Origin of the sequence: Corallococcus sp. CA054B, assembly GCF_003611625.1 — a bacterium.
GTDB lineage: Bacteria > Myxococcota > Myxococcia > Myxococcales > Myxococcaceae > Corallococcus > Corallococcus coralloides.
Genome location: NZ_RAVY01000029.1, coordinates 1 through 57,671 on the forward strand (window position 1 = coordinate 1; position 57,671 = coordinate 57,671).

General features: G+C 71.6%; 23 protein-coding genes and 1 pseudogene (1 of these 24 running past the window's edge). 10 read left to right on the forward strand and 14 right to left on the reverse strand.

Annotation, left to right across the window (positions count from 1 at the left end):
- Positions 1-434 precede the first annotated feature (434 nt).
- Positions 435-1,259, forward strand: a complete 825-nt coding sequence (locus D7V80_RS10155; protein WP_120587960.1) for a GNAT family N-acetyltransferase — start codon at positions 435-437, stop codon at positions 1,257-1,259.
- Positions 1,260-1,288: 29 nt separating this feature from the next.
- On the opposite strand, the gene D7V80_RS10160 is transcribed toward D7V80_RS10155, so the two are convergent.
- Positions 1,289-33,871, reverse strand: coding sequence for a non-ribosomal peptide synthase/polyketide synthase (locus D7V80_RS10160; RefSeq protein WP_120587961.1), 32,583 nt, complete (start codon positions 33,869-33,871; stop codon positions 1,289-1,291).
- Between the two features lie 283 nt (positions 33,872-34,154).
- Between D7V80_RS10160 and D7V80_RS10165 the strand changes: the two genes are divergently transcribed.
- Positions 34,155-34,628: a GNAT family N-acetyltransferase gene (locus D7V80_RS10165; protein WP_120587962.1), complete on the forward strand. Its 474-nt coding sequence runs from the start codon at positions 34,155-34,157 to the stop codon at positions 34,626-34,628.
- Positions 34,629-34,632: 4 nt separating this feature from the next.
- On the opposite strand, the gene D7V80_RS10170 is transcribed toward D7V80_RS10165, so the two are convergent.
- Positions 34,633-35,685, reverse strand: a complete 1,053-nt coding sequence (locus D7V80_RS10170; protein ID WP_120587963.1) for an oxidoreductase — start codon at positions 35,683-35,685, stop codon at positions 34,633-34,635.
- A 665-nt stretch (positions 35,686-36,350) separates the two neighbouring features.
- Between D7V80_RS10170 and D7V80_RS10175 the strand changes: the two genes are divergently transcribed.
- The 3 genes and pseudogenes from D7V80_RS10175 (at position 36,351) to D7V80_RS43615 (ending at position 38,602) form a co-directional block, all read left to right on the forward strand.
- Positions 36,351-37,568, forward strand: coding sequence for a FadR/GntR family transcriptional regulator (locus D7V80_RS10175; protein ID WP_120587964.1), 1,218 nt, complete (start codon positions 36,351-36,353; stop codon positions 37,566-37,568).
- Positions 37,569-37,578: 10 nt separating this feature from the next.
- Positions 37,579-37,905: pseudogene (locus D7V80_RS43610) on the forward strand (2-oxoglutarate and iron-dependent oxygenase domain-containing protein); the annotation flags it as partial.
- Between the two features lie 37 nt (positions 37,906-37,942).
- Positions 37,943-38,602, forward strand: coding sequence for an isopenicillin N synthase family oxygenase (locus D7V80_RS43615; protein ID WP_304987357.1), 660 nt, complete (start codon positions 37,943-37,945; stop codon positions 38,600-38,602).
- A 4-nt stretch (positions 38,603-38,606) separates the two neighbouring features.
- On the opposite strand, the gene D7V80_RS10185 is transcribed toward D7V80_RS43615, so the two are convergent.
- The 7 genes from D7V80_RS10185 to D7V80_RS10215 form a co-directional block, all read right to left on the reverse strand.
- Positions 38,607-39,980: a ferritin-like domain-containing protein gene (locus D7V80_RS10185; protein WP_120587965.1), complete on the reverse strand. Its 1,374-nt coding sequence runs from the start codon at positions 39,978-39,980 to the stop codon at positions 38,607-38,609.
- A gap of 81 nt (positions 39,981-40,061) precedes the next feature.
- Positions 40,062-41,177 carry a ferritin-like domain-containing protein gene (locus D7V80_RS10190; protein WP_233585244.1) on the reverse strand — a complete coding sequence of 372 codons (1,116 nt, stop codon included), beginning with the start codon at positions 41,175-41,177 and terminating at the stop codon, positions 40,062-40,064.
- A gap of 441 nt (positions 41,178-41,618) precedes the next feature.
- Positions 41,619-42,869, reverse strand: a complete 1,251-nt coding sequence (locus tag D7V80_RS10195; protein ID WP_120587967.1) for a hydroxymethylglutaryl-CoA synthase family protein — start codon at positions 42,867-42,869, stop codon at positions 41,619-41,621.
- 42 nt (positions 42,870-42,911) lie between these two features.
- Positions 42,912-43,949 (reverse strand): zinc-binding dehydrogenase, encoded by a 1,038-nt coding sequence (locus D7V80_RS10200; RefSeq protein WP_120587968.1) that lies wholly within the window; start codon positions 43,947-43,949, stop codon positions 42,912-42,914.
- Between the two features lie 46 nt (positions 43,950-43,995).
- On the reverse strand, positions 43,996-44,742 hold the full coding sequence (locus tag D7V80_RS10205) for a CoA-transferase subunit beta (protein ID WP_120587969.1): 747 nt from the start codon (positions 44,740-44,742) through the stop codon (positions 43,996-43,998).
- Positions 44,739-45,539 carry a CoA transferase subunit A gene (locus tag D7V80_RS10210; RefSeq protein ID WP_120587970.1) on the reverse strand — a complete coding sequence of 267 codons (801 nt, stop codon included), beginning with the start codon at positions 45,537-45,539 and terminating at the stop codon, positions 44,739-44,741. Before D7V80_RS10210 ends, D7V80_RS10205 begins: the two co-directional genes overlap by 4 nt.
- On the reverse strand, positions 45,536-46,237 hold the full coding sequence (locus tag D7V80_RS10215) for a TetR/AcrR family transcriptional regulator (protein ID WP_120587971.1): 702 nt from the start codon (positions 46,235-46,237) through the stop codon (positions 45,536-45,538). Before D7V80_RS10215 ends, D7V80_RS10210 begins: the two co-directional genes overlap by 4 nt.
- Before the next feature lie 199 nt (positions 46,238-46,436).
- On the opposite strand from D7V80_RS10215, the gene D7V80_RS10220 reads away from it, so the two are divergent.
- The 4 genes from D7V80_RS10220 (at position 46,437) to D7V80_RS10235 (ending at position 50,935) form a co-directional block, all read left to right on the forward strand.
- Positions 46,437-48,569, forward strand: a complete 2,133-nt coding sequence (locus tag D7V80_RS10220) for an ATP-binding protein (protein WP_120587972.1) — start codon at positions 46,437-46,439, stop codon at positions 48,567-48,569.
- Positions 48,547-49,917: a sigma-54-dependent transcriptional regulator gene (locus D7V80_RS10225; RefSeq protein WP_370452479.1), complete on the forward strand. Its 1,371-nt coding sequence runs from the start codon at positions 48,547-48,549 to the stop codon at positions 49,915-49,917. Before D7V80_RS10220 ends, D7V80_RS10225 begins: the two co-directional genes overlap by 23 nt.
- Positions 49,918-50,058: 141 nt before the next feature.
- A complete protein-coding gene (locus D7V80_RS10230) occupies positions 50,059-50,421 on the forward strand; it encodes a DNA-binding response regulator (protein WP_233585245.1) in 363 nt (120 codons plus the stop codon).
- Positions 50,414-50,935, forward strand: a complete 522-nt coding sequence (locus tag D7V80_RS10235) for a DUF6232 family protein (RefSeq protein ID WP_147447033.1) — start codon at positions 50,414-50,416, stop codon at positions 50,933-50,935. The genes D7V80_RS10230 and D7V80_RS10235 overlap by 8 nt, the downstream gene beginning before the upstream one ends.
- Here the strand turns inward: D7V80_RS10235 and D7V80_RS10240 are convergent.
- From D7V80_RS10240 to D7V80_RS10255, 4 genes are all read right to left on the reverse strand, one after another.
- Positions 50,886-51,917, reverse strand: coding sequence for an LLM class flavin-dependent oxidoreductase (locus D7V80_RS10240; protein ID WP_120587975.1), 1,032 nt, complete (start codon positions 51,915-51,917; stop codon positions 50,886-50,888). The genes D7V80_RS10235 and D7V80_RS10240 overlap by 50 nt on opposite strands.
- A gap of 133 nt (positions 51,918-52,050) precedes the next feature.
- Positions 52,051-53,850, reverse strand: coding sequence for a diguanylate cyclase domain-containing protein (locus tag D7V80_RS10245; RefSeq protein ID WP_120587976.1), 1,800 nt, complete (start codon positions 53,848-53,850; stop codon positions 52,051-52,053).
- Positions 53,851-53,910: 60 nt separating this feature from the next.
- On the reverse strand, positions 53,911-54,288 hold the full coding sequence (locus D7V80_RS10250) for a response regulator (RefSeq protein ID WP_233585246.1): 378 nt from the start codon (positions 54,286-54,288) through the stop codon (positions 53,911-53,913).
- 168 nt (positions 54,289-54,456) lie between these two features.
- On the reverse strand, positions 54,457-54,867 hold the full coding sequence (locus D7V80_RS10255; protein WP_158616587.1) for a response regulator transcription factor: 411 nt from the start codon (positions 54,865-54,867) through the stop codon (positions 54,457-54,459).
- Positions 54,868-55,036: 169 nt separating this feature from the next.
- On the opposite strand from D7V80_RS10255, the gene D7V80_RS10260 reads away from it, so the two are divergent.
- Complete coding sequence (locus D7V80_RS10260) at positions 55,037-56,500, forward strand: hypothetical protein (protein ID WP_120587979.1); 1,464 nt, start codon at positions 55,037-55,039, stop codon at positions 56,498-56,500.
- Here the strand turns inward: D7V80_RS10260 and D7V80_RS10265 are convergent.
- Positions 56,483-57,671 carry the 3' portion of a hypothetical protein gene (locus tag D7V80_RS10265; RefSeq protein ID WP_120587980.1) on the reverse strand. It continues 2,459 nt past the right edge of the window, so only the last 1,189 of its 3,648 coding nucleotides appear in the window; its start codon lies off the right edge, out of view; its stop codon occupies positions 56,483-56,485. The genes D7V80_RS10260 and D7V80_RS10265 overlap by 18 nt on opposite strands.

The following is a 57,671-nucleotide window of genomic DNA, read 5'->3' on the forward strand; positions in this document are numbered from 1 at the left end:
GACCGAGCAGCGCGAGGCGTTCTATCCGGAAGCCGTCCGACTGCTGCACCGCTTGCGGCGCTCAGGACGGCTCAGTCTGCTTGCGCCTCGCGCTACCCCCTGACAGGACTTACTTCCCCTGGCTTAGAGCGCGAGCCGCTGGATGCCATTGCCAGGCAGGGCTCGTGAGCAGGCCTGCTTGCCTCCAGCAGGCCGCCAATCCCTACGCCACGAGCGCCGGTCCGTGCTCGGCCCACTCCTCGTCTGTGAAACGCGGCGCGGGAGGGGCTGGGCACACGGGCCCTGCGCACCGTGTTCGACATGGTCTCCACCTACGTGCCCGAGCAGGTGCGGCTGCTGGGGCCCGGGGTCCGGGACACGCGGAGCCTGGGCGACGGTCTGGGGAGTATCTGCGCGCACTGACGCGGAGGCCCGGCCCGGTGTAAATGGGGCGGATGAACGACGTGAACCTGGTGGAGATTGCCCGGCGGTTTGAACGCAAGCTGGCCACCTCCGCGGTGGCGCTTTCGACGGCCTCCGCGCCGCTCGCGGACGGCTGGATGACGTTCGGCGGCGTGGGGTCCTACATCAACAAGTCGTCCGGCTACGGCTTCGATCGTGACGTCACGGACGCGGAGCTGGACGCGCTGGTGGACTTCTTCGCGTCGCGTGGCGTGGAGCCCAAGGCGGAGCTGAGCCCCTTCGCGCCCCAGTCCCTGCTGAAGGGGCTGGCGGACCGGGGCTTCGTGCTGCGCGAGTTCGAGACGGTGCTGTACCGGACGCTGCAGGCGGGAGAGGACCTGTCGCGGCTGGTCCAGGGCACTCCCGCCGGGCTGCGCGTCGAGCGGGTGGACCCGTCCGACGACGTGGCGGTGCGCAGGTTCGTGGAGGTCGCCGGCAGCGGCTTCGTCCCGGAAGGCGAGTCGATGTCGGAGGTCTTCTGGGAGATGGGCCTGAAGGCCGCGCGCAACCCCAGCTCGGACTCGTATGTCGCGTGGATTGATGGCGTGGCCGCGGGGGCCGGGAGCTGCGAGGTGGGCGACGGGCTCACGTCCCTGTTCGGCACGTCCGTGCTGCCGGCGTACCGGCGGCGCGGCGTGCAGCAGGCTCTCATCGCCGCGCGGTTGGCGCGGGGGCTGGAGAAGGGCAGTGATCTGGCGGCCATCATGTCCTCGCCGGGCATCCCCACGGAGCGCAACGCCATGCGCCTGGGCTTCCAGATGGCCTACTCCCGCGTCGTGCTGGTGAAGCCCGGCGCGGGGCTGGTGCCGTCACCCTGAGCGGGTAGGGCGCCATGGATGGGGCGCGGTCATCGAGACGTGTCCCATTCCATTGGCTGGAGCGCCTCCGTCAGCCGCTCCGCGAGCCGTTGGACATGGGGGGCACGCAGCAGCGTGTAGTGGGTGGCGCCGGGGAGCACCTCCCGCGTCAGCTCGCCCTGAACGTGCGCGCTCCATCCGTCGTCGCCGCGTGCCGGGTCTTCGCCCGCCTGGAGCAGGAGGACGCGGCCGGTGAACGTTCCGGGATGGTGGTGCTTCAGGGCGCGCAGGTTGCGGGTGAAGACGTGCAGGAGCGTGCGCCCCGCCTCCGTGGCCGCTTCCGGCGCCGCGAGCTGGCCCTGGTCGAGCTCGAACAGCGCGGCGACCTGGCCTGCGTCGTCCACGTCGAGCGGCACGCGGTCGTCCGTCGCCGGGCTCGCATCGATGAGGGCCACGAGCTCCACGGCCTCGCCCCGGGCCTGGAGCTGACGGGCCATCTCGAAGGCCACCACGCCTCCCATGGACCAGCCGCCCAGCCGGTAGGGACCCTGGGGCTGCACGGTGCGCACGGCGGACACGTAGAGCGCCGCCATCGCCTCCACCGTGTCGAGCGGCGGACGGCTTCCATCGAGCCCCTGGGACTGGAGCCCGTAGAAGGGCTGGTCCGGGCCCAGCTGCTTCGCCAACGCCGCGTACGCGAGCACGTTGCCGCCCACGGGGTGGACGCAGAAGAAGGGCCGCTGCGAGCCCTCGCGCTGGATGGGCACGAGCGGGGTGAAGACTGCGGGGGCCTGTCGTAGCAGCCGGGCCAGCGTCTCCACCGTGGGCGCCTGGAAGAGGGCGGCCAGGGGCAGCTCGCGGTGGAAGCGCTCCCGGATGCGCGCCATCAGCTTCACGGCGAGCAGGGAGTGACCGCCCAGGTCGAAGAACGGACGCGTCACGCCAATGGGACGGACGCCCAGCAGCTCCTCCCACAGCGCCACCAGCTCCCGCTCCATGTCATCGCGGGGCGCGACCACCGGGGTTTCGGAGGGACGGGCGTCCGGTGTCTTCGGGACGTGCATCTGGCGAAGCTCCTCGTCCGTCAGCAACGGCCGCCGGTCCAGGGGGGCGTCGGGATTGGTGAGGACTGTCTCCAGCAGCGTGCTCCAGCGCTCCACCAGCCGCTGGACCGTGGCGGCGTCGAAGAGGTCCGTGCTGTACGTGAGCGCACCCTGGAAGCCGTCGGGCTGCCGGGTGAGGGCCAGGTCCAGATCGAACTTCGCCGCCGAGGGAGTGACCTCCACCGCCTTCAGCGTGAGGCCCGGGAGGGCGACCTCTGGCTCCGGCGTGTTGTGCAGCGCGAAGAGGGACTGGAAGAGCGGCGTGCGGCCCAGGTCGCGTTCGGGCTGGAGCGCGTCCACCAGCCGCTCGAAGGGGATGTCCTGGTGTTCGTATGCGCCGAGCGTGGTCGCACGCACCTGCGCGAGGACCTTCCGGAACGACGTGTCCGCGGTGAAGCGGGCGCGGAGGACCAGCGTGTTGACGAAGAAGCCGATGAGGCCTTCGGTCTCCGCGTGACGGCGGTTCGCGATGGGCGTGCCCACGAGCACGTCGTCCTGGTCGGAGTACCGCGACAGCAGCAGCTGGAATGCGGCCACGAGCACCATGAAGGGCGTGGCGCCTTCCCGCTTCGCCAGCGCTTCCACTGCGTCACTCGAGGCCGGTGTCAGCTGGACGGGCCACCGCGCTCCCTGTGCGGAGCGGCGGGCCGGACGGGGCCGGTCCGTGGGCAGCGCCAGCGCATGCGGCGCCCCTTCGAGCTGGCGCTTCCACCAGTCGAGCTGTCCCTCCAGCACCTGGCCTTCCAGCCACGCGGCCTGCCACCGGGAGAAGTCCGCGTACTGCACGGGCAGCTCCGGCAGTGGCGACGGCTGGCCGTGGCGGAAGGCTTCGTAGAGCGCCACCAGCTCGCGCACGAGCACGCCGAAGGACCAGCCATCGGAGACGCTGTGATGCGTGCACAGCAGGAGCACGTGCTCCCGCGCATCCAGCCGCAGCAGGGTGAAGCGCGCGAGGGGACCCGTGCCCAGGTCGAAGGGCCGCAGCGCCTCCGCGTCCACCCGGCGCCACACCTCGGCTTCACGCGCGTCCGCGGGCAGGGCCACCAGGTCCTCCGTGCGCAGCATTCCCGTGGGCGCGGGATGGATGCGCTGACGTGGCGTTCCGTCGTGCGCCTCGAACGTCGTGCGCAGGGTTTCGTGCCGCTGCACCAGCGCGTCGAAGGCCCGCTGGAGGGCGGGGACGTCCAGCGCTCCGGACAGCCGCAGCGCGAAGGGCATGTTGTAGAGCGGGCTGCCCGGCTCCAACTGGTCGATGAACCACAGCCGCTGCTGCGCGAAGGACAGGGGCGCGAGTTCGTCTCCCTGAGTCCTCGTCAGCGGCGGCAGCGTGGGCGTGGACGCCGCGTCCATCAGCCGCCGGGCGATGCCCGCTACGGTCGGCGTTTCGAAGAGGGCCCGGACGCGCAACTCCACACCGAAGTGGGTGCGCACGCGCGACACCATCTGCGTGGCCAACAGCGAATGCCCACCCAGCTCGAAGAAGTTGTCGTGACGGCCCACGCCGGACACGCGGAGCAGCTCCTCCCAGATGGCGGCGAGGCGCTCCTCGGTGGGGGTCGCGGGAGGCTCGAAGGCACGTACCGAGCGCGACGACGCGTCCGGTGCGGGCAGGGCCTTGCGGTCCACCTTTCCGTTTGGAGTCAGGGGCAGGACGGGCACGGCGAGGAGGACGGCCGGCACCATGTAATCGGGCAGGTGCCTTCGCAGGTGCTCGTGCAGCGGAGCGGCGTCCACCTCCGGCGTGACGTAGGCAACGAGGCGCGCGTCGCCCGGAACGTCCTCGCGTACCAGGGCCACCGCATCCCGGACGCCGGGGTGGGCGCGCAGCGTGGACTCGATTTCGCCCAGCTCGATGCGGTGGCCTCGCAGCTTCACCTGGAAGTCCAGGCGGCCCATGAACTCGAGCGTCCCGTCCTCGCGCCACCGGGCCTTGTCGCCCGTGCGGTACAGGCGCGTTCCAGGCTCCGTGCCGAACGGGTCCGGCATGAAGCGCTCGGCGGTCAGGTGCGGCCGGCCCAGGTAGCCGCGCGCGACGCCTTCTCCGGCGAAGCACAGCTCTCCCGGCAGGCCGAAGGGCACCAGTTCCTGCCGTTCATCGAGCACGTACGCGCGCAGGTTGTCGAACGGCCGGCCGATGACGGGCAGCGCGGGGGACGTTTCCTCCAGCTCCCACGCGGTGGTCGCCACGGTGCACTCGGTGGGGCCGTAGGTGTTGAAGGCCCGAGTGCGCCGGGTCGCGGCGAGCCGCCGCCAGAGCACTTCGTCCAGGGCCTCGCCGCCCACCAGCAGCAGTGACGGCAGGCGGGGGCGCTCCAACATCCCCGCATCCAGCAGGAGCTTCAGCTGCGCGGGGGTGACGTCCAACGTATCCACCCGCGTCTGCTCCAGCCACGTGAGCATTCGCTCCGGCTCCAGCCGGAGGTCCCCCGGGACCAGGCACACGCAGTGGCCATCCACGAGCCAGAGGAGCTGGTACACGGACGCGTCGAAGAACAACGGCGCGTTGACGCCGACCCGGAGCCCCGGCGGCTGTCCCGCGTACACGGTCCGCGAGAGCGCATGGCGCAGGTGGAGCACCGAACGGTGGCGCACCATCACGCCCTTGGGCGTGCCGGTGGAGCCGGAGGTGTAGATGACGTAGGCGAGGTTCCCCGGCACCGCGGTCTGCGGCAGGTTGTCCGAAAACCTGTCGGACAGTCGGACAGGTTCCGAGTCGCCCCCCGCCGCCGGGGCGGTTTCCAAAAACCTGTCGGACAGTCGGACAGGTTCCGGGTGTTCCTCCTCCGCCGGTGCGTCTTCTAAAGACCTGTCGGGCAGCCGGACAGGTTCCGATCCGTCCTCCGCCGTCGGCGCCGGGCTGTCCGAGAACCTGTCGGACAGTCGGACAAGTTCCGGGCCTTCCTCTGCCGCCGGGGCGGCCTCCGAGAACCTGTCGGACAGTCGGACAGGTTTTGCGTCCATCCGCACCAGGTGGGGCACGTCCGGGCGCCACGCCTCCAGTAGGGCCTGCGTCGTCACCAGTACGGACGCGCCACAGTCCTTGAGGACGAACGACTTGCGCGCGGCGGGGGCCGACGGATCCAGCGGCACGAAGGCGCCCCCGGCCTTGTTCACCGCGAGCAGCGCGACGATGGCCTCCACCGAGCGCTCCAGGCACAGGCCCACCGTGACCTCCGGGCCCACGCCCAGCGATTTCAGGTGCCAGGCGAGCCGGTTGGCCCGTGCGTTGAGCTGCTGGAACGACAGGGTCGTGTCCCCGAACACCAAGGCGTCCGCGTCCGGAGTCCGCGCCACCTGCGCCTCGAAGCGGCCGTGCAGCGTGCCGTCACCATCGAAGGGCGACACGCCTCCGGCCAGGTCGCCCAGGAGCTGTCGCCGTTCCTCCTCCGAAACGAGGGACAGTCCGGACAGCGGTCCATCCGGATCCGTGAGCACATCCTCCAGCAGCACCCGGAGGTGGGTGAGAAGCCGCGCCATGGTGGGACGCTCGAAGAGGTCCGTGGCGTATTCGAGCTTGCCCCGGAAGCCGTCCTCACGGCGGTCCAGCTCCAGGCTCAGGTCGAACTGCGACGTGGTCCGCTCCGCGAGGACTGCCGGGCGCACGGTGAGGCCGGGCAGCGACAGCTCCGGCACCGGCGCGTTCTGGAGCGCGAACATCACCTGGAACAGCGGCATGCGCCCCAGGTCGCGCGTCGTTTGCAGGGACTCCACCAGCCGCTCGAAGGGGACGTCCTGGTGCTCGTAGGCGCCCAACGTCGTGGCGCGCACCTGCGCCAGCAACTCCCGGAACGTCGCCCGGGCGCCGAAGCTCCCACGCAGCACCAGCGTGTTGACGAAGAAGCCGATGAGGCCCTCGGTCTCCGCGTGGCGGCGGTTCGCGATGGGCGTGCCCACCAGCACGTCGTCCTGGCCGGAGTAGCGGTGCAGCACCGTCTGGAAGGCCGCGAGCAGCACCATGAAGGGCGTGGCGCCTTCCTGCTTCGCCAGGGCCTCCACGCGCTCGGACAGGGCGAGGGGCAGGTGCACCGGCACCGTGTCGCCACGCTGGGTGGAGACGGCGGGGCGGGGCTTGTCGGTGGGCAGTTCCAGCGCCCGGGGGGCTCCTTCGAGCTGCCGGGTCCACCATGCGAGCTGCGCCTCCAGCGCCTCCCCCTGGAGCCAGGCGCGCTGCCAGAGCGCGAAGTCCGCGTACTGCACGGGCAGCTCCGGGAGCGCGGGCGGACGGCCTTCACGCAGGGCCGCGTAGAGGGCGGTGAGCTCGCGCACCATCACGCCCAGGGACCAGCCGTCGCTGACGATGTGGTGGAGGTGCAGCACCAGCACGTACTCCTCGGCCGCGAGCCTGAGCAGCAGGGCTCGGATGACGGGGCCCTGCTCCAGGTCGAACGGCCGCTGGGACTCCTCCGTCACCCGGCGCTCCGCTTCGCGCAGCCGGGCCTCGGTGTCCTCCAACGGGGTCAGGTCCACGCGCTCCAGCGGCACGGTGGCCTGCGTGTGGATGTGCTGCACCGGCTGGCCCGCTTCCGTGCGGAAGGTGGTGCGCAGGGATTCGTGCCGCGCCATCAGCGCGTCCAGGCTCCCCTTCAGCGCGGCCTCGTCCAGCGCGCCGAGCAGCCGCAGGGCGACGGGCATGTTGTAGAGGGCGCTGCCCGGTTCGAGCTGGTCGATGAACCACAGCCGCTGCTGCGCGAATGACAGCGGCAGCAGCGGGGGCCTCGGGGCCCGGATGAGCGGCGGCACGTGCTCGCTGCGATTCGTGGTGGCGCCCAGGTGCCGGGCGAGCGCGGCCACCGTGGGCGCGTTGAACAGCTCCCCCAAGGGCAGCTCCACGCCCAGCACCGAGCGGATCCGCGACACCACCTGCGTGGCTAGGAGCGAATGGCCTCCCAGGTCGAAGAAGTCATCGTGGATGCCCACGGCGTCCAGGTGCAGCACCTCCGCCCAGATGGCCGCGAGCTGGGTCTCCACCGCGTTGCGGGGGGCTTCGCGCGTGGACCCGGTTGACCGGGGCGCTTCGGGCGCGGGCAGGGCCTTGCGGTCCACCTTGCCGTTCGTTGTCAGCGGCAGGGATGTCAGCGCCACCCATGCGGACGGCACCATGTAGTCGGGGAGCTGTCGCTGCGCGTGGGTCTTCACGCGGTCGGTGCTGGCGCTGTCTCCTTCGAGGACCACGTAGGCCACGAGCCGCTTCTCACCGGAAACATCCTCGCGCGCGAGCACCATGGCCTCGCGCACGTCCGGAGCCTCGCGCAGCACGGCCTCCACTTCTCCGGGTTCGATGCGGAAGCCGCGCAGCTTGAGCTGGAAGTCGGTGCGGCCCAGGAACTCGAGCGTGCCATCGACGCGCCAGCGCGCCCGGTCACCCGTGCGGTACAGGCGGGCGCCCGGCGTGGCGGAGTGGGGATGGGGGATGAATCGCTCGGCGGTGAGGTCCGGCCTCTGGAGGTAGCCCCAGGCCAGACCGTCACCGCCGACGTACAGCTCGCCGGGGAGTCCCGGCGGCAGGGGCTGGAGGTGCGCGTCCAGCACCCACGCGGTGGAGTTCGCCAGCGGCCGGCCAATGGGGACCGAGCGCTCCACGGTGTTCCTCGCCCGCAGCGTGTGCGTGGTGGAGAAGGTGGTGTTCTCCGTGGGGCCGTACCCGTTGACGAGCACGGCGTCCGGCGCCATCCGTGACAGGTGTTCCCGCACGCGAGGCACGGGCAGCACGTCCCCGCCCGCCAGCACCTGCCGCACGCCCGCGGCCGAGGCGCCTTCGTGAAGGACCATCTGCTCGAAGAGGGCGGCGGTGAGCCACAGCGTGGTGACGCCCTCCACGGCGAGCAGCGTGCCCAGCTCCGACAGCGAGAGCGCCTGCGGCGGTGCGAGCACCAGCTTCGCGCCATGCAGCAGCGCGCCCCAGAGCTCCAGCGTGGAGGCGTCGAACGCGACCGGCGCGGCCTGGAGGAACACCTGCTCCGGACCGAAGGCGATGAAGCCATTGCCCCGGACGAGGCGCACGATGCCCCGGTGGGGTACGCAGACACCCTTGGGACGGCCGGTGCTGCCTGACGTGAACATCACGTAGGCGAGCGCCTCCGCGGGCACCCGCACGTCCAGCGGCGTGACCGGCTGCTTCGCGATCAGGTCCGCTTCCGCGTCCATCAGCACGAGCAGCCCGGTCACCGCCGGCAGCTCATCCGCCAGCGCTTCCTGCGTGACGAGTACGCCGACGCCCGCCTCCTGGAGCACCCAGGCCGTGCGGTCCGCAGGGGCCTTCGCCTCCACAGGCACGTAGGCCGCGCCCGTCTTGAGGATGCCGAGCATGCCGACGACGAGCTCCGGCGAACGCTCCACGCACAGCCCCACGCGGTCCCCAGGCCGCACGCCCAGCCGGCGCAGATGGTGCGCGAGCTGGTTCGAGCGGCGATCCAGTTCGCCATACGTGAACTCTCGCGCTGCACCTGGCCCCATGTCCGGCGAGAGGAAGGCCCCCGGACTCGCGGGCATCCTCACGGCGATGGCGTCCGGCGTGCGCGCGGCCTGCTCCGCGAACAGCGCGGGCACGGAGGCGTCACGTGGATACTCCGTCGCGGTGTCGTTCCAGGTGGAGAGCACCTGGTTCCGCTCCTCGGGCGTCAGCAGCGGCAGGTGCGTGAGCGGCGTCCCGGGCGCAGCCACCGCGGCTTCGAGCAGCACGTTCAGGTGCCGGGCCATCCCGGCCACCGTTCCAGGTGTGAACAGGGCGGTGTTGAAGTTGAGGCCTCCCGTGAAGCCCTCGGGCGAGCGGTGCAGCAGCAGCTCCAGGTCGAAGCGGATGGCGCCCGGGTCGGCGTTCATCGGCTGGAACGTCAGGCCGGGCAGGGCCAGCGGCGGCAGCGGTGCGTTCTGCAGCGTGAACGTGACCTGGAAGAGCGGCGTGCGGGATGCGTCGCGTGCGGGGTGCAACACCTCGACGAGCTTCTCGAATGGGAGGTCCTGGTGCTCGTAGGCGCCCAGGGTGGTGTCCCGCACGCGCGCCAGCAGGGAGTGGAAGGTGTCGTCCTCGCGCAGCCGGGTGCGCAGGACGACGGTGTTGGCGAAGTAGCCGATGAGCGCCTCGGATTCGGCGTGGCGGCGGCCCGCGATGGGCGAGCCCACCAGCACATCGTCCTGGCCGGCGTAGCGGCCGAGCAGCACCTGGAACGCGGCCAGCAGCACCATGTACGGCGTGGCGCCCTCGTGCTTCGCCAGGGCCTCCAGGGCTTCGCTGGAGGCCCGCGGGAGGGTGTAGGGCATCAGGGCGCCCTGGAAGGTCTGCCGGGCCGGACGCGGATGGTCCGTGGGCAGTTCCAGGTGCGACGGCGCGCCTTCCAGCTGCCGCCGCCAGTAGCCGAGCTGCGCGTCCAGCACCGCGCCCTGCAACCAGTCGCGTTGCCACAGCGCGTGGTCGGCGTACTGCACTGGCAGCTCGGGCAGCGGGGAGGGGAGGTTCCTGGAGAGCGCGGCGTAGAGCGCGCCCATCTCGCGCACCAGGACTCCGGTGGACCAGCCGTCGGAGACGATGTGGTGCAGGTTCAGCACCAGCACGTGCTCCGTGGGCGACAGCTTCAGCAACAGGGCCCGGAGGAGGGGACCCTGCTCCAGGTCGAACGGGGTGCGCGCCTCTTCGCGGGCGAGCCTGGTGGCTTCGGCGTGCCGCTGCTCCAGGTCCGGGATGCCGGTGAGGTCCACCTGGCGCAGGGGCAGCGGACCGGGCGCGTGGATGACCTGCTCCGGGGCGCCTTCGTACTCGCGGAACGTGGTGCGCAGGACTTCATGCCGGCGCACCAGCCGGTCGAAGCTCCGCTGGAGCGCGCCGAGATCCAGCGTGCCTTCCAGCCGGAGCGAGAACGGCATGTTGTAGGCCGTGTCCGCGGTGCCCAGTTGATGGATGAACCACAGCCGCTGCTGCGCGAACGACAGCGGCAGCACGGCGGGCCGCACGCCACGGGTCAACGGCGTGAGGCCAGTGGGCTCGGCCTTCCGCGGCTCGGCTGGCGCGGGCGCCACCGGGCTGGACGGAGTGATGCGCCGGGCGAGCGCCTCCACGGTGGGGGCTTCGAACAGCGTGCGCAGCGGCACCTCCTGGCCCAGGCGAGCCCGCACACGCGCGGCCACCTGGGTCGCGAGCAGCGAGTGTCCGCCCAGTTCGAAGAAGCTGTCCCTCACGCCGACCCGCGCGATGCCGAGCACCTGCGCGAAGATGTCCGCCAGGGCGCGCTCGGTGTTGTCGCGCGGGGCGATGGGCTCCGCGCGGTTGGCGGTGGGCGCGTCCGGCGCGGGCAGGGCCTTGCGGTCCACCTTGCCGCTGGACGTGAGCGGCAGGGCGTCCAGGCGGACGATGGCGGAGGGCACCATGTACTCGGGCAGCCGCGAGTGCAGGAACGCGCGCAGCCCCGCCGTGTCGAGCGTCCCGCCGTCGATGCGGACGTAGGCGACGAGGCGAGGTCCTCCCGTGCCTTCCTGGCGCACGATGGCCACGGTGTCGCGCACGCCGGGCCAGGACTGGATCGCGGCTTCGATGTCGCCTGGTTCGATGCGGAAGCCTCGCAGCTTCACCTGGAAGTCGGCGCGGCCCAGGTACTCCAGCGTGCCGTCCGTGCGCCACCGGGCGATGTCGCCCGTGCGGTACAGGCGCGCGCCGGGCATGTCACTGAAGGCGTCGGGGATGAAGCGCTCGGCGGTGAGGGCAGGGCGGCGCCAGTAGCCCCGGCCCACCTGCACGCCGCCGATGAACAGCTCGCCCGGGATGCCTACGGGCGCGGGCTGACCGTGGGCATCCAGGACGTACATGCGAGTGTTGGCCACGGGCCGGCCGATGGGCACGACTCGCAGGGCTTCGTCTCGCGGGCACTCCCAGGACGTCACGTCCACGGCGGCCTCGGTGGGGCCGTAGAGGTTGTGCAGCGTGGTGTGCGGCAGGCGCGCCTGGGCGCGGAGTACCAGGTCCGTGGGCAGGGCTTCGCCGCTGCACATCACCTGGCGCAGGCGCGGCAGGGATTCCAGGCCGGGCTCCTCCACGAAGGCGCGCAGCATGGACGGCACGAAGTGCGTGGTCGTCACGCCCTCGCGCGCCATCAGCGCCACCAGGTAGTCCGGGTCCTGGTGTCCGCCGGGCCGCGCGAGCACCAGCCGCGCGCCCGTCATCAGGGGCCAGAAGAACTCCCAGACGGACACGTCGAAGCTGAACGGCGTCTTCTGCAGCACCGTGTCCGACGGCGTCAGGCCGTAGCGCCCCTGCATCCAGCGCAGTCGGTTGACGACACCTGCGTGCGCGTTCATCGCGCCCTTGGGACGGCCCGTGCTGCCAGACGTGAAGATGACGTAGGCGAGCGAGTCCTCACCGGCAAGCGGCGAAGGCCGGACGGTGGGCTCGCGCGCGATGGCCTCCCACTGGGTGTCGAGCGCGATGACATGCGCAGCGCGGAGAGGCATCGCGGTGCTGACGGCTTCCTGCGCATCTCGCGCGGCACGCGGAGGTCGCGCGACGTGGGCGTCCTCCGGCGCAGGCCGCGCGATGCCGTGCGCAGTCTGGGGCGGCAGTGCAGTGCTGGCGGCTTTCTGCACGTCTCGCGGGGGGACGTGCGCGGTGCTGACGCGTTCCTGAACAGCTCGCGCGATGACGTGCTCGGAGTGTGGAGTCAGCGCGGCGCGGAAGCGCTCTTGCACGAGGAGCACGGGCGAAGCGGTGTCCTCCAACATCCCGGCGAGCCGTTCCGTGGGCGTGGCTGGATCCAGCGGGACGTAGGCCGCGCCGGACTTCAGGACGCCCAGGAGGGCGACGACCATCTCCAGCGAGCGCTCCATGCAGACGCCCACGAGCGTCTCCGGCCCCGCGCCTTGCGCGCGCAGGTGGTGCGCGAGCTGGTTGGCCCGGGCTTCGAGCTGCGCGTACGTGAGGCGCTGGTCCTCGAACTGGAGCGCGATGGCCTCCGGCGTGCGGTCGGCCTGGGACTCGAAGAGGTGGTGGAGCGTGGCGCCAGCGGGGAAGTCCACTCGCGTGTCGTTCCAACCGCGCAGCACCTGTTCGCGCGCGGCCGGCGTGAGCAGCGACAGGGTGGAGACCGGTGCGTCCGGTGTGGCGACGACCGCCTTCGCCAGCACGAACAGGTGCTCCGCCATGCGCTCCAGGGTCGCGGCGTCGAAGAGGGCGGTGGCGTACTCCAGGCGGCAGCGCAGGCCGTCGCGCTGTTCCCAGACCTCCAGGGACAGGTCGAACTTGGACGTCGTCACCGGCACGTCCACGCCGCCAATCTGGAGCCCTGCGCCTCCGGTCGTCTGGGCCTCGGGCACGTTGATGACGTTGAGGACGGTCTGGAACACCGGCGTGCGGCTCAGGTCGCGTGGCGCCTGGAGCACGTCCACCAGCTGCTCGAAGGGCATGTCCTGGCGTGCGTAACCGCCCAGGGCCTGCTGCTTCACTCGCGAGACGAGCTCCCGGAAGCCCGGAGCCCCGTCGAGCCTCGCGCGGAAGGCGAGCGTGTTGACGAAGCAGCCCAGCAGGCCTTCCACCTCGGGGCGCGAGCGGCCCGCGATGGGCGTGCCCACCGCGAAGTCGTCCTGTCCGGACGTGCGGGAGAGCAGCACCTGGAACAACGCCATCAGGACCATGAAGGACGTGGCGCCTTCACGGCGGCCCAGCGCGAGGAGCGGCTCGGACAGCTCGCGAGGCAGGTGGAAGGCGTGCGCGGCGCCCGCGTAGGACTGCGCGGCGGGGCGGGGACGGTCGGTGGGCAGCTCCAATGGCGGCGTGCCCTGGAGCAGGTCCTTCCACCAGCGGGCCTGTTCCTCCAGCACCGGCCCGGTCAGCCACGCGCGCTGCCACACGGCATGGTCGGCGTACTGCACCGGCAGGGGCGGCAGGACGGAGGGAACACCCGCGCTGGCGCAGGCGTAGAGGACCGGAAGCTCGCGGCTGAGGACCAGGGTGCACCAGGCGTCGGAGACGACGTGGTGCAGGAGCAGGTGGAGGACGTGCGTGTCCGGATCCAGCCGCAGCAGCAGCGCGCGGGCCACGGGCCCTGTGTCCAGGTGGAAGGGCGTCGCGGTGTACGCCTGGCAGCGGCGAAGCATGGCGGCCTCGCGTGCCTCGGCCGTGTCGCCGGGAACGTCCTCCGTCTCCAGGGGCAGGGTGCCGGTCGCGTGGATGACCTGCACGGCCCCGGTGTCACCCAGGGCATAGGTGGTGCGCAGGACCTCATGGCGCTCCACGAGCGAGTGGAGCGCCGTCTGGAGCGCGGCGGCATCCAGCGCCCCGGTGAGCCGGAAGATGATCGCGTTGTTGTAGGCGGTGCTCTCCGGCTCCAGCTCCTGGAGGTACCAGAGGCGCTGCTGCGCGAACGACAGCGGCAACGGCCGGTCGCGCGGCGCACGCGGGATCGTCTGGAGCGCACCGGAGGCGCTGGGAGCCCCGGCCTTCACTGTCGCGGCCGGAGTCGCGGGGCGCGGTGCGGGCAGCTTGAAGGCTGGGAGATTCATGGCCTCGACACGACCATCGGCGCGCAGGCGCACGGCGCGGCCCGTGCGGTAGAGGCTCGCGGAGCCACTTCGAGGATGCGGCACCAACCGGTCCGGCGCCTCACCCGTTGCCCTCCACAGGGCGGCAGGCAGACCCGCGCCCGACAGGGCCAGCTCTCCGACGACGCCCGTGGGCACGGGCGCCCCGGCCGCGTCCAGCACCCAGACCTCCAGGCCCGGAGGCAGCTTCTCTCCCGGCGCACGCGGCAGCAGGCCTCCATTCCAGGCCTCCCCCGCGAGCAGCACGTCGCCGCCCGCCGTCCGCTGGAGCGCGGACGCCAGCTCCGCGGACGCGTTCTCCAGGACCCATGCCCCCACCGGGGCCAGGGCCTCACGCGCTCCCGGGAGGTCCGTCAACGCGCGGGCCAGCCGTGCCGTGGTGTTCACCAGCACCGCGCCCGATTGCTTCGCCAGGGACAGCACCTCCGCCGCATCCGTCTCCTGCTCGCCGCGCACGCGCCGCGAGTGTGACGCCGCGTCGGCGGCCACGGCCTCGCGTGCCCTGGCCAATCGCACCAGTCCTTCCAGCACGACCGGCGTCTCCAGACCGAAGTCGATGAGGCACGTCACCTCGTCCACATCCGAGGCCCGCACCTCGCGCAGCCGCTGGATGCCGCTCTCCACCGTGCCGATGAGGCCGGTGCCCTTCGCGTGGTGCTCGAAGGTGTGCTCCAGCAGCGCGTCGATGTCCTCTCGGGACACCTTGGCGATCTCCCCCTGGTAGCCCTGCGCGGCGAGCAGCGAGGTGGTGATGTCCGCCGAGCTCCGGAAGTACGCCAGCAGCGGCTTGCGCACCCGCTGGAGGACCTCCGCCTCGTCGTCTCCCAGGTACGTGTGCAGCATGCAGGTGATGTGGCCCCGGCCCGGGTGGCCGTTGCGGCGCCACGCCTCGCGGTAGAGGGCCACCTTCGGCTTCAGCTCCTCCAGCGAGTGGGCGAAGAGGCCCGTGAGCACGCCCGCGCCCAGTTCGCCCGCGAGCCGGAACGTCTCCGGGTTCGCGGTGGCGGTGAGCCACACGGGCAGCTCGCGCTGCACCGGCTTCGGGCGCAGGCCCACCTCCACGGTGACGCCGTTGCCGCCCGGACGCCGCAGCCGGTCTCCCCGCCACAGGCCTCGCAGCGTCTCCAGATGGCGCAGCAGGATGTTGCGCCGGTCTGCGTAGTTCCCGGGCGCGAAGATGAAGTCCTGCACGTGCCAGCCCGTGGCCACCGACACGTCGACGCGGCCCTGCGACAGGTTGTCCACCACGGCCCACTGCTCCGCGACGAGCAGCGGATCATGCAGCGGCAACACGACGCTGCCGGAGCGCAGGCGCAGGTGCTTCGTCACGGACGCGAGCGCGGCGGAGACCACCGCGGGCTGTGGGTAGATGCCGCCGAACGAGTGGAAGTGCCGCTCGGGTGTCCAGATGGCGGAGAAGCCGTTCGCGTCCGCGAACTTCGCTCCCTCCATCAGCAGCTCGTACTTGGGCCCGGTGAGCGAGTCCTCGTCATTGGCGAAGTACGACAGGCTGAGCTGAAGCGGACGCGCTGCCGCCTCGTCCGAGGCACCCCGGCGCGATGCGGTGGCCTCGGAGGGGAACAGCACGCGCAGGCCGCGCGACAGGGCCCAGAGGGCTTCCAGCTCGGGCTTCTCTGGAGCGGGTTCGGAGGCGGCGAGCCAGGTGGTGCCCGGCGCTGGACGCAGCCGCGCATCCAGGCCCGCGAAGAAGCCCGTGAGCGACGTGTGACTCAACGCCCACGCGGGCTGGCCCGCGCCCATGGGCAGGAGCCACGCCAGGGACTCCGGCGAGGGAAGCGGCGGCGCCTCCGTCACCGTCAACGGCGACGCGTCTCCCAGCACCTCTTCGACGTGCAGGACGCGCGAGGACTCCAGGCGTGCCGAGGTGAAGAGCCCACGCCAGGTGATGAGCCGGGGCACGACGCTGCCTTCCACGGCATAGACGGCCAGCGAGTCCAGGTCCGTGGGCCCGAGCGCCACCGGCGCGCCTCCTGCCTCCAGGACACCCCACAGCGCGGCCAGCTTCTCCGGCGACGCACGGAGGCAGAGCGCCACGGGCTCTCCCTGCCGGAGTCCCTGCTCCCGCAGCGTCAACGCGAGCCTTCTCGCGCGCGAGGCCAGCTCCCGCCAGGTCCAGGTCCGCCCGGCCTGCTCCACGGCGACGGTGTCCGGCTGCCGCAGCGCGTGTTCACGCAGCCGCGCGGGCAGGACGGGGGCGTGCGTGGCGGGCGGGGGCGCGGGCCATGCGCGGCGTTCGGCGTCGGTGGCCAGCGGCAGGCGGGAGAGGGGCTCCTCGGGCCGGGCCAGCGCCGCGCCGAGCAACACCTGGAGGTGCTCCAGCATCCGCCTTGCGGTGGAGGCGTCGAACAGCTCCGTCGCGTACTCCAGCGCGCCGTGAATGCGGCCGGGCTCCTCGGTGAGGATGAGCGTCAGGTCCGACAGCGTGGCGCCCCACTGCACGGGCGTGCCCGGGACTTCGATGAAGGTGCCCTTGGCTCCGACGGCCGCCAGCGCGTCGCCGCCCATCTCCAGGTTCGAGTGGTAGACGAACACCGTGTCCGTCATCCGCTCCCGGCCGATGTCGCGTCCGGGGACGAGCTGCTCGACGAGCATCTCGAAGGGCACGTCCGGCCGCGACTGCACGTCGGTGACCTCGCGTCGCACGCGGTGCAGGAGCTCGCGGAAGCTCGGGTCATCCCCCACGTGGGTGCGGAACGCCGCCGAGTGCGCCACGTAGCCGATGAGCGGCAGCAGCTCCGGCCGCGTGCGGTTGCCAATGGGCGTGCCGACGATGAGGTCCGCCTGCCCGGTGTAGCGGTGCAGGAGCGCGTTCCATGCGGCGAGCACCGTCATGTACGACGTGAAGCCTTCACTGCGTCCGAAGGCGACGAGCGCTTCGGCGAGCGCTGGCGGGAAGTCCAGCACCATGCGCTCGGAAGTGAGCGGGCAGCTCGCGGGCCGGGGCCGGTCCGTGGGGATGCCGAGCTGCTTGGGCATGCCTGCCAGGCGCTGACGCCACCACTGTTCCTGTTCGGGGAAGCGCGCCTCCGCGAGCGACTGCCGCTGCCACGCGCCGAAGTCCGCGTACTGCACGGGCAGGGGCGCCAGCGGGGACGGCCGGCCCTGGAGGAAGGCGGCGTAGAGCTGGCCCACCTCCTGGAGGAAGAGGGACGTGGAGAGGGTGTCGCAGACGACGTGGTGGATGGCGCAGACCAGCAGGTGCAGGTCCGCGCGCAGGCGCACGAGCGTGGTGCGCAGCACGGGGCCTCGCACCAGGTCGAAGGGGCGTGCGGCGTCCTCGCGGGCGATGCGGAGGGCGGCCTCCTCGCGTTCTTCGGGCGTGCCTTCCACCTCCACGAGGGGAAGCGGGATGCGCACGTGGGGATGGAAGCGCTGCACGGGCCTGCCGTCCACGGCGTCGTAGGTGGTGCGCAGGGCCTCGTGGCGCTGGACGACCTCCTGGATGGCCCGCTCCAGGATGGCGGCGTCGGCAGGGCCTTCCAGCCGCAGGACGAAGGGAATCGTGTACGCCGACAGGCCGGGGAGGTGCTGCTCCAGGCGCCAGACCCGCTCCTGCACGAAGGACAGGGGCAGCGGCTCCGTCCGCGAGCGGGGGACGAGCGGCAGCTCGCGCGTGGGCTCCTGGGCGGGGGCCTGTTGGAGCAGCGGCTCGATGCGAGAGGCGAGCCCCGCGACGGTGGGCGCTTCGAAGAGGGCCGCCAGCGGCACCTGGACGTGGAAGGTGTCGCGGAGCTGGTTGAGGAGCTGCGCGGCCATCAGCGAGTTGCCGCCCAGCTCCAGGAAGTTGTCGTCGCGTCCGACGAAGTCCACGCCCAGGCGCTGACGCCACAGCGTGGCGATGCGGACCTCCACGTCCCCGCGAGGCGCGTCCTCACGGCCTCCCGGAACCGGGAGGGCAGGGCGCTCCATGGACGGAGGTGTCGCTGCACGGGCCCCCGGAGCCGGGCGGGCAGGAAGCTCCATGGACTGAGGCGTCACCCCTGCGCTCGTGATCGCGGGCGAAGCGGAGGACAGACCGGGCTTGCCGGTGTGAGCGTTCGAGGACTGGGACGACGCTATCGTGCCGGTGTGAGCGCGCGAGGCCGGGGACAACCCGAGCGTGTCGGTGTGCGGGCTCGTGGACGGAGCGTGCGAAGCCGGGGACGACGCGATCGTGCCGGTGAAGGCGGTTACCTGTGCCTGCGTTGACGGAGCCATCACGGACGTGTCGGTCAGGCCCGCCGTCGCGTGAGCACGGACGGGCGGAGCGGAGGCCGGCGGGAGCCCGCCGACCGGGTCCGTGCGAGGCGCGGACGCGGTCACCACGGGCGTAGGCGTAGCGCCCTTTCCCGCGGATCCCGACTCGATAGCAGCAACGTCCTGACCGCGAGGCTCCACCCAGCAGCGCTTGCGCAGGAAGCGGTACGTCGGCAGGTGCACGCGGCGGCGCTGCTCGTGGGCGTAGAACGCGGTCCAGTCCACCTCCAGCCCCTGCGTCCACAGCTCGCCCACGCACTGAAGCAACCCCGACTGCTCCGTCGTCGCACCGCCCCGGCGCAGCGACGCGAGCGCCTTCACGCGCTCCCGGTCCTCGCCCAGGCACGCTCGAATCAGCGGGGTGAGGTCCTGACCGGGCCCCACCTCCAGCAGCACGCTGCACCCTTCCTCCAGCAGGGCACCCACCGCGTCCGTGAAGCGCACGGGCTGCCGCATCTGCGTGGCCCAGTACTCCGGCGCGGCAAGCTCACCCGGACGCGCCAGCGCCCCCGTGAGGCTGGAGACGTACCTCACGGAAGGCTCGCTCCGCTGGAGCGCCCCCACCGCGCGGGCCAGCTCCGCCATCAACGGCTCCACGTCCGCCGAGTGGAACGCATGCCCCGACGGCATGCGCACCGCGCCCGCCTTGCGCTGCTGCAACACCGCCTGGAAGCGCTCCACCTCGTCCACGGGACCGGAAACCACACACCGGTCCGGTGCGTTGATCGCCGCGAGCGTCATCCGTCCGGACAGCAGCGGCTGGACCTCCGCCGCCGACAGCGCCACGCCGAGCATCGCGCCCGGGGGCAGCCGGTGCATCAGCTCGCCTCGGACCACGGCCAGCCGCAGCGCATCCGGCAGCAAGAGCACGCCCGCGACACAGGCAGCGGCGTACTCGCCGAAGCTGTGCCCCAGCACGGCGTGCGGAACGATGCCCCACGCCTGCCACAGCCGAGCCAGCGCCACCTGCACCGTGAACAGCGCCGGCAGCGCGCCCCGGGTGTCGGAGAGCATCGCGGACGCCTCCGCCTCCTGGCCCGGTCCCGGACGCAGCAGCGTCTCCACCCGCGAACGCAGCGGCGCATCCAGCAGCGCCAGGCACGCATCCACCTGCGCGCGGAACGCCGGCACGGACGCATCCAGCTCCCGGCCCATGCCCACCTGCTGCGAGCCCTGACCGGAGAACACGAACGCCACCCGCTTGCGGCGCGCTCCCTCCACGTCCTTCAAGCGCGAGGGCGTGGCCGGCTTGCGAAGCTGCTGCGCCAGGTCCGCCGCGTCCCGGGCGACCACCACGCGCCGGTACTCGAAGGCCCGGCGTCCCACCGCCTGCGTGTACGCGGCGTCCGCGAGCGCCCCCTCATTCCCCGCGACCTCCACCGAGAACCGGGCCGACAGCGCCTCCAGCGACTCCGGCGATCGCGCCGACAGCACGCGCAACGCGAGCTGCTTCGCCGCTGCCTCCAAGGCCTCCGGCGAACGCGCGGACAGCACCTGATCCGCCAGCTTCAACGACGCGGCCTCCAGCGCCTCCGGCGACCGGTCCGCCAGCACGTGCGACGCCAGCGCCAGCGCTCCCGCCTCCAGGGACTCCGGCGAGCGCGCCGACAGCACGAACAGCTGGTGCGAGCGCGTCGTGGGCCCGCTCCGGACGACGGGCGCCTCCTCCAGCACGGCGTGCGCGTTCGTCCCGCCCACACCAAACGAGCTCACCGCCGCGCGCCGGGGCGTCTTCCCCCGAGGCCAGGGGCGCAGGCGCGTGTTGACGAAGAACGGCCCCGCGTCGAAGTCGATCCGCGGGTTCGGCGACTCGAAGTGGAGGCTGGGGGGAATCTCCTCCTCGCGCAGCGACAGCGCGACCTTGATGAGCCCCGCGAGCCCCGCCACCGTGTCCAGGTGGCCCACGTTCGTCTTGAGCGACGCCAGCGGGATCGTGCCCCGGTGCTCGGGCCCCAGACCGTAGGCGCGCTGGAGCGCCGCGACCTCGATGGGGTCACCCAGCGGGGTCGCCGTCCCGTGGGCCTCCACGTAGCCGATGTCCCCCGCCGCCACGCCCGAACGGCGCAGCGCCTGCGTGATGACGGCCGCCTGACCCTGCACGCTGGGCGCCGTGAAGCCGGACTTGTCGCGCCCGTCGTTGTTCACGGCGGTGGCTCGGATGATGGCGTGGATGGGGTCGCCGTCGCGGACCGCGTCCTCCAGCCGTTTGAGCACCACGGCGGCCACGCCGCTGCCGGAGACGGTGCCCTTGCCCTTCGCATCGAAGGCGCGGCAGTGGCCGTCCGGGGAGTAGATCATCCCCTCCTGGTGCACGTAGCCCGTGCGCTGCGGCACCGACAGCCGCGTCGCGCCCGCGAGCGCCACGTCCGACAGGCCTGACAACAGGTTCTGACACGCGACGTGCACCGCCACGAGCCCCGTGGAGCACGCCGTGTACACGAGCATGCTCTCGCCGGTGAGCCCCAGCTTGTAGGACACCTTCGTCGGCAGGCTCTGGTAGGTCGCCGTGCCGTACAGCTCGAAGAACGCCGCCGAGTCCAACGGCAGGTGCCGCTGCACCTCGTTCGCGTAGCCGGACTCGTTCGCTCCCGCGAAGAGGGAGATGACGCCCGGGAAGCGCGCGGGGTCCAGTCCCGCGTCCTCCAGCGCCGCCCACGCGCACTGGAGGAACATCCGCTGCTGCGGGTCGGTCCACTGCGCCTCGCGCAGGGACATGTCGAAGAACGCGGGATCGAACTGATCGATATCCGCGAGCACGCCTTGCGCGGGCACGAACCCCGGGTGCTGGGTCAGCGACACGCCCGGAGGCAGGCCGGGCATCGGCTCCAGCTCCTCGGGAGTGAAGCGGGAGATGGACTCCACGCCTTCACGCAGGTTGCGCCAGAACTCCTCCACCGACGCGGCGCCTGGGAAGCGTCCGGACATGCCGATGATGGCGATGGCGTTCGACGGCAGCGCCGCCGTCCGGTCCGTCACGCCCCCTGACGGCATGGGCGCGGGCGTGGAGGCGGAGCTGGATGGCATGGGCGCGAGGCTGGAGCGCGCGGGGAGTCCTTCGCGCTCCAGCCGCCGGGCCAATCCGTGGACCGTCGGGTGTTCGAACAGCCAGACCACGGGCACGTCGCGCTGGAGCGCCTCGTGCATCCGGCTGGCGACGCGGACCACGGTGAGCGACGTGCCGCCCAGGTCCTCGAAGAAGTGGTCGTGGACGCCGACGCTCCGGGCTCCCAGCTCCCGGGCCCAGATGGCCGCGAGCTGTTCCTCCAGCGGATCCGCGGGCTCCACGAACCGCCCCTTGCGAGCACTCGCCGCGACGTCCGGCGCGGGCAGGGCCTGGCGGTCCAGCTTGCCGGTGGCGGTGAGCGGCAGCACGGGCAGCGGGACGAACGCGGCCGGGACCATGTACTCGGGCAGCCGCTGCCGCAGGTGTTCGCGCAGCGCCTGCACCTCCAGCGCGCCGGCCACCACGTAGGCCACGAGCCGCTTGTCGCCGGGCACGTCCTCGCGCACGAGCACGGCCGCGTCGGTGAGGGCGGGCCAGTCCCTGAGGGCGGCTTCGACCTCGGACAGCTCGATGCGGTAGCCGCGCACCTTCACCTGGGTGTCGATGCGGCCCAGGAACTCCAGGCTCCCGTCCGCGCGCCAGCGCACCCGGTCTCCCGTGCGGTACACGCGCTCTCCGGGCGTGGTGGCGAAGGGGTGGGGGATGAAGCGCTCGGCGGTGAGGTCCGGGCGGGAGAGGTAGCCCCGCGCGAGCCCGTCCCCGCCGATGAGCAGCTCACCCGGCACACCCACGGGCACCGGCCGCAGCGAGCCGTCCACCACGAACGCCCGCGTGTTCGGCAGCGGAGGCCCGATGGGAATCGATTCGGCCGGGACGTCCTCGGGCCGCTCCATGCGGAAGCAGCAGGTGAAGACGGTGGCCTCGGTGGGGCCGTAGCCGTTGACCACCGGAAGGCCCAGCGTCTCCACCACGCGGCGCGTGTGCGTGGGGGACAGGACGTCCCCTCCAACGAAGAGCTGCCGCAGTCCGCTCAGCACCTCGCGCTTCACGTCCACCACCTGCGCGAACAAGCCCGCGGACAGGTAGAGCGACGTGACGCCGTGACGGCGGATGAGCTGGCCCAGCAGCTCCAGGTCGGTGGGCGGCTGAGGCGGAAACACCACGAGCCTGCCGCCGGACAGCAGCGGCCCCCACAGCTCCAACGTCGACGCGTCGAAGGACAGCGGCGCCATCAGCAGGAACGTCTCGTCCGGAGTGAAGCGGGCCCAGGGGGCACCGTGCAGGAGCCGGAGCACGCCCCGGTGCTCCACGGCGACGCCCTTGGGGCGCCCGGTGCTGCCGGAGGTGAAGTCCACATACGCCAGGTTCCGCGAGGACAGCGCCACGTCCGGAGCCGTGGAGGGCTGTTCCTCCAGGCGCGTCTCCTCCACGAAGACACAAGGCACGCCCTCCGCGACCGGCAGCGACGCCCGCAGCGCACGGGTGGTGACGAGCAGTCGGGGCGGCGCATCCTCCAGCATGAGCGCCAGTCGCCGAGCCGGATACGCGGCATCCAGCGGGACATAGGCCCCGCCCGCCTTGAGGATGGCCAGGAGCGTGACGACGAGCTCCACCGAGCGCTCCAGGCACACCGCCACCAGCGCATCCGGCCCCACGCCCTGCGAGCGCAGCACCCAGGCCAGCGCATTCGCCCGAGCATCCAGCCGCGAATACGTCAGCCGCGCGTCGCCCGCTTCCAGCGCGATGGCCTCCGGACGCTGGGCGACCTGGAGCGCGAAGCGCTCCACGAGGTTCGACTCACGCGGGTAGTCCACGCCGGTGGCGTTCCAGCCTGTGAGCACCTGCTGGCGCTCCTCGGGCGTGAGCCATTCCACCTGGGCCAGGGGAAGGTCCGGAGCGGTGACGACGGCGTCCAGCAACGCGCGCAGGTGGCCGGCCAGCCGCTCCACGGTGGGACGCTCGAAGAGGTCCGTGCTGTATTCGATGACGCCGCGCAGGCCGTCCGGCGCCTCATGCAGCAACAGGCCCAGGTCGAAGCGGGCCGTGGCGTTGTCCACCGGCACGGGCCGCAGCGTGAGCCCCGGCGCCTTCAGCTCTCCGGTGGGTGCGTTCTGGAGCGCGAACACCGCCTGCACCAGCGGATTGCGGCTCAGGTCGCGAGCCACGTTCAGCTCCTCCACCAGCTTCTCGAACGGCAGGTCATGGTGCTCGAAGGAGGCGAGCGCCGTGGCCCGCACCTGGGAGAGCAGCGTCCGGAACGAGTCCCCCGGACGCACGCGCCCACGCAGCACCAGCGTGTTCACGAAGAAGCCGACCAGCCCCTCCAGCTCCGCGCGGTCGCGGCCCGCGATGGGCGAGCCCACCAGCAGCTCCTCCTGTCGCGAGTACCGCGACAGCAGCACCTGCCACACCGCGAGCAGCGCCATGTACGGCGTCGCGCCTTCCGAGCGGCCCAACGCCACCAACCGCTCCACGCCCGCGGACGGAAGGTGCACGGGAAGCAGCGCCCCCTTCGTGGACTGGAGCGGAGGACGCGCCTTGTCCGCGGGCAGCTCCAGCACCTGGGGCGCCCCGGCGAGGTGCTGCTTCCACCACGACACCTCCCGCGCCAGCACGTCCCCCTGGAGCCACGAGCGCTGCCACACGGCGAAGTCCGCGGGCTGCACCGGCAGCGCCGGCAACACGGGTGTCCGGCCCGAAGCGAAGGACTCGTAGGCGCCGGCCACCTCGCGGACGAGCACGCCCAGCGACCAGCCGTCGGAGACGATGTGGTGCATGCACAGGAGCAACAGGTGCTCCCGCGCGTCCAGGCGGAGCAGCCGCGTGCGCAGCACCGGTCCCCGGCCCAGGTCGAAGGGAAGGGCGGCCTCCTCCACGGAGCGCCGCTGGGCCTCGGCCTCGCGAGACTCCCGGGGCATGGGGGCCAGGTCGGTGACCGGCAGCTCCCACGCACCCACCGGGTGCACGTGCTGGACGGGCTGTCCGTCCCTCATCGCGAACGTGGTGCGCAGGGCTTCATGCCGGGAGACGACGAGCTCCAGTGCGCGGCGCAGTGCCTCCACGTCCAGCGCGCCATCCAGCCGCAGCGCGGTGGCGAGGGTGTAGTGGCTGCCGCCGGGGCGGAGCTGCTCCACCACCCACAGCCGCTGCTGCGCGTAGGACACCGGCAGGTCCCGCTCCCTCGACGTAGCGACGAGGGCCGGGACGCGCGGTCCTTCCACGCGCGAGAGGAGGCAGGCCTCCACCCGCTCCGTGAGCCGGGCGACGGTGGGCGCATCGAAGAGGGCGCGCAGCGGCAGCTCCACGCCGAAGGTCGAACGCAGCCGCGAGACGAGCTGCGTGGCCAGCAGCGAGTGTCCCCCGATGACGAAGAAGTCGTCATGCAGCCCCACCGACTCCAGGCGGAGCAGCTCCTGGAACAGCGTGGCGATGCGCTGCTGGAAGAGCGTCATCCGCTCCGGAGCCACGGGCCCGGCCGCGACCGAGCGCGCATCCGGAGCGGGCAGCGCCTTGCGGTCCACCTTGCCCACGGGCGTGAGCGGCAATGCGTCCAGCGACACGAACGCGGAGGGCACCAGCGGCGCGGGCAGCCGTTCGGAGAGGAAGGCGCGCAACGCCGCTGCCTCCACCGGAGCGCCCGGCACGAACCACGCCACGAGGCGATCCTCGATGACTCCCGCCACCGCGGCCTTCACCGAGGCGTGCTGACGGAGGATGGCCTCCACCTCGCTCAGCTCGATGCGGAAGCCGCGCAGCTTCACCTGCGTGTCCATGCGGCCCAGGAAGTCCAGCGTCCCATCCGCGAGCCAGCGCACCCGGTCGCCCGTGCGGTACAGCCGCGCACCGGGCACTGCGCCGAACGGTGAAGGCACGAAGCGCTCCGCCGTCAGCTCGGGGCGCCCCAGGTAGCCCCGGGCGAGGCCGTCACCGCCCAGGTACAGCTCTCCCGGAACGCCCACGGGCACGGGCTGTCCGTGCGCATCCAGCACGTACGTCTGGACGCGCGTCATCGGCCGGCCGATGGGCACGGACGTCGCGTGCTCCGGCAGGTCCACGATGTCATGCGTGGTGACGCCCACGGTCGTCTCCGTGGGGCCGTACAGGTTCACCAGCCGGCCCGGAGGCCCCGCGCGCAGCACCGCGCGAGCCGCATCCGCGTTCGCGGCCTCACCGGCGTAGAGGACCGTGCGCATCGTGGCGAAGGCGTCGGGGACTTCGCGCGCCACGGTGTGGAACAGGGCCGTGGCGAACAGGGCCGTGGTGGCGCCCACCTCGCGCAGGGTGCGAGCCAGCTCCGCCGGAGCCAGCGTGACTTCACGCGGCAGGATGACGAGCCGCGCGCCGTTGAGCAGCGCGCCCCAGACCTCGAAGGTGGCCAGGTCGAACGAAGGCGTACCCGCCTGCACCATGCAGTCGTCCGGCCCGAGCTGGACGTAGTTCGTGTCCCGCACCAGGTGCACGATGGACTGGTGCGTGATGCCCACGCCCTTGGGCGTGCCCGTGGAGCCCGACGTGTAGAGCACGTAGGCCAGCTGCTCCGGCCGCACGGTGACGTCCGCGGACGCAGGCGCCGGCTCCTGGCCAGCTTCCTCCACGTCCGGCTCCAGGCACACCGTGGGCAGGGAGTGCTCCGGAAGGGCGCTCAGCCAATCTCGCTGGCCCACCACCGCGGAGACGCCCGCGTCCTCGAACATGAACGCGAGGCGGGAGCGCGGATAGGCGGGGTCCATGGGCACGTAGCAGCCGCCCGCTTCCAGGATGCCGAGCATCCCCACCACCAGCTCCAGGCCCCGTTCCACGCACAGCGCGACCCGAGCCTCCGGAGGGAGCCCAAAGGCGCGCAGGCGCCGGGCGAGCCGCCGCGCCCGTTCCGCGAGCGCCGCATAGGTGAGCCCCTGGCCTGCGTGCTGGACGGCGACGGCCTCCGGAGCGCGGAGCACCTGGGCCGCGAACAGCTCCGGCAAGGTGTGGGGCGCGAGCGGACGCTGCGTGGCATTCCAGTCCACGAGCACGCGCTGACGTTCCCCGCCGTCGAGCAGCGACTGCTCCCGCACGGGCGCATCAGGGCGGGCCGTGAGCGCGCCGAGCAGCGCCTGGAAGTGCGCCATCATCCGCGTGACGGTGGCGGGGTCGAAGAGGTCGGTGCTGAAGTTCAGGTCGCCGCTGAACGCGCCGTCCCGTTCCTGGAGGCTGAAGTCCAGGTCGAACTTCGCGGTGGTCAGCTCTCCGCCGCGCAGCTCCAGGCGGAGGCCGGGAAGCTCCAGCGCGCCCACGGGAGCGTTCTGGAAGGTGAACGCCACCTGGAACAGCGGAGACCGGCTCAGGTCCCGAGCGCCCTGCATGCCCTCGACCAGCTTCTCGAAGGGCAGGTCCTGGTGCGCGTACGCCGCGAGCGTCGTCGCCTTCACCTGGGCGAGCAGCGTCCGGAACGAAGCGCGAGGATCGATGCGCGCACGCAGCACCAGCGTGTTCACGAAGAAGCCGATGAGCCCCTCCGTCTCCGCGCGGTTGCGGTTGGCGATGGCGGAGCCCACGAGCACGTCGTCCTGGCCCGTGTAGCGAGACAGCAGCAACTGGAAGCCCGCGAGCAGCACCATGAACGGCGTGGCACCCTCCCGGGCCGCCAGCGCCTTCACCGCGCCGGACACGTCCGGGGACAGCGCCACGGGAAGCGACGCGCCCCGGAACGACTGCGAGGCGGGGCGATGCCGGTCGGTGGGCATCTCCAGCGCGGTGGGCGCACCGTCGAGCTCCCGCCGCCACCACTCCAGCTCCGCCTGGAGCACGTCCCCCTGGAGCCACGAGCGCTGCCAGAGCGCGAAGTCCGCGTACTGGAGGGGCAGGGGCGGCAGCGCCGGGGACTGACCGGAAGTGAAGGCCCGGTACAGCGCGCCCAGCTCGCGAGCGAAGACGCCGATGGACCAGCCGTCCGAGACGATGTGGTGCAGCGTGAGCAGCAGCCAGTGACGCCGTGAATCCAGCCGCAGCAGCACGGCGCGCACCAGGGGCCCGGTGCCCAGGTCGAAGGGCCGCGCGGCCTCGGAGGCGGCGTGACGGTGTGCCTCGGCTTCTCGGTGGACCCCGGGGACGGACTCCAGTGAGACGACGGACAGCGTGAGCGTCGCTTCGGGATGGAGCCGCTGGACCGGCGAGTCCTCCTCGGACACGAACGTGGTGCGCAGGACTTCATGCCGGCGCACCAGTGCCTGGAGGGACTGCTCCAGCGCCGAGGCATCCAGGGCGCCATCGAGCACCAGGATGCCGGGCACGTTGTAGAAGGCGCTGCCCGGCTGGAGTTGATCCAGGAACCACAGCCGCTGCTGCGCGTACGACAGCGGCACGGGATCGGAGCGCGGCATGGCCACGAGCGGCGGCGTCCCTGGCCGGGAGTCCTCCCCGGAGCGAAGGGCCACCACACGGACCGCGAGCGTCGCCACCGTGGGCGCGGAGAAGAGGTCGCCCAGGGGCAGCTCCACCCCCAGCGTCGAGCGCACGCGCGACACCACCTGCGTGGCCAGCAGCGAGTGGCCCCCCAGGTCGAAGAAGTCATCCTGAATGCCCACGCGAGGGACGTGCAGCACCTCCGCGAAGAGCGCGGCGATTTGCTCCTCCACCGCGTCGCGAGGCGCGACATACGTGTCCGCCGAAGCCACGGGGGCCTCGGGAGCGGGAAGCGCGGAGCGGTCCAGCTTGCCGTTGGCGTTGAGCGGCAGGGTGTCCAGCACCACGAAGGCGCTGGGGATCAGGTAGTCGGGGAGCCGCGGCTGAAGCTCCGAGCGCAGGGCCCTGCCGTCCAGTGCCTCGCCGACGACGTAGGCCACCAGCCGCTTGTCTCCAGCGATGTCCTCGCGCACCACGGCCACGGCTTCGTGCACACCCGGCAGTCCGCGCAGGGTCGCTTCGATTTCACCCGGTTCGATGCGGAAGCCGCGCAGCTTCACCTGGAAGTCGGTGCGCCCCAGGAAGTCCAACGTCCCGTCCGCGCGCCAGCGCGTCCTGTCGCCGGTGCGGTAGAGCCGTGCCCCCGGTGTCGTGCTGAACAGGTGGGGCACGAAGCGTTCGGCGGTGAGCGCGGGCTGGTGGAGGTAGCCCCACGCCAGTCCCTCGCCGCCGACGTACAGCTCTCCCGGCATGCCAGGGGGCACGGGCCGCATCGCGGAGTCCAGCACGTAGGCGGTGGAGTGGGGCAGCGGCCGCCCGATGGGAACAGCGGTCTCCACGGTGTCGCCCGCCTGCATCCGGTGCGTGGCGGAGAAGGTGGTGTTCTCGGTGGGGCCGTAGCCGTTGAGCAACACCGCGCCCGGGCGCATCCGCGCCAGGTGTTCGCGCACGCGGGACGCCGGGAGCACGTCGCCTCCCGCGAGCACCTGCGCCACGGAAGCGAGTGCCTCCGGGTGGTGCACGGCCATCTGTTCGAAGAGGGCGGCCGTGAGCCACAGCGTGGTGACGCGGTGCCCTGTCAGCACCTCCGCGATGCGCGCGAGGGACAGCTCTCCCGGAGGCGCGAGCACGAGCCGGGCCCCATGCAGCAACGCGCCCCAGATTTCGAGCGTCGAAGCATCGAACGCGGCCGGCGCGAGCTGGAGGAAGACCTCCTCCGGGCCGAAGCGCATGAAGTCGCTGTCCACCACCAGCCGCGACACGGCGCGGTGCGGAACACAGACCCCCTTGGGCGTTCCGGTGGAACCCGAGGTGAAGAGGACATAGGCCAGCCGGTCCCCTGTCGCGCGCGGCTCCGCTGGCGCTGTCTCCGGAAGCGAAGCCAGCCGGGAAACATCCGCATCCAGCAGCACCAGCGGCGTCATCAACGAAGGCAGCTCATCCGCGAGCGCCTCCAGCGTGATGACCATCCCCGCCCTGGACTGCTCCAGCAGGAGGGACCAGCGCTCGGGCGGAGCATTCAGGTCGATGGGGACATAGGCCGCTCCGGCCTTGAGCACCGCCAGCAACGAGACGATGAGCTCCGGCGAGCGAGGCAACAGCACGGCCACGCGGCTGCCCTCGGAGATGCCAGAGGCGCGAAGGTGGTGGGCGAGCTGATTCGCCCGCGCGTCGAGCCGCGCGTACGTCAGGCTTCCGGACTCGGACACGAGCGCCACCGCGTCCGGAGCCCGAGCGACCTGTTCCGCGAAGCGGGCCGGGATGGACCGCGCGGAGAAGTCCTGCACGGCTGAGATACCGCTCCAGTCCTCCAGCACCTGACGCCGTACTTCGGTGGGCATCAGCGGCAGCTGCTCCACCGGGACCTCCAGCTGCCCGGGAAGCGCTTCCAGCAACGAGGCGTAGCCCTGCATCAACCCCTGGAGGAAGCCCGGGTCGAAGAGGTCGGTGTTGTAGTGGAGGCTGCCGGTGAAGCCGTCCGCCGACTCCTCCAGGATGAGGCTGAAGTCGTACTTCGACGGCGTGAAGGGAGGAGGTAGCTCGCGCAGCGTGAGGTCCGGCAGCCGCCACTCCGCGGTAGGCGCGTTCTGGAGGGTGAGGGTGACCTGGAAGAACGGCGTGTGGCTCGGGTCGCGAGCGGGCTGGAGTTCCTCCACCAGCTTCTCGAAGGGGACGTCCTGGTGCTCAAAGGCGCCGAGCGTCGAGGCGCGCACCTGGGCCAGCAGCGTCTGGAACGAAGCGCGAGGAGCGATGCGCGCACGCATCACCAGCGTGTTGACGAAGAAGCCGATCAATCCCTCCGTCTCCGAACGCGTGCGGCCCGCGATAGGAGCGCCCACGCTGACGTCATCCTGTCCGGCATACCGGGACAGCAGCAGTTGGTACGCGGCCAGCAGCACCATGAAGGGGGTGGACCCCGTCTGCCTCGCCACGGCATGGACGCCATCCGTCTGCTTCCGGGACAGCCGCACCGCGAGCGAGTCCCCCGAGAACGTCTGCACCGCCGGGCGAGGCCGATCCGTGGGAAGCATCAGGAGCGGAGGTGCATCCGCGAGCTGCTCCCGCCACCACGCAAGCTGCGCGGTGAGAACTTCGCCCTGAAGCCAGGACCGCTGCCAAGCGGCGAAGTCGGCGTACTGGATGGGAAGTGGCGAAAGCGAAGGACGCTGGCCGGAAGCGAAGGCCTGATAGAGGGCGACCAGCTCGCGCACGAGCACCCCCGTGGACCAGCCGTCCGAAGCGATGTGATGCGTGAGGACGAGCAGCACGTGCCGCGTCTCTTCCATCCGCACGAGCACCGCGCGGAAGAGCGGGCCCCGCGCCAGGTCGAAGGGCCGCTGCGCCTGCGCGGCAACGAAGTCCCGCAGCGGCAAGTCATCCAGGTCCACGAGTTCGAACGGGCAGGGCGCCGGAGGCGCGATGCGCTGAACCGGCCCATGGGATCCGGAAGCGAACGTGGTGCGCAGCACTTCATGGCGTTCGACCAGCGCGTCCAGGGCCTGCCGTAGCGCGGGAACATGGAGCGCGCCTTCGAGCAGCACGGTCCCGGGCAGGTTGTACGCAACGCCACCGGGCTGAAGCTGCTCCAGGAACCACAGGCGCTGCTGCGCGAAGGACAGCGCGAGCTCGCCCTCTCGACCCACCGGCCTCAAGGGCAGCACCTCGGGCCCCTCGCTCCGGTCCTGCGCCTCTTCCAGCGCCGAAGCCAGGGCCGCGAGCGTGGATGCCTTGAAGATCGCCCGCAGCGGCAGCTCCACCTGCAACGCCGCTCGGATGCGCGAAAGGAGCTGCGTGGCGAGCAGCGAATGCCCTCCCAGCGCGAAGAAGTCATCGTGCACACCCACGCGCTCCACGCGCAGCAGCTCCGCCCAGAGCGAAGCCAGCCGCTCTTCCGTAGGCGTGCGCGGAGCGACGTACTCCGGAGCCGCCCCCGACGCGATGCCGGGCACGGGCAGTGCCCTGCGGTCGACCTTGCCGCTGGACGTCAGTGGCAGGGCCTCCAGCAAGACGAAGGCACCGGGCACCATGTACTCGGGAAGCTTCTCGGCGAGGAACGTCCGAAGGACCTCCGTCCCCGGCACGTCCGTCCCCCCGACGAGATACGCCACCAGCCGCGTGTCGCTCGCCGTGACGCCCGCGAGCGCCACGACGACCGCCTGCCGCACGGCCGGGTGCTGCTCCAGCGCGGCCTCGATCTCTCCCAGCTCGATGCGCAGCCCGCGCACCTTCACCTGGAAGTCGGTCCGGCCCAGGTACTCGATGGCGCCATCGGGCAGCCACCGGGCGAGGTCCCCCGTGCGGTATAGCCGGGCTCCCGGCGTGTCGCTGTACGCGTCCGGGATGAAGCGCTCCGCGGTCAGGTCCGGGCGACCCAGATACCCGCGCCCCACCTGAACGCCGCCGATGAACAACTCCCCGGGAACACCCTGGGGCACCGGCCGCAGCGACGCATCCAGCAGCCGGATCGCCGTATTCGCCACCGGATACCCGATGGGCACGGAGCGCCCCAGCGCGCCCCGCACGCACTCGTACGCGGTGACCTCCACCGCGGCCTCGGTGGGGCCATAGAGGTTGTGCAGCCGGGCGCGAGGCAGCCGTCTCAGGCAACGTTCGGCCAGCTCCAGCGGCAGCGCTTCACCGCTGCACACCACCTGGCGCAGCGACGCGCACTGCTCCAGGCCGGGCGCTTCCAGGAACGCCTGGAGCATGGACGGCACGAAGTGCGTGACGGTGATGCGCTCCCGAGCGATGAGGTCCGCCAGATAGTCCGGCTCCTGGTGTCCTCCGGGCCGAGCCACCACCAGCCGCGCGCCCGCCATCAGCGGCCAGAAGAACTCCCACACGGACACGTCGAAGCTGAACGGCGTCTTCTGCAACACCGCATCGCCCGGTGACAGCGGCAGCGCCCCCTGCATCCACAGGAGCCGGTTGACGATGCCCGCGTGCGCGTTCATCGCGCCCTTCGGCCGGCCCGTGCTGCCAGAGGTGAAGATGACGTACGCCAGCGCGTCCTCGGAGGCCACCGGAGGCGGCGTCCCGGACGGCCGCCGGGCCACCTCCGCCCACTGGGAATCCAGGCGGAGCACCGGCACGGCGTCCCCGGCCGGCAGCCGCGCCACCAGCCGCTCCTGGATGAGCACCACCGCGGGCCGGGCATCCTCGGACATCCACGCGAGCCGCTGCGAGGGCAGGGATGGATCCAGCGGAACGTACGCCCCTCCCGCCTTCAACGTCGCGAGCAGCGCCACCAACAGCTCCAGCGAGCGCTCCAGCATCAACCCGACGCGTACCTCCGGCCCCACGCCCATGGACCGCAGGTGCCACGCGAGCTGGTTGGCCCTGGCATCCAGCTGCGCATAGTTGAGCGCCGTCTCGCCGAACGTGACGGCCACCGCGTCCGGCGTGCGAGCCACCTGCGCCTCCACCAGCTGATGCAGCAGCACCCCGCGAGGAAACGCCTCCCGGGGCCCGCGCCACGCATGAAGCACGCGCTGCCGTTCAGCCGCATCCAGGAGGGACAGCTCGGACAGGCGCGCATCCGGCCGGGAGACCGCGTCCTCCAGCAGGACGCGCAGGTGCCCCATCAGCCGCACCATCGTGGCCTCATCGAAGAGGGCAGTGCGGTACTCGGCGGTGAGGCGCAGGCCGTCCGCCTGTTCGAAGGCGAAGAGGGTGAGGTCGAACTGCGAGAAGCCGCTGTCCACCAGCTGCGCGTCCAGCGACAGCCCGGGCAGGTGCACGGCGGGAAGGGGCGTGTTCTGCAGGACGAACATCACCTGGAAGAACGGAGGCACGTCCAGGTGGCGCGGAGGCTGGAGCACCTCCACCAGCTTCTCGAAGGGCACGTCCTGGTGCGCGAAGGCCTCCACCGACGTCGCCTGCACGCGGCCCATGAGCGAGCGGAACGATGGATCCCCCACAAGTGACGTGCGCAGCGCGAGCGTGTTGACGAACAACCCGACCAGCGGCTCCAGCTCCGCGCGCGAGCGTCCGGCGATGGGGGTTCCGACCGTGAGGTCGTCCTGCCCGGAGTAGCGCAGGAGCAACACCTTGAAGCCCGTGAGCAACACGGTGAAGAGGGTCGTGCCCTCCTGCGCCGCCAGGGCCGCGAGCCGCTGGACCCACGCGGCGGGCAGCATCGAGGACACGGTCGCACCCCGGCTGTCCGGCTGTCCGGAGCGGGGCCGATCCGTGGGCAGCGACAGGACCGCCCGCGCATCCAGCCGCGAGCGCCACATGTCGAGCGACGCTTCCAGCGACTCCCCCTTCAACGACTCCCGCTGCCACACGGAGAAGTCCGCGTACTGCAACGCCAGCGCGGGCAGCACCGGCGTCCCGCCTGAAGCCAGGGCCTCGTAGAGGACGCCCAGTTCGTGCACCAGCAGGCCCATGGACCAGCCGTCGGACACGGTGTGATGCAGCGCGAGCAGCAACAGGTGCTCGGTGGGGGAGACGGCGAAGAGCACGGCGCGCAGCAGTGGCCCCTGCGCCAGGTCGAACGGCGCGCGCGCCTCCTCGTGCAGCCTGCGCCAGGCCTCCGCGGCATCCGCCACCGGCACCACGGGCAGGGGCACGTCCAACTCGGGCGTGATGCGCTGCCATGGCCGTCCGTCCTGTTCCACGAAGGTGGTGCGCAGCACCGCGTGGCGGCGCACCACTTCGTTCAGGCTCCCCTCCAGCGAGGGCACATCGAGCAGTCCCTCCAGCCGCACGGAAAAGAGCAGGTTCAATCCGGCCTGCCCGGGCGCCAGCCGCTCCTGGAACCACATGCGCTCCTGTCCGAACGACGCAGGGACCCGCGACGTGGGGCGGCGCTTCTCGCGCAGCAGTTCCGCAAGCCGCGCGCGCTTCTGCTCAGGGGTGGAAGCCATGGGCCAGAGACTCCTTGGGAGGGGGTCTTGCGAACGCTCGGGGAGGAGATGTGACGGGTTCCCGGACTCGCGAGCGCGCGGGATAGTAGACAGGCACTCCGACATGGCCGCAGCGATTTGCGCGAGAGGGCCTGGCTGTCAGCCCGCTCGGGTGCGCGGCCGTGCGGGCGGTGAGGCCCGAGCGGGAATTCCACTCCACGCCCGGTCTCTGGTGACATGTTTCAGCGGTGTTTCACCGTGGTGGTGGAACGCCTGCGCCTGACGTTTCCACTAGACTTCGGGAATGCCCGAGCCCTTCCGGATCCGCGAAGCCGTGCCCACCGACGCCGAGCGGATCACCCAAGTGCTGCGCGACGCCTTCGAGGAATACCGCGGCCGCCTGGATCCGCCCTCCAGCGCGCACGACAAGACGGAGGCCGTGGTGCGGCGCGAGCTTTCGGACGGCGGCGCCTTCGTCGCGGAAGCGGACGGCATCCTCTTCGGCTGCGTGTTCTTCCATCCGAAGGGGGACCACCTGTATCTGGACCGGCTCGCGGTAGTGCCCTCGCACCGGGGCCAGGGCGTGTCGCTGCGCCTCATGGAGGCCGTGGAGTCCCGAGCGCGCGAGCTGGGCCAGACGCGCGTGCGGCTGTCAGTGCGGCTCGCGCTCACGTCGCACCATGCGTGGTACGCGCGCCAGGGCTACGTCTTCCATTCCCATGGAACGCACGCGGGCTACGCGTCGCCCACGTTCCTGGTGTTGGAGAAGACGCTCTGAGATTTCAGTCGCGAGGAGTCAGCGGAATGCGGCGGCCCTCCAGGTCGCTCTGGAGTGCGGCCTGGATGACGCGCACCGTCTCGCTCGCGCTCAGCGCCGTCACGGGCACGGGAGCGCCGTGGAGGATGGCGGCGCCGAGCTGCCGGTAGAACTGGCCGTAGTCGCCGGGCACGGTGGCGATGGTTTCCCCCGAGGCCAGCAACCGGCCGTGGCGCTCCGCGGGCTCAAGGCCGAAGTCCGGATGGCCGGGACGCAGGCCCGCTTCGAGCTGTCCCTCCTGCGGATCCAGCGCATGCTTCACGTACGCATCCCGGTCGCCCTGCAAAACGAAGCGGGGCCACGGCGCGTGCACCACGGATCCGGAGTGCAGCACCACACGCAGTGCTCCGTAGCGCAGCACCAGGTGGAACCAGTCCGTGCCCTGCGCGCCCGGGCGTTGCCGGCCCAGGTCCGCGGTCACCGACTCGGGCAGGCCGAAGAGCTGCACGGCCTGATCAATGAGGTGCGAGCCAAGGTCCCAGAGCGTCCCGCCGCCGGGCACGTCCTGCTCCTTCCAGCGATCCTTCACCTGGGGCCGGAAGCGGTCGAAGTGGCTCTCCAGGCTGTAGAGCGTCCCCAGCCGTCGCTGCTCCAGCAACTGGCGCACGGTGAGGAAGTCGCCGTCCCAGCGCCGGTTGTGGAACACGGTGAGGCAGAGCCCGCGCTCCTTCGCGAGCGCGTCCAGCCGCATCGCCTCGTCCGCGTCCAGCGCGAAGGGCTTCTCCACCACCACATGCTTGCCCGCGCGAAGCGCCTGTCCCCCGAGCGAGGCATGCGAGTCATTGGGCGTGCACACGACGATGACGTCCAGGTCCGGATCCGCCAGCAGCGACTCCACAGTGCCGGTGCGAACGCCTGGCCAGTCGCGGGTCACGGCCTCCGTGCGGCTCGACGCCACGGCAGCCAGGGTGAAAGCGGGTTCCGCGGCGATGAGGGGCCCATGGAAGCGCGAGCCGGACAGGCCATAGCCAAGGAGGCCCACCCTCAACGGGGAGCCAGGGACGCGAGCGGAGGTCATGGACCGCGAGGGTAGCGGGAAGTGGCCTTCATGCGGACAGGCGTAGGTGCCTGGCCCTGCCGCCTTCCCAACACCGGAGCATTGACGGGAGCGCCAGTAGAGCATCGCCCCATGCCGCGACCCGAAGGGGTCCACCACAACAAGTGACGTCGCGGAGCGCAGCAGTGGGCCACGACGGACTTCTCGCGCGAACACCCAGGCGGGGCCACGGCCAGAGGCACTCGCCGAATGCGCAGCACCAAACCTGTCCGACAGTTGGACAGGGGCGTTCCGCCTGAAGCCGAGGGCGCGCCTTGAGGAGCGCAGCAGTGGGCCGAGACGTCGCGCGCGCGCGGACACCAAGGTGAGCGCAAGGGCGCCCGCCCAGGCCCGATTGCCTCAAAACCTGTCCGACTGTCGGACAAGTTTCCGCCGCATGGGGCCCGAGGCTGCGCCAGACCGACAGGGGCACAACGTCATGCGCGCTCAAACGCCAGCCAACATGGTGCACGGATGGAGGCGCCCGCCCGGGCCGGTTGCCTCAAAACCTGTCCGACAGTCGGACAGGTTTTTCGCCGCCCGGTCCCAGGGGGCGCGCTCGCCCGGCAAGTGACGCCGAGGGTGGGCCCTCAACGTCCATGTCAGACCCCTGTGGTTGGATGGCGATGCTGGGACGAGAAGGGGGAATGGGGATGGGACGGGGAGGACTCGTGGCCTATGTGGAGGCACAAATCGAGCGCGACATCGCGCTGGGACGGCTGCACCCGAGCGGGCAATTCGGCCCCGAAGCGAAGCTGGCGCAGCGCTATGGGGTGAGCCGGGGCACCATCCGCGAGGCGCTGCGTCGGTTAGCCGCACGGGGCCTGGTGGTGCAGCACCCCGGACGCAGGACTCGCGCGGTGGCGCTGGATGAGTCGCTGACGCTGGAGAACCTGGGCCTGGCGCTGCATGACGCGCGCAACCCGGACGCCCGGTGGCTCCTGGAGGGCTACTTCAGCCTCAAGCGGCAGGTGCTGGTGGAGCTGCTGGTCGACTGCTGCGCTAGGGCCTCGGACCTCGACCTGGACCGGCTGGGGAGTACGTGCTTCGGGCTTTGGGACGCGGCGCGCTGGGAGCCGGGGGCCACCTGCGCGCAGGTGGAATTCGAGTTGCTACGGCAGGCGGCCCGGGTGGCGGGCCGGCCCGGGCACGTGCTCCTCGTTCAGTCCCTGCAGCGGGCATTCCTGGAAGGCGCCGCCCAGCTGCTGCCGCTCCTGGGCGGAGAGGCGCTGCGCCAGTGGGCCACCTGCGCGAGACAGGCCCTTTCCGAGCGTAACGTGCGGGCGCTTCAGCAGGAACTGCCGGCGCTGCTGAAGGCTTGCGATGAGCTCGTGCTGAATGCCTTCGCCCCTGCTCCCAAGGCGCAGGCTTCCCCCGAGACTCCAACTGTCCATGAGAACCCTCTCGGCGCCCCCGTGCCGGACTCCCTCATGGATGATGCGCTGGAGACAGGGGCTGGCACGACGGACGAACGGAGCCTCGGCGGCCTTGAGCCAGCCGTCGAGGACACCGAGGCGCTTGGCGTTGCACCCCGTCTCCATGCCCAGGCCTGCCCCATTGAGTCCGACAACGAGACGCTGCTGTCTTCACCCGTCCCAGGGAACGCGTCCTGTGGACACGATGGAAGGAGCGCCGGGAGGGACATGGCGGATGATGCTTCGCTCAACCTGTCTGACTGTCGGGCGAATGGGGGCGCTTCGTTGCCTCCCTCCGGCTCTATCGGCGCGAAGTGCAAGGCGGGTGGACTGGTTCACGGGACCCTGGGCTCCCTGGGGCGGTGGTGGGCGCGCCTGCTCCGACTGACCGCGGACGCAATCGCCGGAGCATTGCTTCCGCGCAGGATGGGGCAACGCACTTCTGGCTAGAGTTCGCGCCATGGATACCGTGCCCCTCATCGACGTCCGAGCCCTCGTCGACCCCACGTCGAGCCCCCTGGCCCGAAGGGAGGTCGCCGCTCGCATGGGCGCGGCCTGTAGGAACACCGGCTTCTTCTACGTCGTGGGCCATGGCGTCGACGTGGGCCTTCAGACCCGGTTGGAGGCGCTGGCTCGGGACTTCTTCGCGCGGCCGGAGGAGGAGAAGCAGCGGGTGCGCATGGCGCTCGGGGGCAGGGCGTGGCGGGGCTTCTTCCCCGTGGGCGGGGAACTCACGTCGGGCCGGCCGGACCGCAAGGAGGGGCTGTACTTCGGCACGGAGCTGCCGCCGGACGACCCTCGTGTTCGCGCCGGCACTCCGCTGCATGGACCGAACCTGTTCCCCCCTCGAGCCAGCGGGGCTGGGCGGCGCGGTGCTGGCGTACATGGCGGCGCTGACGTCGCTGGGACACGCGTTGATGTCCGGCATCGCGCTCAGCCTGGACCTGGAGGCGGACTTCTTCGCCACCCGGTACATGGCGGATCCGACGGTGCTGTTCCGCATCTTCAACTACCCGCCCGGCCCGGAGGTGGACGCGCAGGGCTTGCCGGTGTGGGGCGTGGGCGAGCACACCGACTACGGCGTGCTCACCATCCTCAAGCAGGACGACGCGGGCGGGCTCCAGGTGAAGACCCGCCAGGATGGGCAGACGCGCTGGGTGGACGCTCCTCCGGTGGAGAACGCGTTCGTGTGCAACATCGGCGACATGCTCGACCGGATGACGCGCGGCGTGTACCGCTCCACGCCGCACCGGGTGCTCAACCTCGCGGGCCGCGACCGGCTGTCACTGCCGTTCTTCTTCGATCCGGACTGGACGGCGGAGGTGCGCGCCATTGACTCGCCCGCCCTGAAGGACGCGGGGGCGGACGACCACGCGGAGCGGTGGGACCGCCAGAGCGTGCACCGCTTCCAGGGCACCTATGGGGACTACCTGCTCGGCAAGGTGGGGAAGGTGTTCCCCGGCCTGCGCGCGGAGGTGCTGTAGCGCCTCAGGCCCAGAGCGACTGCTCCAGCGAGTCGAGCAGTGCCGCCGCGACTTCGGGCGATGGCAGCCCGGCGCCGGCGGTGAGATCGGGGGCGAGCGGCACGGCCACCTCCGCGCGCAGCACCGCGATGGCGTGCCGCCGGGCCTCGTGGAGGGCGGCCCGCGCCTTGGTGGACAGGCCGGGCGCGGCCCATGCGTCGATGTCCCAGGACAGGCCCGCGTGCCGGGTCTCGTCCTCCGCGATGCGCGCCATGGCTTCGCGGATCTCCGGGTCGCGCGCGTACAGCGCCTGATGGTGCGCCACCAGCGCGCCGTAGGTCTCGCGCACGCAGCCCTCCACGGTGTTGTCGAGCAGCACTTCGCTCAACGGCCGCAGCGGGAGGGCGGTGACGGCGGGCGGTACGGGCGTGGCGCCGAAACGTTGGGCCAGCCGCAGGGTGACTTCGGTGTGGCGGACCTCATCCTCCGCGCTGGCGAGCGCCGCGTCCTGCAACGCCTGCCCCGCACCGTGCAGGGCCAGTTCCTCGCGCAGGCGCAGGAAGGCGTGGATGGCGGCGGCCTCCAGCCGGGCGGCGTTCGCGAAGTAGCCGCCCCTGGAGTCCTCGCAGCCTCCAGCCTGGCCGCGCTGGAGCCCCACGGGCCTGCGGCCGACGACACAGTCGGGGGTGCCCTCCTTGAGGGGGAACGTGCCTTCCTCCGTCACGACACCGGGCGGCGTGACCTTCAGGTCGTGCCGGGTCTCGTACACGTTCGTTTCACAGTCGTAGTCCTGGATGCTGACGACGCTGAAGGTCCCGTCCGGAAGGGCCCGCACCTTCCCGCGCTCGTAGGCCGGATGGCCGCACAGGGCGTAGCCCGAGGCATAGGCCAGGAGCGCGGCTTCCTGCGGAGTGTCGATACGGCCCAGCAAGGCCCTGACGGCGTCCGCGGTCGTGTACGCCGTCACCTCGTCGCCGAGGGTCGTGACGAAGAAGCCCTCGACGCACTCCATGCTGTAGCCACAGAGGCGCGGGAAGCCGCGAGTCACCTCCAGCGCTTCGATGCGGTCCAGGCACGCCTGGGGATCCGACGCCGTCGCGCAAGGCTGGCCCTCCGACGTCACGAGCCGGACGTCATGGGGGCGGGTCCGGTGGTTGACGACGCGGAGTTGGAGTGCATCCGGCGGAGGATCGATGGCCAGCCCGGTGAGGGCGGGGAGGGAGTTCACGCACTCGACGTCCGAGTGCTGGCTCAGGTCGATGGGCCCTGGCTTCGTGGGCTCTGGCTTCGGCGCAGGCTCCACGGTGGGTTCACCCTGGCATCCCGTGAGCAGCAGGGGCGTGGCCAGGGAGACCCGCAGGGCACGGGAGAAGAGAAACCGCAGCCGATCCACGTTCATGGTCCCCTCAAGGGCAAGGCGCGGGCACCGGGCCCGCTCCCCTTGGACACGCGCCCCCGGCGGCCTGGGACATGGACCGGCTCAGGCCCAGAGTTCCTGCTGCTCCAGCGAGTCCAACAGCGCCAGTGCCACCGACGGTGAAGGCAGGCCGGCCTCCGCGCAGAGGCGCGCATCCAGCGGCACGGCCATCTCCGCGCGCAGCACGGCCAGCGCCTGGCGCCGGGCCTCCCGAAGGGCGGCGCGTTCCTCCTCGGACAGCCTGGGCGTGGCCCATGCGTCGATGTCCCAGGACAGGCCCGCGTGGCGCGTCTCGTCCTCCGCGATGCGCGTCATGACCTCGCGGATCTCCGCATCCTCCGCGTGCAGCGCCTGATGGTGGGCCACCAGCGCGCCATAGGTCTCCCGCACGCAGCCCTCCACGGCGTTGTCGAGCAGCACCTCGTCCAGCAGCGGACGCAGCGGTACGTCAGCGACGGAGGGCGGAGGAGGGGCAGCGCCAAAGCGGCGGGCCAACCGGCCGGTGACGTCGGCGTGCCGCACCTCATCCACCGCGCTGGCGAGCGCCGCGTCCTGCAAGGCCACGTCCGCGCCGTGCAGGGCCAGCTCCTCGCGCAGGCGCAGGAACGCGTGGACGGACGCGGCCTCCAGCCGGGCGACGTCCGCGAAGTAGCGGCCTCTTGCGTCATCGCCGGAGCTGGTCTCCAGCTCATTGAGGCCGATGGGCCGTCTCCCAACGACGGGACAATCGCTGCGTGCCTTCTGCGCAACCTCGCGATTCACTTCGGCCACGTTACCGGAGGCCGCCACCCTCACCGTGTGCCGCAGGAGGCCTTCTCTGTCGCAGATACCGCCCGTGTATCCGATGACGTCAAAGCCGCCCTTGGGCCTGGCCGTTACTCCAGGGGCTTCCGGTTGGGACTCTCGGGGGCACGTGCGGTAGCCAGCGGCGAAGGCCATGAGCCTCGCCTCCTGCTCGGTGTCGATGGTACCCAGCAGCGACCGGAGGGATTGCAACGAGTTGACTGCGGCCACCTCATCACCGCGCGTGACCGCGAGATAATAGCCGCGGCAGTTCAGCTGGCCGCACTGCGTATGGAAACCGCTGCTGGAGCCCAGGTGCTTCAGCGCGTCTAGACAGACGCTGTTGTTCGCCGCGCTTTGACAGGCATTCCCGATGGTGGCCAGGCTCCTCCCCACCTGGGGGTCTTCCGCGCCAGTCCATATGAAATGAATCTCTCTCAGCTCGATGAAATCCGGCGTGGGGGAGATCGTCAGATAGTAGGGCAGGGGAATTCCCTCCCAGCAGTCAAGCGCCACTGGGGCTGGGACCTTCACGGCCTGCCCAGCATCGAGCGCGGGCGCGGGCCTGGAAGTGGTCGCGGACCTGGGCGTGGACGCAGGCGCGAGAGGCTGGACTCCGGGTTCGCTCTGACATCCCGAGAGCAGCAGCGGGGTGGCCAGTGAGGCCGTCAGGGCCCGTGAGAACAATCGACGCAGCCGGTGTTCATTCATGCGTGACTCCCGGAAGCAGGGCTCGAAGCCCTCGACGCTACCAGTCGCGCCGCGCGAAACGCGAACGGGCGATGCACGCCGCAAAGCGCGCACCGCCCGTAGGTGCTTCACCTGAGCCGCCGAGGCCTACGCGCCCGCGTACTTGCGGCGGAACTCGTGGATCTCCGCCAGCCGGAACGTGCCCGGCTCCGGCGCAATCGCCTCCGGCGCGTCGTAGGGCAGGTTCATCAGCCGCTCGTACTCCTCAATCGACACGCGCTCGCGCTTCGCCAGCACCGTGTCCAGGTCCGCCCGGGCCATGCGCTCCGCGGCCTTCTCACCCACGACCCCGGAGTAGAACTCCGCGCAGGAGCCGCTGCCGTAGGACAGCAGGCCAATGCGCTGGCCCGCCAGCGCCGCGCCCTCCACGTGCAGCTGGCCCGCGAGCGCCAGGTACAGCGACGCCGTGTAGACGTTGCCCACCCGCGCGTTCAGCCCCAGCGACTTCGCCACCTGCGCGTCGTAGCTGGCCTGCGACTTCGCGGCCTCGTCGCGCGCCTCGGGCGTGGCCGGCCCGCTGCCCGAATCCTCCAGGTCGCACAGCCGCACCTGCGCGTGCGCCTTGCGCGCCATCTTGCAGAAGGGCACGTGGTAGAGGATGCGCGAGAGCTGCTCGCTGGGCAGCTTCGAATCCCAGCGCACCAGCCCCTGCTCCATGGCGCGCTCGCGCCAGCCCCGGTACGCGCCCGCCATGGCGTCCAGGTAGCAGGTGATGGAGTAGTGCCCGTCCACCAGCGCCTCGCGCCGGCCCACCGGGCGCCAGAAGTCGTACACGTCCGCGGTGCTCACGCCGTTGAGCCCCACGTCCACCGCCAGCAGGTCCGGCGTCTCCGACACCAGCAGCGCCACCGCGCCGCCGCCCTGCGTGGGCTCGCCCGCCGTCTTCAGGCCGTAGCGCGCGATGTCCGTGCACACCACCAGCGCGGAGCGGCCCGCCGCGGCGCCGGACGCAATCCACTCCACCGCCGCCATCAGGCCCGCCGTGCCGCCGTAGCACGCGTGCTGCGAGTCGAACGTGCGCATGCCGCGCGGCAGCTTCAAGAGGCCGTGCACGTGCGACGCGATGGGCTTGGAGTGGTCCACGCCCGTCTCCGTGCCCACCACCAGCATGCCCAGCTTGGACGTGTCCACGCCCTGCTGCTGGATGAGGCGCGCGGCCGCCGTGGCCGCCAGCGACACCGAGTCCTCGCCCGGGTCGTTGACCGCCATCTCCTTCGCGCCCAGGCCCGCGGTGAACTTCGCCGGGTCCACGCCGCGCGCCCGCGCCAGGTCCTCAATGTCCACGTACCGCCGGGGGACCGCCACCGCCAGCGCTTCGATTCCAACCCGCTTCTTCATGGGGAGCTCCTCAAAATCAAAAGGTCACGAATCCAGACGGCCTCAGGCCGCGGGGGGCACCAGCACCAGCCGGCCCGCCACTTCCCGGTTCTCCAGGCGGAAGTGCGCGCGGCCCGCGTCCGCCAGCGCCACCTCTTCCGACACGAAGGGGCGGATGAGGCCCTTGGCCGTCAGCCTCAGCGACTCGTCCAGCTCCTCGCGCGTCGTCGCGTACGCGCCCAGGATCTCCAGCTCCTTCACGATGACCAGGCCCGGGTTGAGGTTCACCACCCCCGACTCCAGGTTGCCCACCACCACCACGCGTCCGCCGGGCGCCATGGCCTTGAGCGTCTGGTCGAAGGTGGCGCTGCCGACGATCTCCACCGCCACGTCCACACCCTGGCCCTGCGTGCGCTTGCGCGCCTCCGACCCGAAGTCCAGGCCGCGCGAGACGATCACCTCGTCCGCGCCGGCCTCCTTGAGGGCCGCGACCTTCGCCTCGCCGGACGTGATGGCGATGACGCGCGCCCCGTCCACCTTGGCCAGCTGCACGGCCGCCAGGCCCACGCCGCCGCTGGCGCCCGTAATCAGCACCGTCTCACCGGCCTTTACCTTCGCCCGAGTGCGCAGCGTGTGCACGGCGGTGCCCAGCGTGCAGCACACCGTGGCGGCCACCGCCCAGGGCAGGTCGGACGGCACGCGGCCCAGGCCTCGCACCGGGGCCACCATGAACTGCGCGTAGCCGCCCTGGAGCTCCTCGCCGAAGAAGCGGTTGTCCGTCTTGCACAGGCTGTTGCGGCCGGAGAGGCACAGCGCGCACTCGCCGCAGGACATGCGCTGCAGCGTCGCCGCGCGGTCGCCCACCTTCCAGCCCACCGTGTCCGGGCCCACCTCCACCACCTCGCCCGCGGCCTCGTGCCCCAGGATGGCGGGCACGTGCGTGCGGGGCAGGTTGCCGCGGCGGTTGATGACGTCGTGGTAGCAGACGCCGCACGCGTGGACCTTCAGGAGCACCTCGCCCTTGCCCGGCCGGGGAACCGGCACGGTCTCCAGACGCAGGTTCTCTGCACTCCCGAACTGGCGAAGAACGACGGCTTCCATGCGGTGCCTCTTTTCCGTGCTGCTTGAAGGTTTGGGGAGATGTGCTTCAGCCGCCGACGAGCGCGTCGCGCAGGTTGCGGGGGTCCAGCGCGCGGATGGCCGACACCGTGCGCGCGTCCGGAAGGGAGGTGACGGGCAGGGCGTCCGGCACCGCGAACTCGAAGCCGGTCCGCTCGGTGATGCCGTCCACCGTGGCCCAGGGGTGACGCGCCAGGAGCCGCGCCCCGTGGGGTCCGCCCAGCTCATACGTGCCCAGGTCGGAGATGAGCCGCACCGGACGGCTGGGGTCGCGCGTCGTGGCCACCTGGACCTGGGGGACGAGGTTGCGGCGCGACTGCCGGGGCACCAGCAGCACCGGGTTCTTCACCCACTGGCGCAGCGTGGCCGCGCCCGCCACGCCGGGGAACTTGGTGCGCGGCTTGTCCAGGCTGCCGGACGCCGTCATGTTGGTGCGGCCCGCCGTGTCCACCTCCGCCGCGCCGAAGAAGACCGTGTCCACCCGGCCGCGCCGGGCATGGTCGAACAGGTCCGCGATGCTCACCTCCGCGGACCGGCCGTCCAGGTACCGCAGGTCCTCGGACGAGGGGAACAGCTCCGGCAGCGCCGGATCCAACGAGCCCACGCACGCGAGGTACGTCAGCCCCGGCGCATGCGTGGCCCGGGCCACCGCGATGGCCAGGATGACCAGCGGCGACGCCACGCCCGTGGCCACCACCGAGCCGTCTTCAATCTCCCGCGCCAGGAGCGACACCACTGTCTCCGCGGGCGTCGCGTCCACCGTCGTCGTCGTCATGCCGCGCTCCGCGTCGCGCGCAGCGACATGAGGAAGCCCTTCGCGTCGCCCGCATCCGCCGCGGCCAGGTAGGCCGCGAGCATCGCGTCGTCATGCGGGTACTGGCCCAGGCAGCCCGTGGGCAGCGCACCGCCGGGGGCGAGCACCACGCGCTCCACCTGGAAGGCGGGGATGGTGACGCGCGACAGCTTCGTCACGCGCTCCTCCACCGTGGCGATGATCCGCTTCGCCGCGCCCGCGACGAGCAGGTCCGTGGTGGGGTCCTCAATCAGCAGGTTGCCCTTGTCGTCCGCCGCCCGGGCGTGGATGAGCGCCACGTCCGGGTAGTACGCCGGCTCCACCGGCACGCGGCGGCCCGTGAACGGGTCCTCCACCGTGCGCGGCGCGTCCACCTCCGCCAGCTCCGACACGTCCGCGTCCGGCGCGGGGATGAAGGGCAGCCCCATGGACGCCGCGCGCAGCCGCTGCACCACGCGGTAGCCGTCGTGCTCGCGCCACTCAATCTCGCCCGCCTCGATGGCCCGCTTGAGGCAGGGCAGGGGACGCACGCGGTTCTCCAGCACCAGCGCGCCGAAGGGCAGCTCCACGCGCTGGAGGCACCCGCCCGCGACCAGGAACTCCGCCGGCAGCGGGTTGGGCAGGGAGATGAGCTGCAGGCGGCGCTTCTCCTGCGCCACCAGCTCCAGCACCAGCGCCATGGGCGCGCGGCCCAGCATGAACCCGCCGGCCGCGAGCGACGCGCCGTCCGGGATGGAGGCCACCGCCTCCGACAGGGAACTCCAACGGGCGCGGTTCACTGGGGCTCCCCTCCAGAACCGGAGCTGGAACCGGAAGCGGCGCGCGGCACCATGCGCAGCGCGGGCGCGTCTTCAGTCGAAGGGGCCGGGGCGCTCACGGCCGAAGCGGCGGAGGGAAAGAGCAGCTCCACCATGCCGTCGGCGATCTGCTCCTCGGTGAGGCGGCCGTCCGGCTTGAACCACTTGTAGACCCACAGAATCATCCCCAGGAACGAGAAGGCCGCGACGGTGGGGTCCACCACGCCGCGCAGGCGGCCCAGGCGGTTGGCCTCCGCGAACGCGTCCTCCAGGAAGCGCACGTAGCGCTTCTTGCGCCGGTCGATGTACTCGCGCGCTTCACCGGTGAGCGTGGCGTGCTCGTGGAGGATGATGATGACCTCCTTGCTGCGGCCGCTCGTCACCAGGTGGATGTTCTGCCGCATGCACTGGCGCAGCCGCTCCACCGGATCCGCCACGTCCTGAACGGGCGCGAGGACCTGCTCCTCGAACACGTCCATGCCGTAGTTCATGATGGCGAAGAGCAGCTGCTCCTTGTTCTGGATGTGGTGGTAGAGCCCCGCCTTGGTCATCCGGCACGCGGCGGCGATCTCCTGCATCGACGTGCCCTCGTAGCCGCGCTCGCAGATGAGCCGCGCCGCCGTCTCCAGGATGGCCCTGTACCGCTCGCCCTCGTCCGGTTTGCGCCCCGTGGGTGTCATGCGTGCCTTCCCTCGCCGGCCTGCCTGCTCCTGCCGGGCTGAAACCACCTACCGACCGGTAGGTCACTTGACCTACCGACCGGTAGGTAGCACTCAGCGACGCGGTTCGTCAACGGGCAAGTACCGGCGGGCAGGTGGGATAAAAGCTTTTGGAAACAAGGACTTGGGACCACCCAACGGGTTAGGTTGCGGGTCATCCATGCGGTCCACGCTCCTGCCCATCCTCCTCTTGTGCGCCGCGCTGGCGAGCGTGGGGGTGGGGGTCTGGACGCTCGTGAAGCGCAGCCGGACGACCCTGGTGGAGCAGTTCGCGGGGGACCGGCAGAAGCAACTGGACGAGGCGGTGGGCGGCGTCACGGACTCGCTGGAGGAGGTGGGCAAGAACCTGCGCTTCGCCGGCGAGCTGATGTCCCAGCCGGGGAGCCTGGCGGAGCACCGGCGGGAGCTGCGCGCGCTGCTGGAGGCGGTGGGCCAGTACAAGGCCATCGCGGCGTACGACGGCGACGGCGCGGAGCGGCTGCTGCTGTTGGACCGCAAGCCGGACCCGCAGGTGTCGCGCGAGGGGCTGGTGGCGGAGATGGCCGGCACGGCGCGCCGCGCGCTGATGCGTCCGCCGGGGGACCTGACCACGTCGCCCGTCCTGGACGCGGCCAACGGCGGCTGGCTGCGCATCCTGGCCACGGCGCTGCCCGCGACGGACGGCAAGCCCGAGGGCGCGGTGGCGGTGCTGGTGGACACGGAGTCGTTCTTCGCGCCGCTGCGCATCGTCACGTCGGACCTGGAGGCGCGGATGCTGCTCGTGGGCACGCACGGCCAGCCCACGCCCGCCAGCGACCCGGTCCTGGCGGAGTGGTTCAGCCGCGCGAGCCAGAAGGACTCGGGCGTGCCGGGCTTCGCGTTCCTGGTGTCCCGGCTGAAGGCCGGCGCGCGCGGCATGCTGCCCCTGTCCGAACAGGAGGCGGAGCGGTTGGGGCTGGGGCGCTCGGAGGTGGTGGCCGTCTACACGCCCATCCGCATGCGCGGCGGCAGTCACTGGGCGGTGGCGACGCTGGTGTCCACCGCGGCGCTGCGTTCGCACGAGCAGTCGCTGGTGGTGCGGCTGTTGGGCGCTGGCGCGCTGGTGGCGTTCTTCCTGGTGGCCTTCGCGGTGTACGTGGTGCTGGCGCGGCGGCGCGCGGTGGCGCTGAGGGAGAGCCGCCGGCACGCGGCCCAGCTCGCCGCGCTCCATGACCGGACGCGGAAGATATTGGACCACCTGCCCACGGGCGTCCTCGCGCTGACGGAGGACGGGCGGATCAGCGCCGTCAACCAGGCCCTGCGCTCGCGCGTGCCCGGCAACGTGACGGGCGCGCCGCTGGCGTCCGCGTTCCCCGGGGCGCCTGCGCCGGTGGTGGAGCGGCTGTCCGCGCTGGTGGTGTCCGCGCGGCAGGAGGACCGGCCGTTGAGTCTCCTGGGCGAACCGCTGGCGCTCTTTGGCGAGGAGGGCACGTACAACCTGCACGCGGTGCCGCTGACCGCGGAGGACCCGAAGGAGGAGACGCGCGCGCTCCTGGTGGTGGAGGACCTGAGCGACGTTCGCGCGCTGGAGACGCAGCTGTTGCGCGCGGAGAAGCTGGCCACGGTGGGCGTGCTGGCGGCGGGCATCGCGCATGAAATCGGCACGCCGCTGGGCGTGGTGCGCGGCCGGGCGGAGTACGTGCAGAGCAAGCTGGGCCCCTCGCATCCCCAAGGTCCGGGGTTGGGCGTCATCGTCGAGCAGATCGACCGGGTGAGCCGCACGCTGCGCCAGTTGCTGGACTTCTCCCGCCTGCAACCGGCGATGGTGCGGCCGGTGGCGCTGGGGCCGCTCGTCCGGAGCGTGCATGAGCTGTTGCAGGTGGAGGCGGAGCGGCGGCGGGTGAGCTTGAGCGTGGATGTGCCGGAGTCCGTGCCCGCGCTGGCGGCGGACGCGGATCAGCTCCAGCAGGTGCTGCTCAACCTCACGCTCAACGCGTGCGATGCGTGCAGCGAGGGCGGCAGGGTGGAGGTCACCGCTTCCGCGCTCGCGGGCCCGGAGGAGGGCACGTGGGGCCTGGTCGCGCTCACCGTGCGCGACGACGGGTGCGGGATTCCCAAGGAGCGCCTCAACCAGGTCTTTGATCCGTTCTTCACGACGAAGAAGCGCGGTCAGGGCACGGGGCTGGGGCTGACGATGGTGGCCCACGTCGTGCGCAACCACGGCGGACGGGTGGAGCTGGAGAGCACGCCGGGGCAGGGCACCCGCGTCACCGTGCTGTGGCCGGTGGCCCGCGCTGTCCCAGAGGAACGAAATGCCGAGCGACTTGCCGTCTGACGCGCGCATCCTCGTGGTGGACGACCACGTGGAAATGGGGCGCATGCTCCAGGAGCCGCTGGCCGACGCGGGCTGGACGGTGGACCTGGCCACGGGCGGGCAGGAGGCGCTGACGCTCATCCGCTCGCGCGTGTACGACGCGGTGCTGACCGACCTGCGCATGGAGAAGGTGGACGGGCTGGACGTGCTGGACGCCGCCCGCGCGGTGGACCCGGAGCTGCCCGTGCTGCTGATGACGGCCTTCGGCGGCGTGGAGAGCGCCGTGGAGGCGATGCGCCGGGGCGCGTACCACTACTTCACCAAGCCCTTCCGCCTGGACGAGGTGCGGCTGTACCTGGGCCGAGCGCTGGAGGACCGCCGGCTGCGCGCGGAGCACCGGGCGCTGAAGCAGGCGTCGCAGGAGCGCTCCGGCCTGGGCGCGCTGGTGGGCAGGAGCGCGCCCATGCGCGGGCTGTACGAGCTCATCGACCGGGTGGCGCACGCGGCGGCCCCGGTGCTGCTCCGGGGCGAGAGCGGCAGCGGCAAGGAGCTGGTGGCCCGAGCCCTTCACGTCGAGGGCCCGCGCGCGTCCAACCCCTTTGTCGCCGTCAACTGCACCGCGCTGCCGGGGCCGCTCTTGGAGAGCGAGCTGTTCGGCCACGTGAAGGGCGCCTTCACCGGGGCCACGTCCGTGCGGCGCGGACTGTTCGTGGAGGCGCACGGCGGCACGCTGTTCCTGGACGAGATTGGCGACATGCCCACGGAGCTCCAGGCGCGGCTGTTGCGCGTGCTGGAGGACGGCGAGGTGCGCGCGGTGGGCTCGGATGCCAGCCGCACGGTGGATGTGCGCGTGGTGGCCGCCACGCACCAGGATCTGGAGGCGCGCGTGAGGGAAGGGCGCTTCCGCGCGGACCTCTTCTACCGGCTCAACGTCGTCACGCTGCGGGTGCCTTCGCTGAAGGAGCGCCGGGAGGACATCCCGCAGCTGGTGGAGCACTTCACCGCCCGCTCCCGGGCGCGCAACCCGCGCTCCCGCGTGACGTCGCTGTCACCGGAGGTGGTGGCCGCGCTGGGCGCCATGTCCTGGCCGGGCAACGTGCGCGAGCTGGAGAACCTGGTGGAGCGGCTGGTGGTGCTCGTCCCCCGGGAGACGGTGACGCTGGAGGACCTGCGTCCCCACGCGCCGATGCCGACGGCGGAAGAGGCGACCCCTCTGGCCCAGGCGCAGGAGGGCGTGTGGACCCTGCGCAAGCTGGAGGGGGAGTACATCCACTGGATGGTCCAGCACTGCGGCGGGAACAAGACCCGCGCCGCGGAGCTGCTGGGCATCGATGTGTCCACCATCCATCGTCGCGAGCGGGAGCGGTAGGCGCATCCCACCCTGGCCCCTGACGAGGGCGTGGCAATGCGCCACGGGGGGCTGGCGGATTGCCACGGTCCTCGGGTGATCACCCGGTGGCCCCGGGGGGCGGTGGTTCCGGCATGTAGCTTGCTGTGACGTGGGACCGTGGTGTCCCTGCGCACAACCCGGGCCTTGCTGCTCGGTGCGGATGAGTCCCTGGCCTCGCTGCTGGCGGACGTGCTGGGCGACCTGGGCATCGCCCTGTTCCTGGACGCGGGGGACGCGGCCCGGCCGGACCTGGTGCTGGCGCACGTGGAGCGCGGGGAGGCCATCCTCCCGGTGCTGACGCACGCGCGGGACTGCGCCGCCGCCGCGCCCGTCGTCGTCCTGCTGCCCTTCGCGGACGAGCGCCTGGTGTCCCGCGCCCTGTGTCAGGGGGCCCGGGCATGTTTCGCGCTGGGCCGCCCGCTCGATGAGCTTCGCGCCCTCCTGCGCTCGCACTTTCCTCTGTTGGAGATCCCCCATGGGTGAACCGATGGCCGTCGTCACCGTGCTGCGTCCCGTTGTCCCCCTGCGTGAGGCGGAGCGCCGCCCGGTGGCTCCGCCGGAGCCGCTGCTGGCTCCGGTGCCGGACGTGGGGGCGACCTCCCTCTTCCAGGCCGGCCAGGTCCGCGTCACCGGCGAGCGGCTCGTCGTGGGCGGCCAGAGCTGGGCGCTGCGCGACGTGCTCCAGGTGGAGACCGCGCGCCGCACCCCGAAGGTGTGGCCCTACCTGCTCGCGGTGGGGCTGGCCGGGGCGCTGGGGCTGCCGCTCTTGTCCTGGCTGTCCGTCAGCGTGTCGGCGCTGAAGGGCGCGTACGAGGCGGGGCTCGCCGTCACCGCCCTGGGCCTCTTCGCGTCCATGGCCGCGCTGCTCGTGGTGGAGGACACCCACTACCTGGTGCTGGGGCTGCCGGGCGGATCGCGCCGCGTCTTCGGCAGCCACGACGCCCAGCTCATCGCGCGGCTTGCGGGAACGGTGCGGGCCGCGTGCCAGCGGCCGTGAGCTGCTCGCGCACCTGCGCGACGATTTCGAAGGAGCGCAGCCGCGCCGCGTGGTCGAAGATCTGCGCGGTCACCATCAGCTCGTCGGCCCCGGTCTGCTCCAGCAGGGACTGGAGGCCTTCGCGCACGCTGTCCGGCGAGCCCACCACGGTGCACGCCAGCATGTGTTCGATCTCCGCCAGCTCCATCTCGTTGAGCTGACCGTCCAGGCTGTCCACCGGCGGCAGGAGCGGGCCCGGCCGGCCCCGGCGCAGGTTGACGAAGGCCTGGAGCAGCGACGTGAAGAGGCGCTGGCCCTCTTTGTCCGTGTCCGCGGCGAAGACGTTGACGCCAATCATCGCGTACGGCTTCTGGAGCACGTCCGACGGGCGGAACTGCGTGCGGTACAGGTGCAGCGCGCTCATCATCTGCGCGGGCGCGAAGTGCGACGCGAACGCGAAGGGCAGCCCCAGGGCCGCGGCCAGCTGCGCGCTGAAGGTGCTGGAGCCCAGCAGCCACAGCGGCACGTGCAGGCCCGCGCCCGGCACCGCGCGCACGGCCTGCCCCGGCGTGGGGTCCTTGAAGTAGTTCTGCAGCTCCACCACGTCCTGCGGGAAGCTGTCCGCGCCGCCCAGGCCCCGGCGCAGGGCGGCGGAGGTGCGCTGATCCGTCCCCGGCGCGCGGCCCAGGCCCAGGTCGATGCGGCCGGGATAGAGCGTCTCCAGGGTGCCGAACTGCTCCGCGATGATGAGCGGCGCGTGGTTGGGCAGCATGACGCCGCCCGCGCCCACGCGAATCGTCTTCGTGCCCCCCGCCACGTACCCGATGACCACCGACGTGGCCGCGCTGGCGATGCCCGTCATGTTGTGGTGCTCGGCCAGCCAGAAGCGCTTGTAGCCCAGGGCCTCCGCGTGGCGGGCCAGGTCCAGGCTGTTGTGGAGGGCAAGGCCGGCGTCGCCCCCGGAGATGACGGGGGACAGGTCGAGGACGGAGAAGGGGATCATCAGGGAGACCCTCACGCCACGGGGGGCGGAAAAGCCCTTCGATAGCCAGGGCCCTCGGGGTTTTCACGGCATTGACGCCTCCCAGGCCCTCCGGCCTTCCAGGCGGAGGCCATCCCACCCATCAGCCTGGCTTTCAGCCGTGCAGGGGGGCGGCCTTGCGCTCCGCCTTCGCCCGCACCAGCGCGGCGCGCGCGCGGTCCAGGGTGCCGTGCGGATCCTCCTCGCCCTGCACCGTCACGGCGATGGACACACACGCGGGCTGGCCGGGCACGTCATGGAGCTGCTGGCGCGCGGCCTCCGCGGCGATAGCGTCCGCTCCGGGCAGCACGAGCAGGAAGGTGTCCCCCGTCCAGCGCACCATGAAGCCCGGGGGAGGGCAGAGGCTCTCCGCGTGCCGGGCCAGCTCGCGCAGCGCCGCGTCGCCCGCGTCGTAGCCGCGCGCGCGGTTGACGGCGCCCAGCTCCACCAGGTCCACCAGGAGCAGGCTGGTGGGCAGGCCTTCCCGGCGGCAGCGGCCAATCTCCCTGGCCAGCCGCTCCTCGCCCACGCGCCGGGTGTCCAGCCCCGTGAGCGCGTCCTGGCGCAAGAGCTGCTCGCGCCTGCCCTTCAGGTCCGCGCCGATGCCCAGGTCCATCAGCGACAGGAGCTGCGCGATGCCTCCGGGAACCAGGAAGGGCCGCGCCACCCAGCGCACTTCGCGCGGCCGGGGCCGCTCCAGCGACAGCGTCAGGTGCAGCCCGCGCGAGCTCTCCGCCGCCAGGTCCAGCTGCCGCAGCGTGCCGCCAGGGTCCGCGGTGAGGCTCGCGATGTGCTGGCACAGCGAATCGAAGGCCATGCCCGGCAGTCGGTCCTCCGGCAGCCCCAGGAACTCCGCCAGCGCCGCGTTGGAGGCGAAGGGCTTGCGGCCCGGCGCCACCACCAGCACCGGCACATCGAGGGCGCTCACCGCCTCGCGCACCAGCGCCAGCGCCACCGCCTCGGTGAGCACCGGCTCCGGGGCGCCCTGGGGCCTCGGCGTGATGGGGCGTGGCAGGCCCCGCGCCGTGGGGTGCTCCAGGTTCTCCGCCACGCGGCCCGCAAGCTCGCGCAGCGCCGCCAGGTCCTCCGGGCCCAGCATCAGCGGGCGCGTGTCGATGACGCACAGCGAGCCCAGCACCTCCCCGGTGGAGGTGATGAGCGGCGCGCCCGCGTAGCTGCCGACGATGCCGTCGCGCACCAGCGGGTTGTCCCGGAACACCGGGTGGCGCGTGGCGTCCGGCACCACCAGGGCCTCCCGGCCCTGCACCACGTGGTGGCAGAAGGCCCAGTCGCGCGGCGTGCCCCGGTCCTTCGCGAGCGCCGCGGGAAGCCCCACGTGCGCCTTGAACCACTGCTTGTTCCCCAGCACCAACGTCAGCAGCGCGACGGGCACCCCGAAGGACTGCGCCACCTCCGCCACCAGGTCCTGAAGCTTCTGGTCGGGCGGGCCCGGGTCCACCAGCTTCAGCTCGTCGATGCGCGCGAGCCTCCGCTTCTCCTCGTCCGCGTTGAGCTCCAGCTGACCGTGGCCCGCGAGCTGGCCCGCGAGCGCGCGCCGCACGCCGTCGCGCATCGCGTCCGGTCCCGCGCGCCGGCTGAGCAGCGCGTGGATGCCCAGCGCGTCCTTGAGCTGCCAGGCCCGCACGCGCAGCTCGTCGAACGCCGTCACCACCATCACCGCCGTGTGGCGTGCATCCGAGCGGCCCCGCAGCCACGCCAGCAGCGCGAACCCGTCCACCCGGGGCAGCGCCAGGTCCGTCACCAGCAGCGTGGGAGAACCACGCAGACGCACCAGCTCCTGGGCCTCCGCGCCATCGCGCGCCACCACGCCCTCCAGCCCCTCTTGCTGCGCGAGCGCGAGCAGGCCCGCGGCGCGGTGGCGATCCGGTTCGGCGATGAGGGCGTAGCGGGGCATGTCAGTCCACGCATGCTGCCACGCATATCTCCGTTGCGTACCCGGAGACCGCACGCCCTCCTAGCGCGGAGCTTCCAGCAATTGCGAGACGTGCTCCGCCAGGTCCGGCAGCGGCTGGGGTTTGCTCAGCACCAAGTCCACGCCCAGCGCTTGCGCACGCGTCCCCAGGTCCGGTGTCGCGAATGCCGTCAGCAGCACCATGCGCGTGGCCGGAGAGGACTCGCGCACCCGCTCCGCGATGATGAGTCCTTCCTCGGACTGCGTTCCGCTCAGGCGCAGGTCGCTGATGACCAGGTCGTACCGGCCGCGCCTCACGCGCTCCAGGGCCTCGCCCAGGTCCGTGGCCGAGTCGACCTCGTAGCCGGCGCTGGTGAAGAAGCGGCCCAGGACCCAGCACAGGACCGTTTCATCATCGACGATCAGCAGGTTCCGGGACACACAAGGAGGCATGAGCAAGGGAGGGGCCAGGGGCCCCGGGAATAAAGCGGTGAAGTCTTTACAGCCACTTGGCCCGGCGGAAGCAGGTCCTCCGCGCGCGGTTGTCCAGGTTGCGGATCCATTTTCCGGAATCCGGACTGAAACAGACAAGGACGGCAGCCCGGCTTTTCAGCGCATGGGGATGGGCTGGGGCTGGTCCTCGTTGGCCGCGGCGGGGATGAGCGCGGACAGGTGGAGGATGAGCACCGGCATCAGCTGCGGCTTGGGCAGCAGCTTGGTGATGCCACTGCTCCACGCCGAGTGCCGGACCTCGTCCAGGGGCAGCGCCGTCATCAGCAGGATGGGGACGTGCGAGTCCTGCAGGCGCAGGTCGCGAGCGAACCGCAGACCTTCCTCCATGCCGGGCCGGCCGAAGGGATGGTCGATGAGGACCGCGTCGAACAGGTTCGCGTCCAGCAGGCTGCGAGCCTGGGAATCCGTGCGCGCGGTGTGGACGGTGAAGCCCGCGGCCGTCAGGTGACGTGCCGTCGCACCACGAACCGGGGGCTTCGAATCGAGGAGGAGGATTTTACCGTGCATGCACAACGACAGTGCAGCGGTTGTGCCACGCGGGGTGCCATGCGCCCTTCCAGTCATTGCAAGGGATTGGACGGGAGGGGTCGGGCGTGGACGGAGCCGTTTTCCAATTCCTGGACCGGCCTCCGGAATCTGGAATCGATAGAACGTGGGTCCTGCCAGGAGCCGAAGGATGCCCGAGCCCGAGAAGGATGAAGCGCTGCAGCTGCTGCTCGCGCGCGCTGACGACCGCCGGCCGGTGCTGGAGGAAGGGCTTCCCGCGGACTCCACCCGGGATGCCCCCAGGCCCGCGCCGCTTCCTCGCCGTGCCGAGGGCCTGACGCTGGAGCGCCCCGACGCGAGCCCGAATGACCTGGCCTCGCAGCGCTGGGGTGTCATCGCGCCGCCGGGCACGAAGGGCGATGCCCTGCTTCGCGCCATCGAGCCGCTCCTCCAGCACCGCGAGCAGGAGCAGGGCGCGCCCGTGATGCGCTACCGCGTTCCTCCCAGCATGGACGCGAACGCGGCGGTGCGCTGGAAGGAGTCGGTGCACCGGGCCGAGGACGTCCCCGAGGAGGAACGTCCCAGGTACCTGCTGCTGCTCGGGGACCTGCCCGACGTGTCCATCGAGTTGCAGCACGTGCTCGCGCATGGCGCGTTCGTGGGACGGCTTCACGTGGGGCTGCCCGACGGTGAGCCGGACCTCGCGGGCTACACGTCCTACGCGGAGAAGGTGGTCGCCGCCGAGAAGCAGGGCGCGCCTCCGGAGGCCCCGGACATGCTCCTGTACACGGCGCGCGATGGGACGACGGCCACGGCCTCCGGACACCAGTTGCTGGTGGAGCCCTGCCGGCAGGTCATGGAGACGCGGTGGAAGCAGAAGCGGCCCGCGTTGAAGGTCCAGGAGGTTCCCTATGACTACGCGGACGCGGACGCGCTCCTGGAGGCCGCGGCCGGTGCGCGCTCGGCGGTGATGCTCACGGTGGCGCATGGACTGGGGCGGCCCTCGAAGGGCTGGGCTTCTCCCGAGGAGCAGCGGGCCCTGCAAGGCGCGCTGACGCTGGGCGGAGGCCCGCCGCTCACGGGAGCACTGCTGCGGGACACGCCCTTTCTGCCTGGAGGCATGTGGTTCAGCGTGGCGTGCTTCGGCGCGGCGACGCCACCGGACAGCGCGTTCCATGCATGGCTCGCGCAGATCTCTGCGGCTGGCGGGTTCGCGGGCCGTCCTGACTCCGTGCTGCACAGCCTGCCCAGGGCAGGGGAGCGTCCCTTCGTGGCGGCGCTGCCCCAGGCCCTGCTGGCGAATCCGCGCGGACCGCTGGGCATCATCGGCCACAGCGACCTGGCGTGGACGCTGGGGTTCCTGGACACGGAGGATATGACGCGCAGCCGTGCCTCGCGTGTCCTCTCCTCGCTCCAGATCCTGTCCAACGGCAGCCGCGCGGGCGTCGCCCTGGACGCGCTGATGAGCGCGTACCGTGGCGTCAACGATGCATTGTTGGCGGGCTACCGGGCGCGGCAGGACGCGCAGGTGTATGGCATTCCGGATCCGGTCGACCCGAAGCGACTGGGCTATCAGTGGATGCAACGCAATGACTTGCGCGGCTATGTGCTGCTTGGAGATCCCGCTGCAAGGCTTTCAGGGCAGCAGCTTTAGCGTCGGTGGCGGCCTCACGAGCGGATCCCGTCTGTGCTCCCGCGCACATTCCGCATAGCCACGCCGCGCCTGCTCCTCGCTTTCATCCAGGTAGCTGCGACGGACGTCCGGAGGAAGGCAGTCCTTGTTGACGGCCCGAAGCCGTCGCTGGAGATCCGAAACCTCCAGGGGCCAGAGCTGTGCCGGCCCATCGGCGCACACCGTCAGGAGCTGGTGCCCGTCCGGACTGAACTCGGCGGATGCGACCTCCGACTCACAGCCCTGGATCACCAGGGGCAAGCCCGTTCCGTCCGCCCTCCACACCCGCGCGGTCCCGTCTCCTGATGTCGTCACCACCAGATGTCCATCCGGGCTGAAGCGGGCGGAGGAGACGCGGTCCAGGTGTCCCTGGAGCACGATGGGCGCACCTGTCCCGTCCGCCCTCCACACCCGTGCGCTCTTGTCCGCCGAAGCCGTCACCACCCACTTGCCATCGGGGCTGAAGCCCGCGGAATAGACGTCACCTCCATGTCCCTTGAGCACCACGGGGGTGCCCGTCCCGTCCGCCTTCCACACCCGCGCGGTCTTGTCCGCCGACGCCGTCACCACCCACTTGCCATCCGGGCTGAACGCGGCGGAGGAGACGTCACCTTCATGCCCCAGGAGCGCCACGGGCGTGCCGCTTCCATCCGTCCTCAGCACCTTCGGGGTCCGGGCCGACGCTGTCACGACCCACTGACCGTCGCGGCTGAACCGGGCGGAGAGCGCTTCGTCGTACCCCAGCACCCGCGGTGTCCCGCTCCCGTCCGCCCTCCACACCAGGGGCACGCCCCTGAACCGGACCGTGGTCAAGATCCACTGACCATCAGGACTGAACTCCGCGGAGCCGATGGGCGTGAGCGGATCCCCGCTCATCACCACGGGCTTGCCGGTTCCATCCGCCCGCCACACCCGCGCGCTCCCGTTCTCGAAGGCCGCCACCACCTGCTGTCCATCCGGGCTGAACGCGGCCGATGAAACGGGGCCCGCGCGCCCATCGAGCACCACGGGGGCTCCCGTCCCATTCGTGCTCCAGACGCGAGCAACTCCATCGCTGCCCGCCGTGACGACCCGCGACCCATCCGGACTGAACCGCGCGGACTGGACCGCCTCTCCGGGGCCCTGGAACACCGTGGGAATCCCGGGCCCGCCC

Bases quoted from the DNA above. Each gene is read 5' to 3' on its own strand.
- D7V80_RS10155 (WP_120587960.1), top strand. From the start codon at position 435: ATGAACGACGTGAACCTGGTGGAGATTGCCCGGCGGTTTGAACGCAAG.
- D7V80_RS10160 (WP_120587961.1), bottom strand. From the start codon at position 33,871: ATGGCTTCCACCCCTGAGCAGAAGCGCGCGCGGCTTGCGGAACTGCTG.
- D7V80_RS10165 (WP_120587962.1), top strand. From the start codon at position 34,155: ATGCCCGAGCCCTTCCGGATCCGCGAAGCCGTGCCCACCGACGCCGAG.
- D7V80_RS10170 (WP_120587963.1), bottom strand. From the start codon at position 35,685: ATGACCTCCGCTCGCGTCCCTGGCTCCCCGTTGAGGGTGGGCCTCCTT.
- D7V80_RS10175 (WP_120587964.1), top strand. From the start codon at position 36,351: ATGGGGATGGGACGGGGAGGACTCGTGGCCTATGTGGAGGCACAAATC.
- D7V80_RS43615 (WP_304987357.1), top strand. From the start codon at position 37,943: ATGGACCGAACCTGTTCCCCCCTCGAGCCAGCGGGGCTGGGCGGCGCG.
- D7V80_RS10185 (WP_120587965.1), bottom strand. From the start codon at position 39,980: ATGAACGTGGATCGGCTGCGGTTTCTCTTCTCCCGTGCCCTGCGGGTC.
- D7V80_RS10195 (WP_120587967.1), bottom strand. From the start codon at position 42,869: ATGAAGAAGCGGGTTGGAATCGAAGCGCTGGCGGTGGCGGTCCCCCGG.
- D7V80_RS10200 (WP_120587968.1), bottom strand. From the start codon at position 43,949: ATGGAAGCCGTCGTTCTTCGCCAGTTCGGGAGTGCAGAGAACCTGCGT.
- D7V80_RS10205 (WP_120587969.1), bottom strand. From the start codon at position 44,742: ATGACGACGACGACGGTGGACGCGACGCCCGCGGAGACAGTGGTGTCG.
- D7V80_RS10215 (WP_120587971.1), bottom strand. From the start codon at position 46,237: ATGACACCCACGGGGCGCAAACCGGACGAGGGCGAGCGGTACAGGGCC.
- D7V80_RS10220 (WP_120587972.1), top strand. From the start codon at position 46,437: ATGCGGTCCACGCTCCTGCCCATCCTCCTCTTGTGCGCCGCGCTGGCG.
- D7V80_RS10225 (WP_370452479.1), top strand. From the start codon at position 48,547: ATGCCGAGCGACTTGCCGTCTGACGCGCGCATCCTCGTGGTGGACGAC.
- D7V80_RS10235 (WP_147447033.1), top strand. From the start codon at position 50,414: ATGGGTGAACCGATGGCCGTCGTCACCGTGCTGCGTCCCGTTGTCCCC.
- D7V80_RS10240 (WP_120587975.1), bottom strand. From the start codon at position 51,917: ATGATCCCCTTCTCCGTCCTCGACCTGTCCCCCGTCATCTCCGGGGGC.
- D7V80_RS10245 (WP_120587976.1), bottom strand. From the start codon at position 53,850: ATGCCCCGCTACGCCCTCATCGCCGAACCGGATCGCCACCGCGCCGCG.
- D7V80_RS10255 (WP_158616587.1), bottom strand. From the start codon at position 54,867: ATGCACGGTAAAATCCTCCTCCTCGATTCGAAGCCCCCGGTTCGTGGT.
- D7V80_RS10260 (WP_120587979.1), top strand. From the start codon at position 55,037: ATGCCCGAGCCCGAGAAGGATGAAGCGCTGCAGCTGCTGCTCGCGCGC.